48 protein-coding genes (2 of these 48 only partly in view) are annotated in these 57671 nt (G+C 61.8%); 27 read left to right on the top strand and 21 right to left on the bottom strand.

The genetic code is table 11. The features are described from left to right. The 9 genes from rpiA to pelG form a co-directional block, all read left to right on the top strand. Positions 1-529: the 3' portion of a ribose-5-phosphate isomerase RpiA gene (rpiA, locus tag C6V82_RS09055; RefSeq protein ID WP_102587640.1), read on the top strand. It extends 146 nt beyond the left edge of the window; 529 of the gene's 675 nt are visible here — the last part of the coding sequence; the start codon falls outside the window, past its left edge; the stop codon is at positions 527-529. 229 nt (positions 530-758) lie between these two features. Next, the gene (locus tag C6V82_RS09050; protein WP_102587639.1) at positions 759-1712 is read left to right on the top strand and encodes an NAD-dependent epimerase/dehydratase family protein; all 954 of its coding nucleotides are present in this window, start codon (positions 759-761) and stop codon (positions 1710-1712) included. Between the two features lie 83 nt (positions 1713-1795). Then, positions 1796-4600: a bifunctional glycoside hydrolase/polysaccharide deacetylase family protein gene (locus tag C6V82_RS09045; protein WP_102587638.1), complete on the top strand. Its 2805-nt coding sequence runs from the start codon at positions 1796-1798 to the stop codon at positions 4598-4600. After that, positions 4590-8318 (top strand): tetratricopeptide repeat protein, encoded by a 3729-nt coding sequence (locus tag C6V82_RS09040; RefSeq protein ID WP_180978253.1) that lies wholly within the window; start codon positions 4590-4592, stop codon positions 8316-8318. The genes C6V82_RS09045 and C6V82_RS09040 overlap by 11 nt, the downstream gene beginning before the upstream one ends. 15 nt (positions 8319-8333) lie before the next feature. Then, positions 8334-8873, top strand: coding sequence for a hypothetical protein (locus tag C6V82_RS09035; RefSeq protein ID WP_102587636.1), 540 nt, complete (start codon positions 8334-8336; stop codon positions 8871-8873). Positions 8874-8912: 39 nt separating this feature from the next. Further along, complete coding sequence (locus C6V82_RS09030) at positions 8913-10286, top strand: PelD GGDEF domain-containing protein (RefSeq protein WP_102587635.1); 1374 nt, start codon at positions 8913-8915, stop codon at positions 10284-10286. Then, the gene (locus C6V82_RS09025; protein WP_102587634.1) at positions 10273-11295 is read left to right on the top strand and encodes a tetratricopeptide repeat protein; all 1023 of its coding nucleotides are present in this window, start codon (positions 10273-10275) and stop codon (positions 11293-11295) included. The genes C6V82_RS09030 and C6V82_RS09025 overlap by 14 nt, the downstream gene beginning before the upstream one ends. Next, positions 11292-12875 (top strand): GT4 family glycosyltransferase PelF, encoded by a 1584-nt coding sequence (pelF, locus tag C6V82_RS09020; RefSeq protein ID WP_102587633.1) that lies wholly within the window; start codon positions 11292-11294, stop codon positions 12873-12875. The genes C6V82_RS09025 and pelF overlap by 4 nt, the downstream gene beginning before the upstream one ends. Beyond that, complete coding sequence (pelG, locus tag C6V82_RS09015; RefSeq protein ID WP_102587632.1) at positions 12847-14238, top strand: exopolysaccharide Pel transporter PelG; 1392 nt, start codon at positions 12847-12849, stop codon at positions 14236-14238. Before pelF ends, pelG begins: the two co-directional genes overlap by 29 nt. A 20-nt stretch (positions 14239-14258) precedes the next feature. Here the strand turns inward: pelG and waaA are convergent, their stop codons facing one another. Genes waaA through C6V82_RS09000 form a run of 3 tightly spaced genes read right to left on the bottom strand, consistent with a single transcriptional unit; the run spans position 14259 to position 18080 of the window. Beyond that, on the bottom strand, positions 14259-15548 hold the full coding sequence (gene waaA, locus C6V82_RS09010) for a lipid IV(A) 3-deoxy-D-manno-octulosonic acid transferase (protein WP_102587631.1): 1290 nt from the start codon (positions 15546-15548) through the stop codon (positions 14259-14261). Continuing rightward, positions 15548-16978 carry a bifunctional D-glycero-beta-D-manno-heptose-7-phosphate kinase/D-glycero-beta-D-manno-heptose 1-phosphate adenylyltransferase HldE gene (gene hldE, locus C6V82_RS09005; RefSeq protein ID WP_102587630.1) on the bottom strand — a complete coding sequence of 477 codons (1431 nt, stop codon included), beginning with the start codon at positions 16976-16978 and terminating at the stop codon, positions 15548-15550. The genes waaA and hldE overlap by 1 nt, the downstream gene beginning before the upstream one ends. After that, positions 16968-18080, bottom strand: coding sequence for a glycosyltransferase family 9 protein (locus C6V82_RS09000; RefSeq protein WP_102587629.1), 1113 nt, complete (start codon positions 18078-18080; stop codon positions 16968-16970). The genes hldE and C6V82_RS09000 overlap by 11 nt, the downstream gene beginning before the upstream one ends. Between C6V82_RS09000 and C6V82_RS08995 the strand changes: the two genes are divergently transcribed. Further along, a complete protein-coding gene (locus C6V82_RS08995) occupies positions 18079-18804 on the top strand; it encodes a 3-deoxy-D-manno-octulosonic acid kinase (RefSeq protein WP_102587628.1) in 726 nt (241 codons plus the stop codon). The genes C6V82_RS09000 and C6V82_RS08995 overlap by 2 nt on opposite strands. On the opposite strand, the gene C6V82_RS08990 is transcribed toward C6V82_RS08995, so the two are convergent. Continuing rightward, entirely contained in the window at positions 18780-19916 is a 1137-nt protein-coding gene (locus C6V82_RS08990) for a glycosyltransferase family 4 protein (RefSeq protein WP_229843140.1), read from the bottom strand. The two genes, C6V82_RS08995 and C6V82_RS08990, sit on opposite strands and share 25 nt — an antisense overlap. Positions 19917-19954: 38 nt before the next feature. On the opposite strand from C6V82_RS08990, the gene C6V82_RS08985 reads away from it, so the two are divergent. After that, positions 19955-21055 carry a glycosyltransferase family 9 protein gene (locus tag C6V82_RS08985; RefSeq protein ID WP_102587627.1) on the top strand — a complete coding sequence of 367 codons (1101 nt, stop codon included), beginning with the start codon at positions 19955-19957 and terminating at the stop codon, positions 21053-21055. Here the strand turns inward: C6V82_RS08985 and C6V82_RS08980 are convergent. Beyond that, a complete protein-coding gene (locus tag C6V82_RS08980; protein ID WP_102587626.1) occupies positions 21006-21788 on the bottom strand; it encodes a glycosyltransferase family 2 protein in 783 nt (260 codons plus the stop codon). The two genes, C6V82_RS08985 and C6V82_RS08980, sit on opposite strands and share 50 nt — an antisense overlap. Before the next feature lie 146 nt (positions 21789-21934). Here C6V82_RS08980 and C6V82_RS08975 point away from each other — a divergent pair, with 146 nt between their 5' ends. Further along, the gene (locus tag C6V82_RS08975; protein WP_229843139.1) at positions 21935-23608 is read left to right on the top strand and encodes a sulfatase-like hydrolase/transferase; all 1674 of its coding nucleotides are present in this window, start codon (positions 21935-21937) and stop codon (positions 23606-23608) included. A gap of 10 nt (positions 23609-23618) precedes the next feature. On the opposite strand, the gene waaF is transcribed toward C6V82_RS08975, so the two are convergent. Together waaF and rfaD are read right to left on the bottom strand one after the other, a co-directional pair. Beyond that, a complete protein-coding gene (gene waaF, locus C6V82_RS08970) occupies positions 23619-24668 on the bottom strand; it encodes a lipopolysaccharide heptosyltransferase II (protein WP_102587625.1) in 1050 nt (349 codons plus the stop codon). Then, complete coding sequence (gene rfaD / locus C6V82_RS08965) at positions 24661-25617, bottom strand: ADP-glyceromanno-heptose 6-epimerase (RefSeq protein WP_102587624.1); 957 nt, start codon at positions 25615-25617, stop codon at positions 24661-24663. Before rfaD ends, waaF begins: the two co-directional genes overlap by 8 nt. A 97-nt stretch (positions 25618-25714) precedes the next feature. Between rfaD and glyQ the strand changes: the two genes are divergently transcribed. The 3 genes from glyQ (at position 25715) to gmhB (ending at position 29511) form a co-directional block, all read left to right on the top strand. Then, positions 25715-26692, top strand: a complete 978-nt coding sequence (glyQ, locus tag C6V82_RS08960) for a glycine--tRNA ligase subunit alpha (protein WP_102587623.1) — start codon at positions 25715-25717, stop codon at positions 26690-26692. Next, entirely contained in the window at positions 26692-28758 is a 2067-nt protein-coding gene (gene glyS, locus C6V82_RS08955) for a glycine--tRNA ligase subunit beta (RefSeq protein ID WP_102587622.1), read from the top strand. Before glyQ ends, glyS begins: the two co-directional genes overlap by 1 nt. Before the next feature lie 186 nt (positions 28759-28944). Next, positions 28945-29511, top strand: coding sequence for a D-glycero-beta-D-manno-heptose 1,7-bisphosphate 7-phosphatase (gene gmhB, locus C6V82_RS08950; RefSeq protein ID WP_229843138.1), 567 nt, complete (start codon positions 28945-28947; stop codon positions 29509-29511). Between the two features lie 236 nt (positions 29512-29747). Here gmhB and gyrB read toward each other — a convergent pair whose 3' ends face one another. The 4 genes from gyrB to dnaA all read right to left on the bottom strand — a co-directional run bounded on the left by gyrB (position 29748) and on the right by dnaA (position 36062). Continuing rightward, positions 29748-32168: a DNA topoisomerase (ATP-hydrolyzing) subunit B gene (gyrB, locus tag C6V82_RS08945; protein WP_102587620.1), complete on the bottom strand. Its 2421-nt coding sequence runs from the start codon at positions 32166-32168 to the stop codon at positions 29748-29750. A gap of 11 nt (positions 32169-32179) precedes the next feature. Further along, complete coding sequence (gene recF, locus C6V82_RS08940; protein WP_102587619.1) at positions 32180-33295, bottom strand: DNA replication/repair protein RecF; 1116 nt, start codon at positions 33293-33295, stop codon at positions 32180-32182. A 54-nt stretch (positions 33296-33349) separates the two neighbouring features. Beyond that, complete coding sequence (dnaN, locus tag C6V82_RS08935; RefSeq protein WP_102587618.1) at positions 33350-34453, bottom strand: DNA polymerase III subunit beta; 1104 nt, start codon at positions 34451-34453, stop codon at positions 33350-33352. A gap of 115 nt (positions 34454-34568) precedes the next feature. Further along, positions 34569-36062, bottom strand: a complete 1494-nt coding sequence (gene dnaA / locus C6V82_RS08930; RefSeq protein WP_102587617.1) for a chromosomal replication initiator protein DnaA — start codon at positions 36060-36062, stop codon at positions 34569-34571. A 516-nt stretch (positions 36063-36578) separates the two neighbouring features. Here dnaA and rpmH point away from each other — a divergent pair. The 4 genes from rpmH to mnmE all read left to right on the top strand — a co-directional run bounded on the left by rpmH (position 36579) and on the right by mnmE (position 40566). Next, on the top strand, positions 36579-36713 hold the full coding sequence (gene rpmH, locus C6V82_RS08925) for a 50S ribosomal protein L34 (protein ID WP_010626003.1): 135 nt from the start codon (positions 36579-36581) through the stop codon (positions 36711-36713). A gap of 14 nt (positions 36714-36727) precedes the next feature. Then, positions 36728-37141, top strand: coding sequence for a ribonuclease P protein component (gene rnpA, locus C6V82_RS08920; RefSeq protein WP_102587616.1), 414 nt, complete (start codon positions 36728-36730; stop codon positions 37139-37141). 191 nt (positions 37142-37332) lie between these two features. After that, entirely contained in the window at positions 37333-39024 is a 1692-nt protein-coding gene (gene yidC, locus C6V82_RS08915; protein ID WP_102587615.1) for a membrane protein insertase YidC, read from the top strand. Positions 39025-39171: 147 nt separating this feature from the next. Next, the gene (mnmE, locus tag C6V82_RS08910) at positions 39172-40566 is read left to right on the top strand and encodes a tRNA uridine-5-carboxymethylaminomethyl(34) synthesis GTPase MnmE (RefSeq protein WP_102587614.1); all 1395 of its coding nucleotides are present in this window, start codon (positions 39172-39174) and stop codon (positions 40564-40566) included. A gap of 115 nt (positions 40567-40681) precedes the next feature. Here mnmE and C6V82_RS08905 read toward each other — a convergent pair whose 3' ends face one another. From C6V82_RS08905 to rdgB, 4 genes are all read right to left on the bottom strand, one after another. After that, on the bottom strand, positions 40682-41539 hold the full coding sequence (locus tag C6V82_RS08905; protein ID WP_102587613.1) for a 23S rRNA (adenine(2030)-N(6))-methyltransferase RlmJ: 858 nt from the start codon (positions 41537-41539) through the stop codon (positions 40682-40684). A 243-nt stretch (positions 41540-41782) separates the two neighbouring features. After that, the gene (locus C6V82_RS08900; protein WP_102587612.1) at positions 41783-42466 is read right to left on the bottom strand and encodes a YiaD family glycine zipper/OmpA-like lipoprotein; all 684 of its coding nucleotides are present in this window, start codon (positions 42464-42466) and stop codon (positions 41783-41785) included. Between the two features lie 78 nt (positions 42467-42544). After that, a complete protein-coding gene (gene hemW, locus C6V82_RS08895; RefSeq protein ID WP_102587611.1) occupies positions 42545-43723 on the bottom strand; it encodes a radical SAM family heme chaperone HemW in 1179 nt (392 codons plus the stop codon). A 37-nt stretch (positions 43724-43760) separates the two neighbouring features. Further along, positions 43761-44381, bottom strand: a complete 621-nt coding sequence (gene rdgB / locus C6V82_RS08890; protein WP_102587610.1) for an RdgB/HAM1 family non-canonical purine NTP pyrophosphatase — start codon at positions 44379-44381, stop codon at positions 43761-43763. Positions 44382-44888: 507 nt separating this feature from the next. On the opposite strand from rdgB, the gene C6V82_RS08885 reads away from it, so the two are divergent. The 6 genes from C6V82_RS08885 (at position 44889) to C6V82_RS08860 (ending at position 49291) form a co-directional block, all read left to right on the top strand. Continuing rightward, positions 44889-45569, top strand: a complete 681-nt coding sequence (locus C6V82_RS08885) for a response regulator transcription factor (RefSeq protein WP_102587609.1) — start codon at positions 44889-44891, stop codon at positions 45567-45569. Positions 45570-45571: 2 nt separating this feature from the next. Next, the gene (locus C6V82_RS08880) at positions 45572-46153 is read left to right on the top strand and encodes a CsgE family curli-type amyloid fiber assembly protein (protein ID WP_102587779.1); all 582 of its coding nucleotides are present in this window, start codon (positions 45572-45574) and stop codon (positions 46151-46153) included. Position 46154: 1 nt separating this feature from the next. Beyond that, positions 46155-46583, top strand: a complete 429-nt coding sequence (locus C6V82_RS08875; protein ID WP_102587608.1) for a curli assembly protein CsgF — start codon at positions 46155-46157, stop codon at positions 46581-46583. A 38-nt stretch (positions 46584-46621) separates the two neighbouring features. After that, positions 46622-47455, top strand: a complete 834-nt coding sequence (locus tag C6V82_RS08870) for a CsgG/HfaB family protein (protein WP_102587607.1) — start codon at positions 46622-46624, stop codon at positions 47453-47455. Positions 47456-47811: 356 nt separating this feature from the next. Further along, positions 47812-48486, top strand: coding sequence for a hypothetical protein (locus C6V82_RS08865; protein WP_102587606.1), 675 nt, complete (start codon positions 47812-47814; stop codon positions 48484-48486). Between the two features lie 61 nt (positions 48487-48547). Then, the gene (locus C6V82_RS08860; protein ID WP_180978252.1) at positions 48548-49291 is read left to right on the top strand and encodes a hypothetical protein; all 744 of its coding nucleotides are present in this window, start codon (positions 48548-48550) and stop codon (positions 49289-49291) included. A gap of 81 nt (positions 49292-49372) precedes the next feature. Here the strand turns inward: C6V82_RS08860 and C6V82_RS08855 are convergent, their stop codons facing one another. Beyond that, positions 49373-49705, bottom strand: coding sequence for a hypothetical protein (locus C6V82_RS08855; protein ID WP_102587604.1), 333 nt, complete (start codon positions 49703-49705; stop codon positions 49373-49375). Positions 49706-50036: 331 nt separating this feature from the next. Here C6V82_RS08855 and C6V82_RS08850 point away from each other — a divergent pair, with 331 nt between their 5' ends. Further along, on the top strand, positions 50037-50735 hold the full coding sequence (locus C6V82_RS08850; protein WP_102587603.1) for a LuxR C-terminal-related transcriptional regulator: 699 nt from the start codon (positions 50037-50039) through the stop codon (positions 50733-50735). 43 nt (positions 50736-50778) lie between these two features. Here the strand turns inward: C6V82_RS08850 and C6V82_RS08845 are convergent, their stop codons facing one another. The 5 genes from C6V82_RS08845 to C6V82_RS08825 all read right to left on the bottom strand — a co-directional run bounded on the left by C6V82_RS08845 (position 50779) and on the right by C6V82_RS08825 (position 56570). Beyond that, positions 50779-52038 carry a P-loop nucleotide/nucleoside kinase family protein gene (locus C6V82_RS08845; protein WP_102587602.1) on the bottom strand — a complete coding sequence of 420 codons (1260 nt, stop codon included), beginning with the start codon at positions 52036-52038 and terminating at the stop codon, positions 50779-50781. A 16-nt stretch (positions 52039-52054) separates the two neighbouring features. After that, complete coding sequence (gene hemL, locus C6V82_RS08840; protein ID WP_102587601.1) at positions 52055-53344, bottom strand: glutamate-1-semialdehyde 2,1-aminomutase; 1290 nt, start codon at positions 53342-53344, stop codon at positions 52055-52057. A 125-nt stretch (positions 53345-53469) separates the two neighbouring features. Continuing rightward, positions 53470-54321, bottom strand: coding sequence for a bifunctional hydroxymethylpyrimidine kinase/phosphomethylpyrimidine kinase (thiD, locus tag C6V82_RS08835; protein ID WP_102587600.1), 852 nt, complete (start codon positions 54319-54321; stop codon positions 53470-53472). After that, complete coding sequence (hemJ, locus tag C6V82_RS08830) at positions 54321-54752, bottom strand: protoporphyrinogen oxidase HemJ (protein ID WP_102587599.1); 432 nt, start codon at positions 54750-54752, stop codon at positions 54321-54323. Before hemJ ends, thiD begins: the two co-directional genes overlap by 1 nt. Positions 54753-54788: 36 nt before the next feature. Next, positions 54789-56570, bottom strand: coding sequence for a chloride channel protein (locus C6V82_RS08825; RefSeq protein ID WP_102587598.1), 1782 nt, complete (start codon positions 56568-56570; stop codon positions 54789-54791). A gap of 331 nt (positions 56571-56901) precedes the next feature. Here C6V82_RS08825 and argC point away from each other — a divergent pair, with 331 nt between their 5' ends. Further along, on the top strand, positions 56902-57671 hold the 5' portion of the coding sequence (gene argC / locus C6V82_RS08820; protein WP_102587597.1) for an N-acetyl-gamma-glutamyl-phosphate reductase. It continues 265 nt past the right edge of the window; 770 of the gene's 1035 nt are visible here — the first part of the coding sequence; its start codon is at positions 56902-56904; the stop codon falls past the right edge of the window.

Raw genomic sequence — 57671 nt, 5'->3', positions numbered from 1 at the left:
TTTCAAGGGCGCAGTGGCAAGCTCCGAGGCCAGCGCCGAACGCCTGCGCGGACAGGGCATCGAGGTCTTTGAGCTCAACGATGTCGGCAGCATTCCCTTCTATATCGACGGCGCGGACGAAGTGAACGCTCACTTGCACATGATCAAGGGGGGAGGAGCGGCACTGACGCGCGAAAAGATCGTCGCCGCCTGCGCCGAACGCTTCATCTGTATCGCCGATGCCTCCAAGCGCGTCGAATGCCTTGGCGCCTTCCCGCTGCCGGTGGAGGTGATCCCCATGGCGCGCTCCTACCTGGCTCGCGAACTGGTCAAGCTGGGCGCCCACCCGGTCTATCGCGAGGGTGTGGTAACCGATAACGGCAACCAGATCATCGACTGCCACGACTTCATGATCGACGACCCCGTGGCGATGGAAGCGCGACTCAATGCCATCGTCGGGGTGGTCACCAATGGCCTGTTCGCCGCGCGTGGCGCCGATGTGCTGCTGCTTGGTGGCGATACCGGTGTTGTGCGATCGACCCCCTCCTGACCCCGCCTTTCGGGCCGGCGATCCCTCGAGCCGGCCCCGCCTCCCTTCATTGATGAGACTTCTGATTAGTCATCCCTGAGTAATATGCGTCCCGTCATCAGCCAGTATCAGGCGGACGGTGAAGCGAGTTCCCCTTAAGCTTTGTAAGAGTTAGTCACAAAACGTTACCAAGCACACGGAAAGTCACGAGCAGGTGGTCGCAGAGCCTCCGCTCGATAGGGGAACGATCATGGTCAATATCATCAGGCAAGTCCTGGTCACGGGTGGCGCGGGTTTCATCGGCTCCCACAGCGTTGAGCTATTGCTTGCCCAGGGGTTCCGGGTTCGCGTGCTGGACAACCTCTCCAGCGGGAGCCTCGACAACCTTCCCAATCACGACCGGCTGGAGGTCATCAAGGGAGACATTCGTGATGCCGAGTGTGTGAGATCCGCCATCCAGGGCATGAGCCACTGCCTGCACCTTGCCGCCCAAGTCTCTGTCAGCCGTTCGGTTGAAGACCCGGTGGCGTCGGCCGAGCAGAACATCATTGGCGCGGTGACCGTGATGCAGGCCGCCGCCGAGGCGGGCATCACCCGCCTCGTCTATGCGTCATCCGCCGCCGTCTACGGCATTCCGACGCAATTGCCGATCTTCGAAAAATCCTCCGCCGCCCCGCTGTCACCCTATGGCCTGGAGAAATGGGTCGACGAGCGATATGCCACGCTGTTCGAGAGCATTCATGGACTCTCGAGCCTCGGCCTGCGCTACTTCAATGTCTATGGACCTCGCCAGGACCCGCACTCTCCCTATGCCGGGGTGATCGCGCGTTTCCTCGACTGCCTGCTCGACCACCGCTCACCGACACTGTTTGGTGACGGCCGCCAGACACGTGATTTCGTCTATGTCGGCGACGTGGCAAGAGCCAACCTCGCTGCACTGCTCGGTCATCAACAAGGGGTATGCAACGTGGCCACCGGGCAGCGTATCGACTTGCTGGAGCTGCTCGACCTGCTCGCCGACCTCACTGACTGCCACCTGCACGTTAGCCAGCAACCGCCACGCAGCGAGGATATTCGTGATTCCTGGGGCGACACCCAGCGGCTATCGGCCTGGCTTGGCATCACGCCTGACTGGACGCTCAAGGAGGGCCTTGCCGCACTGGTTGCCGAGGCTCGACGACGTCGCCACCTGGCCAGCGCCTGAAGTCCGGCCCGTTTTCTGCGCGTCTTGAGACGCTCAACCCTTTGACGTTCGTCCCTATTGACCTTCGACCCCAGGAGGCTTCCATGATCAGGTGGCTAGAAGTCGGCGCATTGTGCTTTTTAGTCCTGCTGTCCTGCACCACGGCAGTGGCCCGGGAGGGCACGAGGCCAAGTGTCGCGTTTTATTACGGCAATGAGGCACCGGTCGAACTGCTCGACCAGTTCGACTGGATCGTCGTCGAGGCGGCAAACCTCCAGGCAGGGCAACGCCAGGCCCTGGAGCGTCACGGCGGCCAAGCCTTTGCCTATGTCAGCGTCGGCGAACTGGACCCCTGGCGCCCCTATCCCGAAGGGCTGCCCGAGTCAGTGCTGGTCGATCACAACCCCGATTGGGACAGCCGCATCGCCGATCTCACCCGCCCCGAATGGCAGCGCTACCTCGTTGAACAGCGCATCTCGCCCTTGTGGGAGGCAGGTTACCGTGCGCTGTTCCTCGACACCCTGGACAGCTACCAGCGCTTCGCCCCAGAGGGTGACGAGGCAGCGGCACAGCAACGTGCGCTGGTGGCATTGATCGGCGATATCCAGCAGCGTTTCCCCGGCATGAAGCTGCTGCTCAATCGCGGTTTCGAGGTACTCGATCAAGTACATGGCCAGATCGTCGGGGTCGCTGCCGAGTCGCTTCACCATCGTTGGCATCCCTCTAGCGGGATCTACGGGCCGGTGGACGCCGCCGACCGGCAATGGTTGGGCGACCAACTGGCCAGGGCCCGAGATCAGTATGGCCTTCCCGCCATCGCCATCGACTACGTGCCTGCCGCCGATCGCGAACTGGCCAGGGATATCGCCCGGCGCATCGCCGATGACGGCTTCATCCCCTGGGTCAGCGTGCCAATGCTCGACCAGGTCGGCGTCGGGCTCATCGAGCCGATACCGCGTCGCGTGCTGGTGCTCTACGACAAGTCCGAAACCGAGGCCGGGGAGCTCGCCTACGGCAATGCCCATCGCTACCTGGCCATGCCGCTGGAGTACCTTGGCTATGGTGCTGAATACCTGGATGCCAACGGCCCGCTGCCCAGCGATGTACTGCATGGGCGCTACGCGGGCGTGGTCAGCTGGTTCAGCGCCCCACTGGCCAATGCGCCAGCGTATTCCGACTGGTTGCTCGGCCAACTCGAGAACGGCCTCAAGGCGGTGATCCTTGGCGACCCCGGCGTGACGCTGTCCAGCCCCCTGGGTGAGTTCATGGGGCTGCGAAGTGTCTCGCTGCCCGATCAGCGCAATCTCGAGATCGTTGCCCATGACGCGCTGATGGGGTTCGAGGGCATGCCCGACCGGTCGGGTTTCTTTGAAGGCGGATACGCGCCAACACGCGCCGGCTTGACCACGCACCTGACACTGCGCGATGCAAAAGGTACCGAATTCAACCCGGTGATCACCGGCCCCTGGGGGGGGATCGCCACCGCGCCCTGGATACTTCAGCAGGCCACCGAATTCCAGCTGCGCTGGATTCTCGACCCGTTTGCGTTCCTCGAGCGTTCTCTAGACCTGCCGGTGGTACCGGTGCCGGACCCCACCACCGAGAATGGTGCCCGCTACTGGATCACCCAGATCGATGGTGATGCCTTTGTCAGCCAAGGGGACTTCCCCGGCGCCCCCTATACAGGCGAGGTGATGCTCGACGAGATCCTCTCGCGCTACCGGGTGCCGACCACCGTCTCGATCATCGAGGGCGAGATTGGCCCCACGGGGCTCTATCCCCACTTGCGTTCCCGCCTCGAACCCCTGGCACGGCGTATCTTCTCGCTGCCCTGGGTCGAGGTGGCCACCCATACCTACAGCCACCCCTTCGAATGGGAAAACCTGGTAGATGGCGACCTGGCGGGCCAGGGGCAGACCCGCGCGGGGTTCAACTACAACCTGCCGCTGCCGAATTACCGCTTTTCCCTGGAACGCGAGATTGCCGGCTCCACCGACTATATCAACCGCCACCTGGCCCCCCCCGGCAAGCCAGTGAAGGTGGTGCTGTGGACCGGCAACGCCCTGCCACCCGAGGAGGCCCTGGCGATCAGTGAGCGGCTTGGGCTGCGCAACTTGAATGGTGGCAACACCAGCATCACCAGAAGCTTTCCCTCGCTGACCCGTGTCTCGTCGATGCTGCGACCCCAGGGCGCCTACCTGCAGGTCTATGCCCCGCAGATCAACGAGAACGTCTACACCAACGACATGCTCGGCCCGCTTTGGGGCTACCGACGCGCGGTGGAAACCTACCAGCTCACCGACCAGCCCAGGCGTCTCAAGCCGATCGATATCTATTACCACTTCTACTCGGCGGCAAGCCCCGCCGCGCTCAATGCGCTCAAGCAGGTCTACGACTACGTGCTGACCCAGGAGACCCTGCCGCTCTATACCAGTACCTGGAGCGATATTGCGACCCAGTGGTACGACCTGGGCGTCGCCAGGCGACTCGATGGCGGGTGGCAAATCCGAGGCGCCACCCAGACCCGTACGCTGCGCCTGCCAAGCGAGCTCGGCTGGCCCGATTTGAGCCGTTCACAAGACGTGGCGGGGGTCAGGGAAATTCCTGCCGGACGCTATGTCGCGCTCAGCGGGCAAGGCGATGCGCTCATCTACCTGACGCCACGCCCACCAGCAACGCCACACCTGGCCATGGCCAACGGTCGCATCACCGAGTGGCAGGCACACTCCCCGCGTCTGCTCTCGATGCGCCTAGCCGCCGAGGATATCCCGCTGAAGGTCGAACTCGCCGCCGTTGCCGGCTGCCGCGTCGACGCCCCCGGTGCCCGTCAGGAGCGCCGTGGCGATGCGCTGGTCCTCCACTACTCCGACGCCCAATCCGGGCGTATCGAGGTGTCCTGTGGCCAATGATCCTCGCCTTCCCCCGAACGCCTCGCCCGGTCACCTGATTCGCCCACTGACGCTGCGCATCCTGGGTATCGTGCTGGTGGTGATTCTCATCGGGATGTTTCCCGCGCGTGAGCTGCTCAGGCTTGAAGCTCAGGACAACGCACTGGACCGCATGGCGATCCTCTACGGTTGGGCGTTGCTCAAGGCAAGTCCCGAGAACCTCGAACTGAGGACCTCGCTCGCCCGGCGGCTGATGCAAGTCGGTGATTTCCAGGCCGCGCGTGAACTATTCGTCAGCCTGGAGGGCAACGATGACATCGAGCTGCAATGGCTGCTGCTCGAGTTGGACATGCTCGAGCATGCCGCGCTCGAGCCGACCGACCCGTCGCGGTCTGTGGCAGCGCAACATTTGGCCGCTCGGCTAGCTAACCTCGAGAATCATCCGGCGCTTGGCAACGAGCGTCTGGCCCGCATCGCCGACCAATGGTTGGCCATGGGCCATCCCGGGCGGGCCGCCGGCTGTTTCGAGCACCTCGCCGAGCGGGACCCAGAACAGCGCTACCGCTGGCTGACCCGTGCCGGCACCTGGTGGCTGAAGGCCGGTGACCCGCAACGCTCCGCCGCCGCCTGGCATCGTGCCTGGCAACTGGCCGACGACGACAAGCCTCCACTCGGCTGGCTGGGCTGGGTGATCCCCGCCGCCCATGCCCAGTCGGAGCTGCCCGCCCTGGGCTCGGATACCCCACCACGCCGCGAGGCCGCCATCGAGGCCCTGTTGGCCGCCGAGCAGAGCAGTACGGACATTGGCGTCGAGTATGCCCGCGAGTATCTATCCTTCTACCCGGACGACCCGCAACTGCTCGATATCGGCATTCGCCTGGCCCTGGCCCATGGTCAGCCAGAGCAGGCGCTCGAATGGTCACGGCGCTATCTGGACGGGCAACCCGACAACATCGCTGCCCTGGAGCGCCATGTCGCCATTGCCCTGGGGCTCAACCGTGCCGAGCTGGCCATCGACAGCCTGACGCATCTACGCGAGCTGCAACCGCAACGGCTCGACCACCTGGAAGGCCTTGCCAGGGCCCAGATATGGGCCGGCCAGCCGCAGCGAGCACTCACCAACCTGGATGCCCTGGCCCGCGCCAGCGGCCAGTCCAGCCATGACCGTGAGGTGGTGACCCTGGCGATTAGCCTTCACCAGCGCCCCATGGCACTGGCCGCGCTCGGCCGACTGGAGAGCCGCGGCGACATCACCCTGGAAGAGCGCCGGATGCTGGTCGACCTGCTGGAATATCAAGGCGACCCCGATGCCGCGATTGCCCGCATACAAGGCTGGCAGGCCAGTGGCATCAACGACCCTGCGCTAGCACGGCGGCGGGCATTATGGCTTGAACAGGCGGGGCGCGAAGCCGAGGCCGAACAGGCCTGGCAAGCGTTGGCCAATCAACCCGGCACGCGGCAGGAGGCGGTCCAGGCCAGGGGCCGCTTGCTCGCCCAGCGCTGGGAGCTGGACGCCGCACTGGCCGTGCTTGCCACCAGTGAACCCACGACCGGCGCTTCGCTGACCAACGACTACTGGCGCCAACGCGCCGAACTGGCCTGGCTTGCCGGGGATGCCGCCGCCAGCAGCCAGGCCTATCGCATGGTCAACGAGCAGGGCGAACTCGACGATAATAGTGCCTCACGGCTGATCCAGGCCGCCGCCGACAGCGGCGACCTGGAGCTCGCCATGGCAGTCACCCGGCAGCGCTGGGCCAATGAGCGTGATACCGACGCCCTTGTCCAGATGTTCTTCCTGGCTCAGCGGGAGCGTCGGCCCGACCTCGCGCGCGCCCTGCTGGCACTTGCCGATGAGGCGCCGGAACGGGTCGCGAACTCTCCGGACTACTGGGGGGCTCTGGGCGGACAGGCCCTTCAGGACCACCGCCCCGCCACGGCACGTGCGGCCTATGAGCGAGCCCTCGCCCTGGATGGCGACAACCCCAGTCTGCGTGCCGGCATGCTGTTCGCCCTGGCGGCGGGTGGAGATCGGGCCGCACTGCGCCAACGGCTTGTTGAATGGCAGTCTCAGGCACGTGGGGATAGCGACATGACGCTGGCCATGGCCGAGGGCCACCGCCAGCTGGGTGAGCTGGATCGTGCGCTGCGCTGGATGCGAATGGCCGATCGGGCGGGAACCCGGGACCCCTGGCGCGCACTGGATCATGCCGACCTGCTGAGCCTGGCCGGCCAGCGTAATGCGGCCTTCGAGATGCGCCGCCGCGCCCTTGCCGACCTGCTGCCGACACTCGCCCGCACCCTCGAGGCACCGGCCCCGTTGAGCGTCGAGGCCCGTCGCGAGCAGGTCCGAGCGATGACGGCCGCGACCACGCTGAGCGGGCCCGACAGCGCTCTGGGCTGGTATCGCGCGCTGGCGGTGGATGCCTTCGCCGAGACACCGCCAAGCGCCGAGGACAGTGACTGGCTGTTCGATGCCCATCAAGCCCTGCAGCAGCCTGCCCATGCCCGCTATCTGTTGCTTCGCGCACGCGACCAGGGGCATGAAAGCCCGACCTGGCAGACCCTCACGGTGGCACTGGACAGCAACGACAAGGCCACGCTGCGCCGCTTGCTCGAGGCCGAGGACGCCGCGCTGTCGGGGGCCGACCGCCTCGCGGTGCTGCGCCAGCTCGACCGCCGCGAAGAGGCCATGGCGCTGGCGCAGGAACTCAATCAGGGAGGCCACGATCACCGCCGCGATATCGTCGAACTGGCCAATCAACTGCCTCACCGTGCGCTCGTCGAGGGCCGCTACCGGGAGCTTGGGGAACTTAGCGAGACCAGCCAGGCACTTGCCTACGAGCGTGCTGGAGAGCGTTGGTGGGGGCGCCTGGACCTGATCAGGCATGACCTGGATGTGGACGGCCTGGCCGTGGACGCCAGCGGGCTCACGGAGGAGCGCGACGTCGAGCTGACCTTGGGTTGGAAAGGACCGGGGTGGAACGGGCCGCGCAACGATACTCGTCTGACCGTCGGCATGGTCGACAGCGACGCCGATAGCCGTTGGAAGATGGCCCTGCAGCATCGCTGGCAGGCCACCGCCCGGCTCGCCGGCACCGCCGAGGTGGCCCTGGGGCAGACATCCGACGCCAGTGACCTGATGCGTTTGCTCGGACAGGAAGACAGTGCCGCACTCGGGCTGGAATGGCAGCCCACCGCACGGGACACCCTTAGCCTGGATGCCCGTCACCTGATCTACCGCAGTCGCGAGGAGCGCGAGCGGCTCGGCGATGGTTATCGCCTGGAAAGCGAATGGCGCCACGCGTTGATCAAGGGTGCCACCCGTCGGCTCGACCTTCGCCTGTTGGCCAATCACCAGCGCAATGACCTGAAAGACACGCTGCCCGCCGATAGCCTGCTGCGTCTGCCCACCAACGGCCTCGGCGAGGATGACCTGCTGGCCGACCGCTCGACCTTCATCGGCGCGGGCATCAGCCTGTCACGTGGCGAGCCCGGCGCCGCCTACCCCGACGTCGCCTCGCCAAGGCTGAGCCTCGACCTGGAGACCGGCTACCGCCTGCCCGACCGGGATATTGGCTTCAATGCCGGACTCGCAGTGGGTACGCGCCTGTTCGGCAACGATGAATTGAGCCTGCGGCTCGAACTGGACCAGGGCACCGGTGCCAATGGTGACACCCAACTGGGTGCCGTTTTGACCTACCAGCTGTTCCTGGGCCGCCCCTCAGCGACCCACCCCTAGCAAGGAGAAACTCCCATGACATGCCAACGACTGCATCTTCGCAACCTGATGGTCATCACCGGTCTACTGTGGCTCCTGGGGGGCTGCGCTGTTACCGATGTCCATCGCGGCTCGGCACTCGACGCCAGCGCAAGCTGGGCGATGCTGCCGGTCGCCAACCATTCCGAAACCCCCATGGCCGGGCAGCGCGCGGAAGCTGGCCTGACCACCCTGCTCCATCAGCGTGGCATCAGCTCGCTTGCCATGGCCCCACGCGCCACGCCCACCGGGCTGCTTGACCTGCATGGCGACCGTGACCTGCAAGATGCGCTGAGCTGGGCACAGCAACAAGGCATTCGTTACGGCATCACCGGCTCGGTGGATGAGTGGCACTACAAGACCGGACTCGATGGAGAACCCGCCGTGGGCGTCAGCTTGCGCGTCCTCGACGTCAACAATGGCGAAGTGCTGTGGAGCGCCAGTGGTGCACGAAGCGGCTGGGGCTTCAGCACCACCAGTGGCGTTGCCCAGAAACTGATGGGCGACCTGGTCGGCGAACTACCGCTGAATCGCTGAATGGGTGAATGGGTGAATGGGTGAAAAAGGAACGGTGACATGACAATGGCCACACGCATAGACGACATTCCTGTCGAACCTCCGCCTCGATGGTTGCGGGTCATCGAGACGCTGGTCCTGAGCCTGGGGTTACCCGCCGTGGGCTGGCTCATTTCTCCGGATGACCCCTTGTTGCTGGACATGGGCCTGCCCTGGCTACTGGTGGCGGCACCCTTGCTGGTCGGCATCCGCTACGGTTTCGCCTTCGGTTTCAGCAGTGCCTTGATCAGCCTGGCGCTGATAGGAGTCGAAGCGTGGTGGCATACCGGCCAACCGCTGCCACACCATGACCACGCGCTGATACATGGTGTGGCGGTGGTGCTGACCGGTATGCTCGCCGGTGAAATGGCCGATACCTGGCAACGCCGACTCCGCCAGTTGGCGGCCATCAACCACGGGCAGCGCATCCGCCTGGATGAATTCGTGCGCCATTACCATCTCCTGCGCGTTTCCCATGACCAACTGGCCGAACGCCTGGCGGCCAACCCCTTCACCCTGCGCGATGCCCTGCACCAGCTGGCCTTGCAGTTCCGTCACCTGGCCCGTGACAGCGCCGATAACCCACTGGACAGGCATGGCAACGAACTGCTCACGTTCCTGGCCCACCATGCGCGCATTCAACAGGCGGTGTTGATTCGCCTGGATAGCCGCCATCGTCCGTGTGCGGATGGCATGCACACCTTCGGCGGTCGCATGGCGTTGGATCTCGATGACGCCATGATCCGCGCCTGCCTGAAGGAGCGACAGATGATCTGCCAGCGCGCCACCATGGATCACAACCTGCCCTCGGGAGGCTCGTTGCTTGCCGTGGTGCCACTGATCGACGTGCACGGCGACATTCATGCGCTGGTGGCGATCAGCGAAATGCCCTTCATCGACTTCCAGCGGGGCCAACTGCACCTGTTGGCGGTACTCGGTGCACTGCTGGGTGACCTGCTGCTGGACGCGCAACGTGGACTTCAGCATCCGGCCCGCGCCGCCATGGCCCCCAGCCTGGCACGCTGGGTGAATCAGGCCCGGCGCAACCGGTTGAGCTCTCTGCTGGTGACGCTGACGCTGCCAAGACCACTGGCGCAGGCCCATGGGGTCGAGATCGTCGACCTGGCGCTCGACCAGTTACGCGCCCTGGATCAGGGCTGGGTGACACGCTCGGACAGCGATGAGATGCGACTGCATATCCTGATGCCGTTGGCCGATGCCCGGGCCGCCACCCCGTATGCCGAACGACTCTGGCACTGCCTGGAAACGCGGCTTGGGATGGATATCCGCCAGCAAGGGGCCAGACTCGAGCATCGTGAGATCGACGGCAAGGACTCGACACGCGCCCTGTTGGCCGAACTCGAACCGAAGGCACGCCGCCATGCCATGGCCTGAAACCGCCCAGCCGACACCCAGCCTCGCCGCTGCGCTCTGCTGGCTGCTCGCCGGGCTTATCCTGGAAGGGCTTGCCGTGTTTCACCTGCTGGTCACGCCGGAGCTCTGGGCATGGCGCAGCCTGCCGTTGCACCTGATGGCCGCCCCACTCTTGACCGCCGGCCTGTGGCAGGGCATTCCCGTCGCGTCCCGGCGGCCAGCGGCCGGGTTGCTGCTGTTTTTGATGATGATGGTGATCTGGCTTCCGGTGGTCGCCCCGCTAGGGCTTGCCCTCAGCCTGCTGCCGGGCCTGCGCCGGAGCGGTCAGAGAGGCGAGCGCCAATGGCAGCCCCTGGCCATGCCCGACCTGCCGTTTCGCGCGGTGGCCCTGCCCGATGTCGAGGACCCCGCGATTCGCGAGGGGCTTGCAAGCGTGCTGTCCAGCAGCCATGACCACCGGCGGCGTCAGCAGGCCGTGCTGGCCTGCCGGCACCTGCCGCGCCGTCAGGCCATCCCCATCCTGCGCCAGGGGCTGGCGGACAGTGCCGATGACGTGCGCCTGCTGGCCTATTCGATGCTCAGCGGTATCGAGCGCGATCTGGATGGGCGGGTCCAGGCCCTGGTCGCCGATATCGAGCGACAAGGCGACCCGGACGGCAACCGAGCAGAAGCCCTGGCCGCGCTCTATAGCGAGTACGGCTATCTGCAGCTTGCCCAGGGCGGCACCCTGCGCTATCTGCTCGAACAGGCGACCCTGCGTATCGACCAGGCCCTGGCGGCACGCGAGACGGCCCACCGCTGGCTGATGCTCGGCCGCCTGTGCATCGCCCTGAAGCACTATCCGGAGGCGGAAGCCGCCTTCATGGAGTGCGAGACCCTGGGGATGCACGATGATGACCTGGCGCCTTATCGCGCCGAACTTGCCTTCACCCAACGCCGCTTCAACGACGTACATCGTCAGCTGGCGCGGCTCAGTTCCGCGGCGGCCTCCCACCCGACGCTTCATCCACTGGTGAGCTACTGGCAATGACTGAACCTTGGCCGACACTTGGCCGGCGCGATCCGCCCGCCGACATTATCCTGCTGCTGGAAGGCACCTATCCCATGGTGAGAGGTGGCGTCTCCGGCTGGGTCGATCAACTGATTCGCGGCCTGCCGACCCTACGCTTCGCCGTGGTGTTCCTGGGCGGTCGCCGCCAGGACTACCAGGGCATCCTGTTCGATCGTCCCGCCAACCTCGTTCACCTGCAGTGCCACTACCTGATGGAGGACCTGCCCGCACCCGACAGCGTCAAGCAATGCCGCGGCAATCCGGCCGCCTTCGCCACCAGCCGACGGCTGCATGAGACCTTTCAAGACGAGGGGGCGGATATCGACATGGCGCTTTGTGAAGTGGCGCGCCTGATCGGACAGCGTGGTGGCATCCGCCAGGAGGAGTTTCTGTTCAGCCAGGAGGCCTGGCAGGAAATCGTGGCGCGCTACCACAGGGATTTCACCGAGCCCTCGTTCATCGACTATTTCTGGTCGGTGCGCAATATGCACGCTCCGCTTTTCTTGCTCGCCCGTACCGCCCGGCAGCTGCCTCGCGGGCGCTGCCTGTATGCCATTTCGACCGGCTATGCAGGGTTTCTCGGCGCCCTGGCTCACCACGTCACAGGCTTGCCACTGCTGGTCACCGAGCATGGCATCTACACCAAGGAACGCCAGATCGATCTGATCGAAGCCAAGTGGATTCGCTCGCCACGCGAAACCCTCGCCCATGGTTTCCAGACCGATACCGGCTACCTGCGCAACATGTGGATTCGCTTCTTCCAGGGGCTTGGCCGCATGACCTATGCGGCATCGCAGTTCACCACCACGCTCTACGGTGGCAACCAGGCGCGCCAGATCAAGGATGGCGCACGCCCCGACACCGCCCGGGTGATCCCCAATGGCATCCAGGTCGAACGCTTCCGTCCCTTGCGCGAGGCGACCGCCGCCAACACCCGGCCAATCGTGGTACTGCTGGGGCGAGTCACGCCGATCAAGGACATCAAGACCTTCATTCGCGCCATTCACCAGTTGCTGGGCCATCACCCCGATGCCGAAGGCTGGGTGGTCGGGCCGGCCAGCGAAGACCCTACCTATGCCCAGGAGTGTCAGGATCTGGCCATCCAGCTGGGGCTGGGCGAACACCTGCGTTTTCTCGGCTTCCAGCGCACCGAAACGATCCTCGCCCAGGCACGCCTCGTGGTGCTGACCTCGATCAGCGAGGCCCAGCCTCTGGTGCTGCTCGAAGCCATGGCCGCAGGCTTGCCGGTCGTCAGCAGCGATGTCGGTGCCTGCCGGGAGATGATCCTGGGCACGACGCCTGACAGCGCCCCGGCCGGACGCGTCGTGCCGATCGCCAACCCCAGCGCCACTGCCAATGCCATGGCGGAACTCCTCGAGGATTCCCACGCCTGGCAGTCGGCGCGCGCGTCAGGCATCCAGAGGGTCGAGGCCGACTACACGGAAGCCCTGATGCTGTCGCGCTATCTCGCCCTCTTTGATGAAACCATCGAGATGACCACAAGCAGACCTGACAAGGGAGCCAACGACCATGGCCGGAATCGGATTCGAACTGCGTAGGCTGTTGCAACAGGACAGCTACCTCGGGCTACTTCGTGCCTATGGCTACGCAGGCATCATCGGTTCTGGTCCCTGGGTGCTGTCGATCCTCGCGGTGATGGCGCTCGGTATCATCTCGGCGACTACCAGCCAGGTCGAGACGCCATGGGTGACCCCGTTCCTGGTCTCGGTCACCTGGCTGGTGGCGGCCTCGTTGATCATGACCGGCACGGTGCAGCTGTTGTTCACTCGCTTCGTGGCCGACCGTCTGTTCGAGAAGCGCGCCGACCGTGTGCTACCCAATCTCATCGGCTTACTGAGCGTAGTGACCATGGTCGCCGCGCTGGTCGGGTTGGCTATCGTCCTTCTGGCATTCAACGACACCGGCCTGATCTACCGGCTGGAAATGCTCTGCGCCTTCATCCTGCTCTGCAACATCTGGTGCGTCACGGTATTCGTTGCCGGCATCAAGGCCTACCATCAGGTACTCGGCGCCTTCGCCCTGGGCTACGGCGCTACCCTGGGAATCGGCCTTGTGCTTCGCGGCCATGGGCTCGAAGGGCTGCTCGCAGGATTCGTGATCGGCCAGAGCCTACTACTGTTCAGCCTGCTCTACATGGTGGTGCGTGACTATCCAAGCCGCTGCCTGTGGGCCTTCGAGCTGCACCGGGTGGAACGCCGCTACCTGGCACTGGTACTGATCGGGCTTTTCTACAACCTGGGCATCTGGGCCGACAAGCTGGTGTTCTGGTTCAACCCGGACACCTCGGAAGCGGTCATTGGCCCGCTACGTGCCTCACCGATCCATGACCTCCCGCTGTTTCTCGCCTACTTGTCGATCGTACCGGGCATGGCGGTATTCTTGATGCGCATGGAAACCGACTTCGCGGAGCGCTGCAGCGCCTACTATGACGCCGTGCGCGAGGGCGACACCCTGGAGCACATCGAAGCGTTGCGTCGCGAGATGGTGGCGAGCGTGAGGCGTGGCATCTACGACATCTTCAAGATCCAGGGCATCACCGTGATGACCCTATGGCTGTTGGGCGCCTGGTTGATCGAGAGCCTGGGGTTCTCGGCCTGGTACCTGCCGCTGTTCAACGTCTTCCTGGTGGCCGTGGGGATTCAGGTGCTGTTCATGGCGATTCTCAACGTGCTGTTCTACCTGGATCGCCTATGGCAAGCGCTGTGGCTGTGCCTGCTGTTCGTGACAGCCAACTTCGCGCTGACGTTGATCAGCCAACAACTGGGGCCGGCGTTCTATGGCTATGGCTATGCGCTATCGTTGCTGGGGGCCGCACTTGCCGGCCTGGCACTGCTCGATCACGAATTCCAGCGCCTGACCTACCAGACCTTCATGCTGCAGCCATCGGTCAGGAACAAATAAGGCCAACAAGAAGTGAGTGCTTACTCACCATCGATAAGCCTGGCCAGGCCATCCGTGGTGCGCGCCAAGGCACCGCGATTGGCCTCGACCACCTGCCGCCCGGCCTTGGCAAGCCGTGCCCGCTCCTGGGCATCGTTGAACAGCCGCTCGAGCGTCTCGGCAAGATCCTCGGCATCGCTGACCTCCACCAGGGCATTGGCGTTGCGCAGCACCTCGGCGACATCGACGAAGTTGGCAATCTCGGGGCCACTCAGCACCGGAACCCCCATTGCCGCGGGCTCCAGCAGGTTGTGGCCACCGATGGGCACGAGGCTACCGCCAACGAAGGCGAGATCCGCCGCGGCGTAGAGCGACAGCAGCTCGCCCATGGTATCGCCAAGGTATACGGCGGTATCGGCACCGGGCCATTCAGCGCGTGAGCGCCGCGCCACCGCAAGGCTTGCGTTCTCGCACAACGCGGCCACCGGCTCGAAGCGATGGGGATGGCGTGGTACCAGGATCAACAAGGCATCCGGCAGATGCTTACGCAGGCGGGCATGTGCCGCCAGCAGCTGTTCATCTTCGCCGGCATGGGTCGAGCCCGCCACCCACACGGGACGCCCACGCAAGCATGTCAGCAAGGACTCACCGACCTTGATGGACCACGCATCCGGGGTGATATCGAACTTCAGGGAACCCACCACGGCGATTTTCGATGCTGGCATGCCGAGGGCCTGAAAGCGCTCGGCGTCGGCTGCCGACTTGGCGGCCAGCCAATCGACATGGCCAAGCGCTTCTCGCATCAACGCGGCCACGCGCCGATATCCCCGGTAGGCGCGCGGCGACAGACGGCCATTGGCCACCATCACCGGCACCCCCTGGCGCTGGCAGGCGTGCAGCAGGTTGGGCCATAGCTCGGTCTCGAAGAACACCGCCACGACCGGGTCGAGACGTTCCACAAAGCGCCGCGCCGCGCCAGGAAAGTCCAGCGGCACGAAGCGGTGAATCAATCGCACGGGGGCGTTCCCGTCATCCTGGGCGTCGACCAACGCCAAGACCCGTTCGGCGCCGGTGGCAGTCATGGTAGTGACGGTGAGCCGGTGAGCGGGGTAGCGCGCCAGCAGTGCCTGGATCAATGGCCTGGCGGCCTGGACTTCGCCCACCGATGCGCAGTGCAGCCAGATCATGCGCGCACCGGGTGGCGTTGGCGGAATCAGGCCGAGCCGCTGGCGCCGTGGGTGGGTGAGTACTTGCTCACTCCATATGCGCCGCCAGATGAGGGGTGAAGCGCCATACAGGGCCGCCGAATAGAGGTAGCGTCCCCAGCCCATCAGGTCTCGCGGTCGAGGATGGTGGAAATCATCGCGGTGGTGGATACGCCATCCTCGAAGCCCAGCACACGAACCTCACCCCCCGCGGCGCGTACCGCTTCACCCCCGGCGATCTGCTCGGGGCGGTAATCACCGCCCTTTACCAGCACATCGGGCAACACGGCCTCGATCAGGCGTTGAGGGGTGTCCTCGGCGAAGGACACGACCCAGTCCACGGCCCCCAGGCCCGCCAGCACCTGCATGCGCCTGAGCAGCGGGTTGATAGGCCGCTTGGGCCCCTTGAGCCTGCCGATCGAGGCATCGTCATTGACCGCCACGATCAGCCTGTCACCGAGCTTGCGGGCCTGCTCCAGGTAGGCGACATGGCCGGCATGCAGGATATCGAAGCAGCCATTGGTCATCACCACCCGCTCGCCGCGCGCCTGGGCGGCGCGCACCGCCTCGATCAACGCAGGCGCCTCGATCACGCCGAATTCGGCCAGCTTGTCGCCTTGCAGTGCGGTGTAGAGCTCGGCGATCGAAAGCGTCGCGGTACCGGGCTTGGCCACCACCAGGCCGGCGGCGAGGTTGGCAAGGGTCATCGCCTCGGGGAAGCCGTGGCCGGCGGCCAGCGCCAGGCCCAGCACGCCGATCACGGTATCGCCGGCGCCGGTGACATCGAACACCTCGCGGGCGCGAGTCGGCAGATGCAGCGGCTCATGCCCCTCGCGAATCAGCGTCATGCCCTTCTCGCTGCGGGTGATCAGCAGTGCCTCGAGCTCGAGCTCGGCGCGCAGCGCCTCGCCACGCCTGGCCAGTTCGGCATCATCACGGCAGTGGCCAACCACCGCCTCGAACTCGGTGAGGTTGGGGGTGATCACGCTGGCCCCATGGTAGCGGTGGAAATCGCTGCCCTTGGGGTCCACCAGCACCCGCTTACCGGCGGCTCGCACCTGGCGGATCAAATCCTCGACACGGTTGAGCGTACCCTTGCCGTAGTCGGAAAGAATCACCAGGTCGCAAGCCGGCAGCGCCTCGGCGACTCGAGCCTCGAGGCCCGAGGTATCGACCTCGCCGAGTCCTTCCTCGAAGTCGAGACGGATCAGCTGCTGGTTGCGGCTCATCACCCGCAACTTGGTGATCGTGGGGATACCAGGGCTGCGATCGAAGTGAGTGCTCACTCCGGCATCTTCCAGACGCCTCACCAGGCGGTCAGCATTGTCATCGTCACCGACCAGCCCGGCCAGGGCCGCGTGGGCACCAAGCGAGGAGATGTTGAGTGCCACGTTGGCGGCACCACCGGGGCGATCCTCGGCTTCGTCGACGCGTACCACCGGCACCGGCGCCTCGGGGGAGATTCGTGACGTGGCGCCATGCCAGTAGCGATCGAGCATCACATCGCCCACCACCAGCAGGCGCGAGTGTTCCAGAGCGGTCAGGTCAAGCTTCATGGGCGCGGGACTCCATGTCCGGTGGGGCTGGCGGAGGGGTATGGGGCTGCGCGAGGATGGCCTCGAGGCGTTCGATGACATCCTCGCTTCCAATCAGTGACATGGCATCGGGATGTCGCACCCGCTGGCCCCAGGAGATCGACTCGAGAGGCTGGTGCAGAAAGGCCTCCACCGCATCCGGGTAGCGGTTGACCACGTAATCCCGCCACAGATAGGGCGCCGCCCGATCGGGGTTGGTGGTGGCATAGAGCCCGACCACCGGGGTGCCCAGAGCATTGGCCATGTGCACTGGCCCTGAGTCAGGGGCCACGGTAACCCGGGCGCGCTGTATCAGCGCCAGCAAGCCCTTCAGCGACGAGGCGCCGATGGCATCGATTGTCGACTGGGCGGGGCTCAATGCCTGGATGCGTGCGCCCATCTCGCGCTCCTGGGTGCTGCCGCCCCCGGTGAGCAGCGTCTTCAGGCCGTGCTGCTCCCACAGATGGCCAGCGAGCGTCGCGTAGCCTTCCGCCGACCAGTTGCGAAAGTTGCGCAACCGCGGATTGGCACACGGGCTGATCAGTACATAGGGGGAATCGCCGGTCAACGCCATGGCTTCGCGGTGGGCCGAGGGTGGCACGGGCAGATCCCAGGCGAGAGAGAGATCCTCGACGCCCAGCAGCCGCGCGAAATCGAGAAAGGATTCAAGTACATGGGCACGCGGGTGCGGCATCAGTTGGCGGTGGGTGAACCAGTGCTGACGATCCTTGGCGCGGTCCTTGTCGTAACCCACTCGAACCGTTGCCTTGAGCCCCAGCGAGAGGACGCTTGCTCGCACCGCTTGCTGCATGTGCAGCAGCACGTCGAAGCGGGTGTCGGCGAGCTCACGCCACAGTGCGCGCATCCCGGCAAGCCCGCTGGCCTTGTCGTAGACCACGAACTCGACCCCGGTAAGGCCGGCCAGTAGACTGTGCTCGCCCTTGCCGATGATCCAGGTGATGCGCGCCTCGGGCCACTGGCGCTGCAGGGCACGTACCGTGGGGACGAGGTTGCACACATCGCCCAGGGCGGAGAGACGCAGCACGCCAATGTGGCGAGGTTGGGCGGGCAGAGGATGCTTCATGCGCTTGGCAACACTTCGAACGGGAAAGAGTGTCATTCTATATGATGCGGACAGTTTATGTGACGCCGGCAAGGCGCCACAAATCGGCCCGCCTACCTTCGACCCCGACACCTGGCGGCAAGCGGGCCGAGTGACTGGCGAAGCGCCAGGGCGCGGGGCCAGCCTGTTCCTTGCGCCCCCTGGCGCGAGCGACGAGGCATGGGTGCTACGCCGCTATCGTCGAGGCGGCCTGGTCGCACGGCTCAGCGAGTCACGTTACCTGTGGACCGGGCTCGAGCGCACCCGCGCCTTTCGTGAGCTTCGCCTGACCGCCACCCTGCATGAGCGCGGCCTGCCGGTGCCCCGCCCCGTGGCGGCCGAGGTGACACGCCATGGCATGACCTACCAGGCCGCCCTGATCACCGTGCGTATTGCCGGGGCACGGGCACTTGCCGAGTGTCTCATCAACGGGGAAGCCGACGATGCCTTGCTACAGCGTGTCGGCGCCACCGTGCGCCGCTTCCATGAGGCCGGCCTGGACCATGTCGACCTCAACGCCCGTAACCTGCTGATCGATGAAGACGGCGTCCCCTGGCTGATCGACCTGGATCGCTGCCGACTGCGCGCGCCAGGCGCCTGGCAAGCCAGCAACCTCGAACGCCTGGCGCGTTCGCTCGAGAAATTCGACGCCACCGAGGCCATGACGGCGATCCGCCAAGGCTACGAGGCGCCGGCGCCCTCCTGATATTCGCCGATCAGCGCACCGACATGGGCCGCCAGGGAGAACTCGTCGAGCACACGCTGCCTCGCGGCGTTTCCCAGGCGCTCGCGCAGCGCGTGGTCGTCGGCAAGCTCGGCCATGGCTGTCGTCCAGGCCGCGGGTGAGCCGGGGTCGGCGAGACGGCCGGTTTCCCTATCGAGCAATTCGGGAATCGCCCCGCTGTCGGCACCGATCACCGCCTTGGCGGCGGCCATCACTTCGATCACCGTCAAGCCGAAGGCTTCGTTGCGGGATGGCACACAGACGATATCCAACGCTTCGAACAGCCTCGGCAGATCGCGTCGAAAGCCGGTGAAGGTCACGCGGTCGGCAAGCCCGAGTGTCTCGCTCAGCGCCTTGAGCTCGGCCACATAAGCCTCGTCGCTGCCCTCACTGACCGCCAGCCCACCGATCAACACCCCGTGCCAGGCAAGGCCGGGGCGCGCATGTTGCAGTCCGCTCAGCGCCTCGAGCCAGGTGTCCTGGCCCTTGCCGTGGGTCAGGCGACCCGGCATGCCGATGGCTATGGCGCCATCGGGTATGCCCAGCTCGCGGCGCAGCCCCTCGCGCTCCTTCAGGTCCAGTCGCGGGGCATAGGGGGCTGGGTCGATGCCCAGATAGAGGCGCCGAATACGTTCGGCGGGAAGCGGAAAGGCCTGGAGGTTACGGGCCCGGGTCGCATCACTGATCGACAGCAACCGGGTCACCCGGCCGTACGCCCAGCGGTGGTAGAGATCACGCTTGGGGCGTGTCACCCCCATGTGATCGGTGAACAACAGCCGCAGCGAGGGCCGCAGGGTGGCAAGCAAGGCGCCAAGACGGAGATCACTGGACTTGTGGCAATGCAGCACACCGATGTCGTGTGTCGCCAGGTAAGCGAGGATGCGTCTCACGCCGAGCAGCGCGCGGCCTTTCGAGGCCACGGTCAAAGGCGTGATGCCCGCGTCACGCATGCTGTCGGCGACTCGCGAGCCGCTCAACGCCAGGCCGTACACCTGCCACCCTTGCCGAGCGAGCTCGGGTATAATCCGGGACGGATACATTTCCAATCCGCCCCAGCCGCTGGAGAGACACAGCTGCATGACCTTGTGCGACAAGGTTGACTCCTTTGCGTTGACGGGGCCCGGGAGCCCGAATGACAGCGACGACCATGGCACCGCGCGAATCATCCCCGCACCTGCTGGTAGTGCGCAACGACAAGCTTGGCGACTTCATGCTGGCCTGGCCGGCTCTGGCCCGCCTCAAGTCCGCCAGCCCCACTCCCCGCGTGAGTGTCCTGGTGCCGGCCTACACCGCCCCCATGGCGCATCTTTGCCCGTGGGTCGACGACGTCATCATCGACCCGGGCGAGGATGCCGGGCGCGAGGCTCATCGCGAGTTGCTCCGCACCCTCAAGCGTCAAGGCTTCGATGCCCTGCTGACGCTTTTCTCGACCCCTCGAATCGGCTGGCTGGGGTGGCGAGCCGGAATCCCCATGCGCCTCGCCCCGGCCACCAAGTGGGCACAGATATTCTACAACGCCCGCATCCGTCAGCGCAGATCACGATCCGAGCGACCGGAGTACGTCTACAACATCGAATTGGCCGACAAGCTGGTCGAGGCGCTTGGGCTCGTGGCGGGCGAACCCGTCACTCCCCCCTTCTGGCCGCTGGATGACGCGGTGCGAAAGCGCGAACGGGCACGCATCGCAGCTGAGCTCGGCCTGCAGGAAGCACGCCCCTGGTGCTTCCTGCACGGGGGAAGTGGCGGCTCCGCCGTCAATCTATCGGCACAGCGCTATGTCGAGCTGATACGCGGCATCGAGAGGCATCTCGATGCCGACTCCCCGTCCCCCCACTGGATCCTTACCGCTGGCCCCGGCGAAGAAGCGGTCGCCGAAACGATTCGCGAGCCACTCGAACTAGCGGGCATTTCGGCCCACCGCCTGCCCCCGCGCCAGGGGCTCGATGACTTCGCCTTGAGCCTTGCGGCGGCCGACCTGTTCATCGCCGGCTCCACCGGCCCCCTGCACATCGCCGGCTGTCTGGACCTGGCCACGGCCGGCTTCTATCCGTCGCGGCGCTCCGCCACGCCGCTGCGCTGGCAGACCTGCAACACCGACGATCACCGTCTGGCTTTTTGTCCACCCATTGAGGCGGCGGAGCAAGACATGGCGAGCATTGACCTGGCGGCGGCGTCAGAGGCCATCAGTGCCCTGCTGAGGCGTCTTGTGGCGGAGCAGGCGTCCGAGTCCTGACCCATAGATCAGCGTACTTGGCGAAGGTCGAGTGCGCCGAGAGCAGCGCCAGCAGCAATCCCTGGCGTCCATCCAGAAATCCCGCCTTGAGCAGATACATGCGCACGAAACAGCCCACGCCATGCAGGAGACCATCGGCCAGACTGCCACGCTTGCCTCGCGCGACTCGCTGCTCGGCCCAGGCCTCGGCGTAGTGGGCCGATTTTTCCAGATAGTGGCGCAGGTCACGGTAAGTGAAATGCAGCAGGTCACCCTCGAGAGGCTTCACGGGAAGTGCATGAGGGTTGCGCAGCTTCTCATGCACCAGCGCGTCGTCATAGCCCGCCCGGCCACGCGGATAAAGCCGTGCCACCCGGTCGGGGTACCAGCCGGAATGGCGGATGAAAGCGCCGAAGCACCAGGAGAGTCGCGGTAGCGTGTAGATCGCTTGCGTGCCCTCGTCGAGGGCGGCCTGGATGCTCTCGCGAAGGGCCGGCGTGACCCGTTCGTCGGCATCGACCATCAGGATCCACTCGCTCTCCACCAGGGCTTCTGCACGCTGGCGCTGCACACCGAAGCCTTGCCAGTCATCGTTCACCACCACCTTGTCGGTAAACTCTCGCGCGATCTCCTGGCTGCCATCCTGGCTGCCGGCATCCAGGATCACGATCTCATCTGCCCAGCTCAACGCTTCCAGGCAGGCACGCAGGTGGGCTTGCTCGTTCTTGACGATCAGCACGGCGGCAATCGACATCGGCGATCCTTGCGAGTGAATGGGCGAATTCCAGTGTAATCGTTGCCCGATCCAGCACCAAGCGAGCCTCTGGGGCATCACGGCCATTCGCCTGGCGTCGTTTGCTTGCTAAGCTGTGTACCAACACACTCTGCTGCGAAGCCTCGATGACCCGTCAATTGACCCACATGCTGATCCACCAACCCCGTTGGTGGGCAATGCTGACCATCGGCTTGTGCCTGGGCTACACCGTCATGACCGTAACCAGCCTGGCGCCCTGGGTGCTCGCCCCCGTTGCCATCGGCTGGATGGGGCTTGCCTGGCTGCTGCGCTGGGGCAAACCAGCCAACGCCAGACCCAGCAGGAAGGTCTGGCCCTGGTCACTGCTGCCGATCGCCCTGATGGGGCTTTATGTCTACCTCTCCGACAGCTTCGGTATCGTCGAGCTTGGTGCCATCACCTTTCATCTTCAGGCCGGCATGGCGGACCATGGAGGTAATGACCGCATGCTGGCGGCCATTCTCTACTGCCTGTCGATGCTTGCCCTGCTGGTCTCCTTCACCTGGCTGGTTCGCCATGATCACCGCTGGCGCCTCGGCGAACGCCTGCTGGCGCTTGCCCTGCTGGCGGGTAATCCCCTGTTCTACGGCATGACGCAGCGTGGTGCGGCCATCGTCACCGATGATGGCGCCTGGCTGAATCGTCGCTATGTCGAGCCGGCGATTCTCGAGGCCCCCGAACGCCCCCCCAACCTGCTGATCCTTTACCTGGAGAGTATCGAGCGCACCTATGCCGACCGCTCACGATTCGGCGATGCCTATGCTCACTTGTCGGCCCTGGGTGAGCGCGCCCACGTGTTCGAAGGCGTGCGACAGCTCGACAACACCGGCTGGACCATGGCGGGGATGATCGGTAGCCAGTGCGGCACGCCTTTGATGCCCGCCGGGTTACTCCACGACAGCCAGTTCGAGCCGCTCGAACGCGTGGTGCCAGGGGTGGACTGCCTGGGTGACCTGCTGGCCGATCAGGGCTATCGACTGACCTTCATGGGCGGTGCCAGCACCACCTTTGCCGGCAAGGGCGTGTTCTACGAAGACCATGGTTTCAATGAGGTACTCGGGCGCGAGGAACTGCGCCCACGGCTGGACGATCCCGAGTACGTCAACAACTGGGGGCTCTTCGACGACTCGCTGTACGACATGACGCTTGCCAAGATCCGTCAACTCGATGGTGCCGATACCCCCTGGGGTCTGGTCAGCCTCTCTATCACCGGCCATGCCCCGAACGGCTACCCGGCACAGGCTTGCCTGGACCGCCAAGGCGAATTCGACGGCATCGATATTCTCTATTCGGTAGAGTGCTCAGGCTGGCTGGCGCGTCGCTTGATCGAGCGTTTGGAGGACGAGGGGCTTCTGGACAACACCCTGGTCGTCGTCGCCAGCGACCACCTGACCATGCGCGTATCGGTTTGGGACCAACTGATCCAGAGCGAGCGAGACAATACCTTCATGCTGCTCGGCGATACCATCGAGCCTACACGCAGCCATCGCGAGTCCTCGATCATCGATGTCTTCCCGACGATCCTCGAAGCCATGGGCTTTCGCATCAATAATCATCGTGCCGGGCTTGGCACGTCACTGCTGTCGAATCGCTCTACCTTGCTCGAGCGTCACGGAATGGATGAGCTGGCCGAGCGCATGCGCGAGGAAACCGGGCTTCAGCAGCGCCTGTGGGAGGGCCTGGTGCCGGCAGGTGCCGAAAGCGATGCGGAGGAGCCTGCACCGCAGGTCGTCGAAACCCCGCAGGACGCCACCGAGGAAGAGCCTGCCGAGGTCCAGTAAGCCTGCAGGCTCACCCTCTGGCGAGCACATCACGCTGCCAGGCCTGCATCGCGCTCAGCACCCGCTGCGGAGACAGTTGGTTGAGACAATTCGTATGCCCCAGTGGGCAGGTACGCTGAAAACAGGGCGAACAGGACAGCGCCAGGGTATGAATCTCGGCATTGTCGGTCAGCGGTGGCGTGTAGGCCGGTGACGATGACCCATAGATCGCCTGGATGCGGGTGCCCACCGCCGCTGCCACATGCATCAGCCCCGAGTCATTGGTGACCACCTGGCGGCAATCCGCCAGCAGGTCGACCGCATCGGCCAGCCGGGTCTTGCCACACAGGTTGTGCACGCGCGACAGGCCCTCGCTGATCACCTCGCCGGCGGGCTGGTCCTTGGGCCCCCCCAGTATCCGCACTTCGTAGCCTTCGGCGACCAGCCGCCCAGCCAGCTCCCGAAAATGTGCCAGCGGCCACTGCTTGGCCGGACCGTACTCTGCGCCTGGCATCATGCCGATGGCCGGTCGCGACGACAGCCCATGCGCAAGACGCAGTTCGATCAAGTTGTCATGATCGACCGCCAGGCAAGGCCTCGGAATCGCCAAGTCACCCACCGCCGCCTGGTCGGGCGTCACCCCCAGCGCCACGAACCGCTTCACTGTCTGGTCGAGCACGCGCTTGTCGAGCGTGCGGCGGTCATTGAGCAGCACATAACGCTGCTCTCCGATAAAGCCGGTTCGCCGTGGAATGCCGGCAAGCCATGGCACTAGTGCCGATTTCCACGACCGCGGCAAGACGATGGCTCGGTCAAAGCGGCCTTTCAAGGAGCGTGCCAGGGCACGCCTGGCACGCCATCCGAACTCTCCATGACCGGCCTCGAGGCTCGCCACCTCATCGACTTGTTCCATACGCTCGAGAATCGGCGTCGACCAGGCCGGGGCCACTACCCCGATATGGCATCCCGGATGCCGCGCCTTGAGCGTCATCAGCAGGCTCTGCGCCATCACCATGTCGCCCACCCAGGAAGGGCCAACGACCAGAATTCGCTCGCCGCTCTTGCCTGGCGCCTCAGCCATTCAGCCACTCCAGATAGTCCTTCACGCCTTCGGCCACGGTCCGAAACTCGCGCGAATACCCTGCCTCGCGCAGGCGGGAGATATCGGCGCGCGTGTAGCTCTGATAACGCCCCTTGAGCTCCTCTGGAAAGTCGATGTACTCGATCTGGCCGCGCCCGTAGTAATCGGTCACCGTCTCGCCGATGGCCTTGAACGGCTCGGCGCGCCCCGAGCCCAGGTTGAAGATGCCGGACTGCCCGGGGTGGTCGAGAAACCACAGGTTCACGTCCACCACATCCCCCACGTAGACGAAATCGCGGCTCTGCATGCCCGCCTCGTAACCGTCCCAGGCACCGAACAGCTTGAGATCCTGCCCGGCGCTGATCTGGGTATGGTGATGGTAGGCGACGCTGGCCATCTTGCCCTTGTGCTGCTCACGGGGGCCATACACGTTGAAGTAGCGAAAGCCCACCACCTGGGCCGTCAGCTCGTTCCAGCGTTCGCGCACGTACTGGTCGAACAGCAGTTTCGAGTAGCCATACACGTTGAGGGGCTTCTCGTGCTCAGGGGCTTCCACGAACACCTCGCTACCGCCATAGGTAGCCGCCGAAGAAGCATAGAGAAAGGGGATACCCTCGCGTTGACAGAAATGCAGCAGCACCTTCGAGTACTCGAAGTTGTTGTCGAGCATGAAGCGGCCGTCCCACTCGGTGGTATCGGAACACGCCCCCTCATGGAAGATGGCCTCGATGGGCGGCAGGTTGGACGCCTCGCCACGCAGCGACGCCTCCACGCGCGCACGGAAGTCATCCTTGTCGAGATAATCTCCCAGGGTGCAGTCCGCCAGGTTGACGAACTTGGTGCCGTCGGACAGGTCGTCGACCACCAGGACGTCATTGCGGCCACGGGCATTGAGTGCCTTGACCAGATTCGAGCCGATGAAGCCGGCTCCGCCTGTCACTACGATCATGAAGGATTCCTCTGTCTCGTGAGAGCGCCTATAACCGATCTGCCTGTGATTGTATACTTGACGCCCTGTGAATTCATGGCCAACGGTGCATCCCGCGATGACTCTCTCGACACAAACGTCGACCTCACCTTCAGGGTCGACCTTCCAAGGCTTGATTCTCGCCCTGCAGCAATACTGGGCCGAACAAGGCTGCGTGATTCTTCAGCCGCTGGACATGCAGGTCGGTGCCGGCACTTTCCATCCGGCTACCTTCCTGCGCTCTATCGGCCCCGAGAGCTGGAATTCCGCCTACGTACAGCCCTCACGTCGCCCAACCGATGGCCGCTATGGCGAAAACCCCAACCGGCTGCAGCATTACTATCAGTTCCAGGTGGTGATGAAGCCTTCTCCCGCCGACTTCCAGGAACTCTACCTGGGTTCGCTTAGGCACTTGGGTATCGACCCATTGGCCCACGATATCCGCTTCGTCGAGGACAACTGGGAATCCCCGACCCTCGGTGCCTGGGGGCTGGGCTGGGAAATCTGGCTCAATGGCATGGAAGTGACCCAGTTCACCTACTTCCAGCAGGCCGGCGGACTGGAGTGCTACCCGGTAACCGGCGAGCTGACCTATGGGCTCGAGCGCATCGCCATGTACTTGCAGGACGTCGACAGTGTCTATGACCTGATCTGGACGGTCGCACCCGACGGCACCAAGGTCACCTACGGCGATGTCTACCTGCAAAACGAGCGAGAGCAATCCGCCTACAATTTCGAGCACGCCGATGTGCCCGCATTGTTCGCCGACTTCGACCACCAGGAACGCGAGTGCACCAAACTACTCGAAGCGAGCCTGCCGTTGCCCGCTTACGAACAGGTGCTCAAGGCATCCCATACCTTCAACCTGCTGGATGCGCGCCACGCCATCTCCGTTACCGAGAGACAGCGCTATATCCTCAGGGTTCGCACCATGGCGCGTGACGTGGCGAAGGCCTATTTCGAATCGCGCAAGGCCGCTGGTTTCCCGCTGGCACCAGAAGGCCTGCGCCAGGAACTGCTGGCAGCAGACGCGCCAGCCGACAAGGGAGATGCGTGATGGCTACCAACACCCTACTGGTTGAACTGGGCGTCGAGGAGTTGCCGCCAAGCGCCATCGATACCCTCTCCGATGCACTGGCTGACGGCATCCGTCGTGGTCTTGCCGACGCCGATGTTGGCCATGGCCACGTCCGCGCCTATGCCACCCCGCGCCGCCTCGCAGTGATGATCGATGAGCTTGTCGACAAGCAACCCGACCGCGAAATCGAGAAGCGCGGCCCGGCATTGGCTGCCGCCTTCAAGGATGGCAAGGCCACCAAGGCCGCCGAAGGTTTCGCCCGTTCGTGTGGCGTCGAGGTCAGTGACCTTATTCACCTCGAAACCGACAAGGGCACCTGGCTTGGCTTTCGCGAACAGCAACTCGGTGACCCGACGACGTCGCTGCTGCCCGCCATCGTCGAGAAGGCCATCAATGCCCTGCCAGTCCCCAAGAACATGCGCTGGGGTGCCTCCAGGGTCGAGTTCTCGCGTCCCGTGCATTGGCTGGTGATGCTCTACGGTGACCAGGTGGTCGAGGCAAGCGCCCTGGGCCTGAATGCCGGTCGTACCACGCGCGGCCATCGCTTCCATGCACCAGAAGCCATCGAACTCCTCCATGCCGACGACTACCTGGCGTCACTGGAGAATGCCTGGGTGATCGCCGACCGCGACAAGCGGCGCGAGCGCATTCGCGAGCAGGTACTGGCCGAGGCGGAAGTTCAGGATGCCGTCGCGGTCATTGACGAGGACCTGCTGGTCGAGGTCAGCGGCTTGGTGGAGTGGCCGGTGGCGCTCACCGGCAGCTTCGACGAGCGCTTCCTCGAAGTGCCCGCCGAGTGCCTGATCTCCTCGATGAAGGCCAATCAGAAGTACTTCCACCTCCTGGATGATCAGGGCCGTCTCAAGCCGTTGTTCATCACCATCTCGAACATCGACAGCAGCGACCCGCAACTGGTGATCGAAGGCAACGAGAAGGTGATTCGTCCGCGCCTGGCCGATGCCGCCTTCTTCTACGACACCGACCGACGCCGCCCCCTAGCCGATCGCATCGAGAGCCTGTCGGGGGTGGTGTTTCAGAAGCAGCTCGGCACCCTGGCCGACAAGGCACACAGAAACGCGGCCGTCGCCGCCTTCATCGCAGGCCGCATCGATGGCGACGTCGCCCATGCACGGCGCGCCGCCGAGCTTGCCAAGTGCGACCTGGTCACCGAAATGGTGCTCGAGTTCCCTGAGCTCCAGGGAATCATGGGTCGCTACTATGCCACCCACGATGGCGAGCCGGACGAGGTGTCACAGGCTCTGGAGGAGCAGTACCTGCCCCGCTTCGCCAGCGATGACATTCCCGCCACGCGCACTGGGCAGGCACTCGCGCTGGCGGACAGGCTCGATACGCTGACCGGCATCTTCGGCATCGGCGCCCGCCCCACCGGGACCAAGGACCCCTTTGCGCTCCGTCGTGCCGCTATCGGAGTGCTCAACATCCTGATCAAGGGTGAACTCGACCTGGACCTGCGCGAGCTGCTGGAACTGGCCGCTGCGCAGCATCAGGAGCTTCCCTACGCCAAGGGCCTGGTGGATGAGGTGCTTGGCTACATGCTCGACCGCTTCCGCGCCTGGGGCCAGGAAGAAGCCATTGGCGCCGAGGTCTATCTCTCCGTTCGTGCTCGTCCCGTCACGCGTCCGCTGGATTTTGCCCGCCGCTTGAGGGCGGTGAGTGCGTTCGCCCAGCGCCCTGAGGCGACAGCCCTTGCCGCAGCCAACAAGCGGGTGACAAACATCCTCGCCAAGCAGAGCGGCGACGTGGCAAGCACGGTCGACGATTCACTTATCCAGGAGCCGGCCGAAAAGGTGCTTCATGATGCCGTCAAGGCTCAGCATGCCGCCGTCATGCCGCTGTTTTCCGAGGGGCGGTATCAGGATGCCCTGGATGCCCTGGCCAACCTGCGCGAGCCGGTGGATGCCTTCTTCGATCAAGTGATGGTCATGGCCGACAATGACGCAGTGCGCAACAACCGCCTAGCCTTGCTGTCCAGCCTGCGTGCTCTTTTCCTGGAAGTCGCCGATATCGCTGAGCTTCAGCAGTAACCGGAGTTTGTAGCGCCTCATAACCGGCGAGTCAGGCATGACTCGCCGGTTTTTTAGTCTCTACATCGCGTTATTCAGGCATCGATGTTTCACGTGGAACATCGGGGTTCGATATCTTCTTGGCAGGCCATGTTTCACGTGAAACACTGCGCCATTCACAGCATCAAGCAACGTTGGAACCACGCCATGCCCTCCCCCGAAAGGCTCGTCATCCTCGACCGCGATGGTGTCATCAACCAGGACTCGGACAGCTATGTGAAGAGCCTCGACGAATGGTTGCCGTATCCAAGTGCAATCGAGGCCATTGCACGCTTGTGCCGTGCAGGCTGGTCAGTTGCCGTAGCGACCAACCAATCCGGCATCGCTAGGGGCTATTTCGATATCGATACACTTGATGCCATGCATCGGGTACTGATGCGTCTAGTGAATCAGGCTGGAGGACAGATTGACCACATTGCCTACTGCCCTCATGGCCCCGATGATGGCTGCAAGTGCCGAAAACCGCTACCCGGCTTGCTCGAAGAGATTCGCGATACACTCGGTTTGGAGACTCTGAAAGGAAGCTGGATGGTGGGAGACAGTCTTCGTGACCTTCAGGCCGGTGAGCCCATGGGTTGCCACGGCGCATTGGTAAAGACAGGCAAGGGAGAGAAAACGCTAGCCAAAGGCGTTGGGCTCGATAACGCTGTAATTTTCGACGACCTCTCAGCGTTCGTGGACTGGCTGCTCGCTGGTGGGCAATCGTCAACATAAGCAAACCCGCAGTAAAGCATAGGCACTTGGGCAAAGCCCGTGAGCCTGGCTACATCTTCAACCACGCCATCTGCGCACAAGAAAAAGCCCCTACGGTATTGTCCGATAGGGGCTTTTACATCGTCATCGAGAGGTGGTACTGAAGCCAAGCTGCTGAATGGCTGATTTCCTTTCAGCGATGTTTCACGTGGAACATATCAGCATTCATCACCATGTCAGGCGTGTTCACATCACCATCAAACATCCAGATTGGCAACCAGCGCATACCGCTCGATGAAGTCCCTGCGTGGCTCCACCTCGTCACCCATCAGCGTATTGAACATCATGTCCGCCGCAACGGCATCCTCGATGGAAACACGCAGCATCCGCCGTGTGTTCGGATCCATGGTGGTCTCCCACAGCTGATCCGGGTTCATTTCGCCGAGCCCCTTGTAGCGCTGAATGGACAAGCCCCGCTGAGACTCGCCCATCAACCACTCCAGCGCCTCGTAGAAGGTAGTGACAGGCTTTGTACGCTCGCCACGGGCCACATAGGCACCCTCCTCGAGTAGCCCATCCAGGGTCTGACCCAAGCCAGAGATCGCCCGATAATCAGCACTGGTGAAGAAATCGATACCCCACACATAGTCCGTTGTAACCCCATGCGCGGCGAGCGTCACGGCCGGAAGGAACAGGTTCCTTTCCGTGTCTTCCTCGAGGCGGAAGGTATAACGGGGCCCACCCTCATAGGCCACCAGATCGTCCATCTGCTGCTGGAGGTACTCGATCCAGTGCTGCATGGTGACACGATCACGAAGGCTCTCTTCACCATCCAGATGCGCGGCATGCACGATCTTGCGCAGCGCTTCGTTGGGATAGACACGAGAGAGGCGGTCGATCCGACGCATCACATCGCGGTACTGGTTGACCAGGGTTTCGAGCTGCGCCTCGGCGATGCCCGGCGCATCGGCATTGACGTACAACCGCGCGCCGTCCAGTGCTGTGGTGGTCAGGTAGTCCGTCAGCGCCTGCTCATCCTTGAGATAGAGTTCCTGCTTGCCCCTCTTGACCTTGTAAAGCGGAGGCTGAGCAATGAAAACATGTCCTCTTTCAATCAGTTGCGACATCTGACGGAAGAAGAATGTCAGCAACAGGGTGCGGATGTGCGAGCCATCGACATCGGCATCGGTCATGATAATGATAGAGTGATAGCGCAGCTTATCCGGATTGAACTCCTCACGCCCGATCCCGCAACCCAACGCAGTGATCAGTGTGCCAACTTCCGCTGAGGAGAGCATCTTGTCGAAGCGAGCTTTCTCGACATTCAGAATCTTGCCCTTGAGAGGCAGGATCGCCTGGGTGCGGCGATCCCTGCCCTGTTTGGCACTGCCACCAGCGGAATCACCCTCTACCAGGAAAAGCTCGGACAGACTTGGGTCCTTTTCCTGGCAATCAGCCAACTTGCCCGGCAAGCCGGCGATATCGAGAGCGCCCTTACGGCGCGTCATATCGCGGGCCTTGCGAGCTGCCTCGCGAGCACGCGCGGCATCGAGCATCTTGTTGACGATGGCCTTGGCTTCGTTAGGCTTTTCGACCAGGTATTCAGAGAACAAGCGGCCCATCTCCTGCTCGACACAGGTCTTCACCTCGGATGAAACGAGTTTCTCCTTGGTCTGTGATGAAAACTTGGGGTCCGGCACCTTCACGGAGATAATCGCGGTCAGCCCCTCGCGGGCATCATCGCCGGACGTATTGACCTTGGCCTTCTTGAGCAGCCCCTCGGATTCGATATAGCCGTTGAGGGTTCGAGTAAGAGCAGCCCGGAAACCGGCCAGATGGGTACCGCCGTCTCGCTGCGGAATATTGTTGGTGTAGCAGAAGATATTTTCGGTGAACGATTCGCTCCACTGCATCGCCACCTCGACACCAACGCCATCATCGCGCTGTGCCTCGAAATGAAACACCGGGTTGAGCACGGTCTTGTTGGTGTTCAAGTGATCGACGAAGGCCTTGAGACCGCCCTCATAATGGAACAATTCTTCCTTACCAGAGCGCTCATCCATCAGGCGTATGGCCACGCCCGAATTGAGAAAAGACAGTTCTCTCAATCGCTTGGCGAGAATGTCATAGTGAAACTCGATATTGCCGAAGGTCTCTGGCGAGGGGCGAAAGTGCACCCTGGTGCCGCTCTTTTCCGTCTTGCCGACAACGCCCAAGGCGGCCTGCGGCACGCCATGCCGATAGATCTGCTCGAATACTTCACCAGCCCGCCAGATGGTCAGCTTGAGCTCTTCGGAAAGCGCGTTGACCACAGAGACACCAACGCCGTGCAGTCCGCCGGAAACCTTATAGGAATTGTCATCGAATTTTCCGCCTGCATGAAGCACGGTCATGATGACTTCCGCCGCCGACACACCTTCTTCCTTGTGAAGATCGGTCGGAATGCCTCGACCATTGTCGCTGACCGTGACGGACTCATCCGGATGAATCACCACACGGATCTCGCTGCAATGACCGGCCAGGGCTTCATCGATGGAGTTATCCACCAGCTCGAACACCATGTGGTGCAGCCCCGTACCGTCATCGGTATCACCGATGTACATACCGGGACGCTTGCGTACGGCATCCAGTCCCTTGAGTACCTTGATGCTCGTTGAGTCGTAGGCCTGTTCGCTCATTGACTGCTCCGTCATGAAGTCTGTCTGTCCAGTGGCTGCAGTTGCCCTTCGCCGTCATTCAAGTGTTTCACGTGAAACATCGACACCGGCGTGGAGGGTTGCCACAGATCGGCCAGGGCGTTTTGCTCAACGCTGGTGATGAATACCTGGCAATGCATGCTTTCCAGCCATTCACAGAACACGCGGCGATGATCGCTGTCGAGTTCGGCTGGGAGATCGTCGATCAGATAGAGGCAGGTGCGGCCAGTAGTGGCTTCCAGTAATCTACCTTGGGCAAGCTTCAGTGCACTTACCACCAGCTTTTGCTGGCCGCGTGACAACACCTCCACCGCCGGTCGTCTGTTGATGCGGATACCCAGGTCGGCGCGCTGCGGTCCCTGTTGGGTAAAGCCCATCTGCCTGTCGGTCTCTCTTCCTTGGCGCAAGACCTCGGCGAGAATGCGGCGACGATCCCAGCCACGTGAATAGCGTAGCTGCAACCCCGGGAGCGGCAGGAGGCCAGATAATGTGTCCTCGAAGACGGGAAGAAACGCCTCGAACCATTCGTCTCGTAACGTGTCTAGCTTCTCGCCCCAGGTCACCAGCTCCTGCTCCCATACCGTCAGGGAAGCATCGTCCATTCTATCATGCCTCAGCAGGGCATTCCGATGTTTCAAGGCCCGCCTGGCACGCTGCCAAGCATCCAGAAAGTCATGTTTCACGTGAAACACACCCCAATCGAGAAACTCCCGGCGACCGGCGGGCGGACCCTCCAGGAGCCGAAAAGCATCGGGATTGATGAGCTGAAGCGGGAGCGTCTCGACCAGCCGGGACATTCGCGAGAGTCGCTCGCCGGAGAGGCGAATCTCGAGTTCCCCACTGTCCCGATGCCTGCGTATGCCGAAGGGTACCGGAGGGTCACCCGCCAGGCGGGCGTGAAGAATCAGTTCTTCGCTGTCGTGGGCTATCGCATTACGAAGATGCCGGGTACGAAACGAGCGCCCCATGCCGAGCAGGTAGATGCCCTCGAGCAGGCTGGTCTTGCCACTCCCATTGTCGCCAGTAATGAGATTGATTCGTTCGCCCGGCTGGAAATCAATATTCCGCAGGTTGCGTAAACCGTTGAAAGAGAGGCGGTCGATAGCCATGAAATGCCTCAGCAGCCCACGTGCCGTGAATAGGGGCCAATGGGATGCCTGAGATCAGAGGCGCATTGGCATGACGACATAGAGGGCATCACCCCCACCCGGCTCCTCCAGGAGCGCACTGCTGTTGGGGTCGGCCAGGGTCATTTGCACCCGGTCCTCGTCCAGCACATTGAGCACGTCAACCAAGTACCCCACGTTGAAGCCAATCTCCATGGCAGGTCCGCTGTACTCGATGCCAATGTTTTCTTCAGCCTCTTCCTGCTCGGGGTTGTTGGCCATTACCCTCAGGTTGCCTTCTTCGAGGTACAGGCGTACACCGCGATATTTTTCATTGGAGAGGATCGCCGAGCGCGACAGTATTTGTCGCAATTCGGCCCGCTCGGCGATGAATACCTTGTCTCCTCCACGCGGAACCACTCGCTCGTAATCAGGAAACTTGCCGTCCACCAGCTTGGAGGTGAACGTGAAATCTCCGGTATGGGCGCGCACATGGCTGGCACCCAGGGTGAGGCTGACTGGCTCATCACCATCATCGAGCAGGCGAACGAGCTCGAGAATGCCCTTGCGAGGCACAATCAATTTCTGTGCGGGTTCGACCTGAATCTCCGCGGAACGAGAGCTGACCGCCAGACGGTGACCGTCCGTGGCGACTGCGCGCACCAGGTTGGTACGCATCTCCAGCAGCATGCCGTTAAGGTAATAGCGCACATCCTGCTGAGCCATGGCGAACGAGGTGGCATCGATGAGTTGCTTGAGAACACCGCGCGGAAGACTGAATTCGGTGCTGCCCTGGCTGTCTTCGATGTTGGGAAACTCCGCGACAGGCAACGTCGACAGGGTAAAGCGCGAACGACCGCTACGCAGTACTGCCCGCCCCTCCTCCAGCGAAAGCTGGATCTCGCACTGATCCGGTAGCGACTTGCAGATATCCATCAGCTTACGCGCCGGCACGGTGACTGCTCCCGGCTCATCCACCTGACTTGCCACGGTACGCCCGATCAGCTCGACCTCCAGGTCGGTACCCGTCAGCGCCACCTGATCCTGCTCCACCTGGATCAGCACATTGGAGAGAACCGGCAAGGTCTGGCGCCTTTCGACAACGCCTGCGACCAGCGTCAACGGGCGCAGCAGCGCTTCGCGGGAGATGGAAAATTTCATGTCGGCTCCACGTCTTGTCCTGAAGGGTTGAGGCCGGCGCGGCTCTGGCCGAACGGCGTCACATAGTTGTATAGAAAATGTATCCGAAAAGGAGACTGAAACGCACGCTTGTCGGTCAACTGGTCAACAGTCTCAGTAGATTCTTGTAATCCTCACGAATATCCGCGCTCTCTTCCTGCAACGACTGCACCTTGCGGCAGGCATGCAGCACCGTGGTGTGATCCCTGCCGCCGAAGGCATCGCCTATTTCGGGCAGGCTGTGGTTGGTGAGCTCCTTGGCAAGCGCCATGGCTACCTGGCGTGGCCTTGCTACTGAACGCGAACGGCGCTTGGAAAGCAGATCCGATAGCTTGATCTTGTAGTACTCGGCCACCGTGCGCTGAATATTGTCCACCCCCACCTGCTTGTCCTGGAGGGCCAGCAGGTCCTTCAGCGATTCACGAATGAAATCCTGGGTGATGGGCTTACCCATGAAATGGGAATCGGCTATCACCTTCTTCAAGGCGCCTTCGAGTTCGCGAACATTGGAGCGAATCTTCTGAGCGATGAAGAAAGCTGCGTCGTGAGGGAGATCGACCTTGGCCTGGTCGGCCTTCTTCATGAGGATCGCCACACGTGTCTCGAGCTCGGGAGGCTCGATGGCAACCGTCAGCCCCCATCCGAAGCGGGACTTGAGACGCTCCTCCACCCCACTGATTTCCTTGGGATATCTGTCGGATGTCAGGATCATCTGCTGTCCACCTTCGAGTAACGCATTGAAGGTGTGGAAGAACTCCTCCTGTGAGCGCTCCTTGCCGGCGAAGAACTGGATGTCATCGATCAGCAAGGCATCGACGCTTCGATAGAAGCGCTTGAAATCATTGATAGCGTTGAGTTGCAGCGCCTTGACCATGTCGGCCACGAACCGCTCTGAGTGAAGGTAGACCACGCGCGCATTCTCACGACGAGTCGCCAATGCGTTGCCCACGGCATGCATCAGGTGGGTCTTGCCGAGGCCGACGCCACCATAGAGGAACAGCGGATTGTAGGCACCACCAGGGTTCTCGGACACCTGGCGCGAGGCTGCCCTGGCCAACTGGTTCGACTTGCCCTCGACGAAGGTCTCGAAAGTGAAATTGGGGTTCAAGCCGCTGTTATGCTTGAGGCTACCCTCTACCTGGACTTGCCGCTCACTACCGGGACGCCGTGCAGGCGACGGGTCGATATTGCCGGTAGACTGATTAGCTTCGCGTTGTGAGTCGATCTCGCGCTCGTCGGCCACATCTCCACGCGGCGCCACATGCACGGCGGGTGCCCCGGGTCGACGAGGGCTAGCCGAGACGGGATTCCCCAACTCGCGAGGCTGTGGTCGTGGCGCGGTCCGCCGGCTGCCCACCGTGAGCACTACCTTGGGAGGCTTGGCAGGCGCAAGCTCACGCATCAATTCACCGATGCGCTTGGCATACTTGTCACTTACCCAGTCACGCACGAATCGATTCGGTGCCAGCAGGCATAGCTCACTGGCCTGACCCTCCTCCGCCTGCAAGGGGCGGATCCAGGTATTGAACTGTTGGGAACTCAGTTCATCCTGCAGGGTTTCAAGACACTGTTGCCAGAGAGCGAGCGACACGCGACCTCACCATAGATGGAAAATGACCGCATATTGTATCTCCCGGGGGCAGGGTTATCCACACCCCGCCAGCTTTCCTCCATGTTGTGGAAAACACATCCGGGGCCAGGGGGAATGCCATGCCAGGTGATGCCTGGATCAGGGAGGTGGATTTAGCGCCCGCGGCTTCCACAGGGAATCTCCGGCGGCGGCTCGCGTCACGCTACATTTATCCACTGTTATTGCTATGCAGCAAGTAATTGATTTTAAATGCATATGGTTTGTTATGCACAGATACTATCCCCAGTATTGATAACAACATCAATCGCTAAACAATGGTCGTGATGGTTTACCACCGGTACATCCCGCAGGTCTCAGGTCGCACCTGTTCCGGGGGCGGAACGGAAAAATTGCACCTTGGCCGCGAAATCACTACAATTTCCGGTCTTGAGCCGAACACCCCCGGATGGCCAACACGTCATCCGGACGCCTCTATGTTGTCAATTTGCCCTAAAAACCACGTGGGATTAACGAGTTATGAAACGCACATTTCAGCCAAGCGTCCTCAAGCGCAAGCGCGTGCACGGCTTCCGTGCCCGTATGGCCACCAAGAATGGTCGTGCCGTTCTGGCGCGTCGTCGCGCCAAGGGGCGCAAGCGCCTGAGCGCCTGATCCGGGACACGCAGTTGTCCCCTCAGGCTTTCCCCCGCCGTCTGCGACTGCTGACGGCCGGGGATTATCGTCACGTTTTCGATACAGCGGCCTTCAAGGTCCATGGCAAGGGTCTGTTGGTCCTGGCAAGTCCGAACGCAATGGGTCATCCACGCCTGGGGCTCGTCATCAGCAAGAAGAACCTGCGCCGCGCTGTCGATCGTAACCGTCTCAAACGAATCGCTCGCGAGTCCGTCCGGCACCGGCAACATCAACTGCCTGACGTCGATATCGTCTTGCTGGCCCGACGTGGCGTCGGCGAACTGGACAACGACACCCTGTTTCGGCAGCTACAAGGTATGTGGCGTCGTCTGGCGAAAGACGTTCGCAAATCGGCAAGGCAGGACAATCATGTGTCACTTGATCCCGCCAACGGCAGCAATGGCTAGCCAACGACAAGCCCTGGAGTCAGCATGATGATACGGCTTCCCAATCGGGTGATCGTTGACGCCGCCGAGACAATCGTCGAGAGTCCCTGTTCGGAATTCGGCCTGCCTTTGGCAGGCTTTCGTCTGTATCGGGCGTGCGCTCCTCATTATCACGCCATTGGCATGTTCACTTCCCATCGGGCAGAACCTTCATGGACGTAAAACGACTCCTCTTGGTGATTCCACTGGCGGTGCTCGCCTATCTGATCGTCGTACAGTGGAATCAGGATTATGGCCAGGCAGTCACGCCGCCTGACGCACCCCCTATCAGCAGCAGCGCCCCGCTCAATCAGGTCGAGACGGAAGGCGATGGTGAGGACGCCCTGTCCATGCCAGCGACCGCAAGCGACCCGAATGACGCGATGCCAAGCCCTGGTGAACAAGAGACCGCAAGCAGCAGCCGCGACCTGGTCGCCGTGGTAACGGATGTGCTCGATTTGCGCATCGATCCCCAGGGTGGCGATGTCGTCTACGCGGCCCTGCCCCAGCACGAGCTGACGCTGGATTCCGACCGCCCCTATGTGTTGCTCTCCGACAATGGCAGTCGCAGCTATGTGGCGCGCTCCGGTCTTCAACTGAACAGTGATGCGGGCCGGATCGCTTACAACCCGGAGCAGACCGAGTATCGCCTCGGCGAGAATGACGACAGGCTGGAAGTGGACTTCACTGCCGAGGTCAATGGCATCGACGTGATCAAGCGCTTCACGTTCGAGCGCAACAGCTACGCAGTGGATGTCGATTACTACCTGGCCAACAACACCGAGGAGCCAGTGTCCGCACGGTTCATCGGTCAGTTGGCACGGGATAACAGTCCAGACCCATCCAGCGGCGTTGCCATGGGCATGAGCTCCTATCTGGGGGCGGCCTTCTCGACACCCGAGAGCCGCTACGAGAAAGTCGATTTCGACGACATCCAGGAAGGCAAGTTCAATAACGTCGACGCTCAGGGGGGTTGGGCCGCCATCATCCAGCACTACTTCGTCTCGGCGTGGGTACCCAACCAGAACCAGCAGAATCTGTTCTACGCCACTACCGATTCGCGTAATCGCAATGTCGCGGCTTTCGCCGGTCCGGCCACCAGCGTGGACGCAGAAGGCGAGGCACGTCTCGGGGCCACCCTCTACATGGGGCCGAAGGTTCAGAGCTATCTGGAGGAAGTCGCTCCCAACCTCAAGTTGACCGTCGATTTTGGTTGGTTGTGGTTCATCGCCAACCCGCTGTTCTGGCTGCTTGACCAGATCCACAACCTGATCGGCAACTGGGGGTGGTCGATCGTCTTCCTGACCATTCTCGTCAAGCTCGCACTGTGGCCTCTGTCGGCCAAGGCCTACAAGTCCATGGCCCGCATGCGCAAGCTTGGTCCAGAGATGCAGCGCCTGAAGGAACAATATGGCGACGACCGCCAGAAGATGTCCCAGGAGATGATGAAGTTCTACCAGAAGGAGAAGATCAATCCTCTGGGTGGCTGTCTGCCGATCCTGGTGCAGATGCCGGTATTCATCGCCCTGTACTGGATGCTGCTCGAATCGGTTGAGCTGAGGCACGCACCGTTCATGCTGTGGATCCAGGATCTGTCGGTGAAGGATCCGTTCTTCATTCTGCCGATCCTGATGGGCGCCTCGATGTTCGTCCAGCAGATGCTCAACCCCACACCTCCGGACCCGATGCAGGCGAAGATCATGCGGATGTTGCCGATCGTCTTCACCTTCTTCTTCCTGTGGTTCCCGGCGGGCCTGGTCATCTACTGGGTGGTCAACAACATGATCTCGATCGCTCAGCAGTACGTGATCACCCGAAAGATCGAAAACGACCCGAGTATCGGCAAGGGCATGAAGACCAAATAGTCGCATCTTGCGTCGCCGCTCCCGCCCCGCCAGACCCCCGCCATGCGCGGGGGTCTGGCGTTTCAGTCACTCGAAAACGACAATGCCCCATCCCAGAGACTTTCCCGGATAACCTTGCCGGCTAGCCAATGCCCAGGAGATGATCCGATGCCTGACAGTTCCCCGAACGTAGCGGATATACCGCTCTACACGCAGGACACCATCGCCGCCCTGGCAACACCGCCCGGGCGCGGTGGTGTCGGCATCATTCGCGTCTCAGGGCCGCTGTGTGCCACGATCGCCGAGGCCGTGACAGGGACCCGCCCCGCTCCCCGACGAGCCCATTACGGCCCCTTCCAGGGCGAATCCACGCTGATCGACGAGGGCATCGCGCTATACTTTGTCGGGCCCCATTCGTTTACCGGTGAAGACGTGCTGGAACTGCAAGGCCATGGTGGACCCATCATCATGGACCTGCTGCTTGAACGCTGTGTGCAACTCGGCGCACGCCTGGCCAGGCCTGGTGAGTTTTCCGAGCGTGCTTTCCTCAATGACAAGCTCGACCTTGCCCAGGCCGAGGCCATCGCCGACTTGATTGACGCAAGCTCCCGGGCCGCCGCCGAGAATGCCCTGCGCTCGCTGCAAGGGGATTTCTCGCGGCGTGTCGAGGCGCTGGTTCAGCGCCTGATCGAGTTGCGGATCTATGTGGAAGCGGCCATCGACTTCCCCGAGGAGGAAATCGACTTCCTGGGCGATGGAAAGGTCGCCAACATGCTCAGCGAGGTGCGTGCATCCCTTGCCGAGGTCAGAAGCGCGGCGGGCCAGGGAGCGCTGATGCGCGAAGGCATGAGCGTGGTGATCGCTGGTCGCCCTAATGCCGGAAAGTCGAGCCTTTTGAATGCGCTTACCGAACAGGACACGGCGATCGTCACGGAGATCGCCGGCACTACCCGTGACGTGCTGCGCGAGCACATTCATATCGATGGCATGCCCCTGCATGTCATCGATACGGCCGGGCTGCGCGATACCCCGGATGCGGTAGAGCAAATCGGCGTGGCCAGGGCCTGGGCGGAGATCGAGAAGGCCGACCGCGTGTTGCTGTTGGTGGATGCCGCCACCACCGAGGCCACCGATCCCATGGCCATCTGGCCGGAATTCGTTGGGCGACTAGAGGATGCCTCACGACTGACACTGGTGCGTAACAAGATCGACACCAGCCACGAAAGCCCAGGAATCGACTTATCCACAGGAACAGCGACCGTTCGTCTTTCCGCCAAGACCGGGGAGGGTGTGGATAACCTCAAGGCGCACCTGAAGAGTGTCATGGGCTATGCCTCCACCACCGAAGGACGGTTCTCGGCCCGGCGTCGCCATCTGGATGCGCTGGATCGTGCCCAACAGGCACTGGTCAACGGTGAAGCGCAGCTGGCCGGTTTCAGCGCCGGCGAACTGCTGGCCGAAGACCTGCGTGACGCTCAGCAGGCGCTGGGCGAGATTACCGGCGAATTCAGCGCCGACGACCTCCTGGGTGAAATCTTCGGCAGCTTCTGTATCGGCAAATAACGCTGCAGCATTTCCCTTGCTCGCCAGCAGTCGGCGCTGAAGCGCCGGCTTACCCGACGGCTGCTGGGTGAAATCTTCGGCAGCTTCTGCATCGGTAAGTGATCATGTAAGCAAGCTATTCGCCAACCCACCAGCCACTGCTATAGCGACACTCCTTGCCCAGCAGGGGTGTCACGCTGGCCATGGACTCCGTCAGGCGTTCCTCGAGCCCCCAGGGTGGATTCACCACCAGCATGCCGCTGCCGTACATGCCACGCTGATCATTCCCGGCGGGGTGCACAACCAGTTCGCTACGCCAGATCTTGCGCAGACCGGAGTCCCTGAGTGCATCGAGCAGCTCATGATGCCGCCCCGCGGGCAACAGCGGATACCACACCAGTACCACCGCGTGGCGCGCCGCGCGCATGGCCGACATCAACGACTGGGAGATGTCGATATACTCGGCTTTGCGCTCGTAGCTCGGGTCGATCAGTACACACACACGTGGGGTTGTGGCCGGCAGCCCCCTGGTCAGGCCCGCCAGGCCATCACCATGGACGCGTCGCACATTGTCGGGCAACGCCTGCAGGCTGAGATGCTGGTGCTCGCCGGGATGCAGCTCGAAGAGGGTCAACAGATCCCCTGGCCGCAAGCGATGAGCCAGCCACCATGGTGACCCCGGGTAGACCTCGAGCCGATGCTTGCCAGCCCCACCAGGCTGGGCATTTGCCAATGCCGCAAGCCAATCACCAAGCAGGGAAGGGGACGTCAGGGTCCTGGCCACTTTCCATAAGCGTTCGACCCCCAGTTGGTGCTCGCGCAGCTTGGCAGCCTCGGGTGACGATAAGGGGTAAAGCCCACGACCGGCATGAGTATCTATGAACGTAATGGAAGAATCCTTACGTAAAAGATGGTCGACGACGGCAAACAACGTCAGATGCTTGTGTACGTCGGCGAAATTACCGGCATGATACGCGTGTTGGTAGGAAAGCATGGTTCTCGATTCAAGCCCCGGCGGAGTCGCTTGGAAAGCGTGTCACTGGGAAGAATATGTTGAGGTTGATAGTTGGCGAACTAACTATATCCGCATGGCGAATCACCGATGATGAGCCACCATCCATGAAGGGATGGGAATTCATGGATTGATGCCAAGCAGACGGGCCCGTCACCTCTTGTGACGGGCCCGTGGTAGTGCCAAGCCTGCGCCTGGTACCCGGAACGGGCCAGCGGCAGGCGGTTATTGCTGCTGGAACTGGCTCTCGATCGGCGTCAGGGTGATCTCGACGCGGCGGTTCTGCGCACGACCGGATTCACTATCATTGTTGGCGATCGGCTGAGATTCGCCAAAGCCACGCATGTTCAAACGGTTGCTGGCCACACCGGATTGCGCCAGATAGTTGCCGACCGCCTGGGCGCGACGCTCGGAAAGCCGCTGATTGTAATCGGCATTCCCGGTGCTGTCGGTATGCCCGGCAATATTGACGCGTGTATCGGTGTACTGAGTCAGGATCGAACCCACATCATTGAGCGCATTACGAGCACCCGAGGTGAGCTCGCTGGAGTCGAACCCGAATGTCACGCTACTTGGCATGTTGAGCACGATATCGTCACCACGACGATCCACCCCGATGCCGGTGCCTTGCATGCTGTCACGCAACTCGTTTTCCTGGCGATCCATATAGGCACCAATACCGGCACCCGCGGCAGCACCCACCGCTGCACCAATCATGGCACGGTCACGACGACTGGTGCTTCCATCACCGGAGAGCGCACCCGCAGCGGCACCCACCAGGGCGCCGATGCCGGCACCGGTTCCAGTGGTCGAACGCTGGGTCTGACCCGTGTTGGGGTCAGTAGTAGCGCAGCCTACCAGAAGGGCCGCAGCGGCAACGGGAATGCAAAGGCGAAAAGGCTTGAACATCAATAAATCTCCTTGGGAGTCGGCATGCAGCCCGGAGTGTCATCCTTGCCGGACCATCATGATGTGATGTGTGACCGGTCAACTCTCGCTGATCAAGGCCAGCAGTTCATTCAAGAATAATAGACCCTGAGGCGATGCCTGAACGCGTTCGGCATCTTGCACGAGAAGTCCTTTTTTTCTGGCCGGTGCCAACCGCTTGGTCAGCACCGCCGGCTCACGGCCAGTATAGGCTGACCAGGTCGTCAGTGACACACCTCCCACCAACCGCAAGGCGTTCATCGCGAACTCGAGTGGCAATTCGTCCTCGTCGACTTCGTTACGGCCAGCAACGAAACCGCGCGGATCTCGCCGACGACGCAGGTAGGCGTCAGGCTGCCGGCTCTTCCAGCGTCGTTCGATGACATGACCATCCGCACCGCCACCCCGGCTCAGCTTGCCATGGGCTCCGGCGCCAAGGCCCAGGTAATCGCCGAAACGCCAATAGTTTAGGTTGTGGCGTGAACGCAGACCCGGGAGCGCGTATGCCGAGATTTCATAACGGGCAAGTCCGTGCGCCTCGAGCCGCTCATGCCCCAGGTCCTGGATATCCCACAGCACGTCTTCCACCGGCAATCGCGGTGGATGGGCATGAAACTCCGTATTGGGCTCCAGGGTGAGTTGGTACCAGGAGAGATGTTCGGGCGAAAGCGACAGCGCACGTTCGATGTCGGCAAGCGCCAGGGCTGCCGTCTGGCCCGGCAGGCCATGCATCAAGTCGAGATTGAGATTGTCGAATCCCGCATCGCGCGCTTCCGCCACGGCGCGCAGGGCGTCATCGCCGGAGTGAATCCGACCAAGTGCCGACAACTGCTCGTCATGAAAACTTTGCACACCGATCGAAAGCCGATTGATACCCGCAGCACGATACCCAGCGAAGCGGCCACGCTCGAGCGTTCCAGGATTGGCCTCCAGGGTGATCTCGATATCGCGTGCAAACGACAGCCGCCGCTCAAGCGCTTCAAGGAAGCGCGCATAGAACGAGACCGACATCAGGCTTGGCGTACCGCCGCCGATGAACACGCTGACCAATTCCCGCCCGTGGGCAAGGGGCAGGTCGGCGTCGAGATCGGCAATCAGCGCGTCGAGGTAGGCATCCTCGGGGAGCTCGAACCGATGACCCACTCCATGGGAATTGAAGTCACAATACGGGCACTTGCGAACGCACCAGGGCACATGGAGGTACAGCGCCAGGGGAGGCAGGGCTGTCACCCCAGCCATGGACGACTCATTCGTCCACATCCCCTTCACGGACACATCATCCATGAACGACAGCCCCGGGCCTGGTATCGAGAGCCTCGACGAGTGCCGCAAGAGCGCGCCCCCGATGGCTGAGCCGATTCTTTTCCTCCGAAGACAGCTCGGCCACGCTCATGGCGCGATCGGGCAACCAGAACAAGGGGTCATAACCAAAGCCCCCCTCGCCACGTGGATGGGCGAGGATCTCGCCCTCCCAACTGCACTGGATGATCACCGGTACCGGATCCTCGGCATGCCTAAGGTAGACGAGCACACACCAGTAACGGCCCGTGCGGCGACCTTCGGGCACATCGGCCAGCGCCTCCAGCAGTCGCGCATTGTTGCGCTCATCGCTCTTGGGCTCACCGGCATACCGGGCTGAATAGATGCCGGGAGCACCATTCAGGGCATCGACCTCGAGACCGGAATCATCGGCCAGCGCAGGCAATCCTGTGACACGGCTGGCCTCGCGGGCCTTGAGCAGCGCATTTTCGATGAAGGTCAGCCCGGTTTCCTCCACCTCACCGACGCCGTGACGGGATTGAGGTTGGATATCGAACCCCAGCGGCGACAACAGTTGATGAAATTCACGCAGCTTGCCGGGATTGCCGCTGGCCAGCACTAACGGGGATGAGGTCATCGGGAATCTCCTGAGGATCCTGAGGATAAGGTGCCATTTTACCCAGCTTACCCGAGGTGAAAAATCCGCCGTACCCAAATGTAATTTTTTTAAGCAACACGATGTAAGAAATTAACTATGCGCGCGTAAGAAACAGAATACGAAAAATCATTAAACTATTGATTTTAAATAAAAGTAATGACCGCCTCTGCCACAGAGAGAACAAAGATGTCGCACGGGTTGGCATGAAGAATATTCAATGTAATCCAGATGTAAACGAAAGATGATCATGCCATGAAGAGGGGAATGGAATTTTCCTATATGCTTTTGATTTTAAACATTTTAATTGGAGATCCCACATCAACTACAGAAACGGGATGAGAAATATAATACTAACAAAACTTTACAGTTCATTAACTTTGAGCAAAGCTGCACAGGGCTAAGGCAAAGGTATCACTGCACAATAATCATCCAACCAGTCATCAGCATCGGGACTGCATTATCGTCCACATGGTGGAGTGAGGGATCATGGATCCAGCCAAAGGATCACTATTGTTGGTCACTGAACAAACCCCCCAGGCATCGCTGTTCGCCAGGCACCTGGAGAGCGTGACGTCGCTCAAGACGGTCATCGTGACACCGGAAATCGTCACGGCGAAGCGCCTGGACATGCCACACGTCGTGTTGATCGACCTGGACGTGGTGGATGGTAACGGTCTCCAGCAATGGCAGGACTTGGCCGCAGGCGGCGATGAAATGATGATGTTGGCGGCGTTCAACGTCCGGGACGAGGCGCATGCCACAGAAACGCTGTCTTTCGTGCATCTTCGCGGCATTTTTTATCGTAATGACGATATCGAGCTGATCTGCAAGGGTATCTTGCATGTCTACCAAGGCCATCTGTGGATGTCTCGAAGCCTCACGTCGCAACTGATCGAATTCTTCCGCCAACAGCAGATCAATACCTATAGGCCTGCCGGCAACCTGACCCAGCGCGAGCGTGAAATCATCGGCCTGATGGGATCGGGCGCCACAAACCAGGAAATCGCCGAACGGCTGTTCCTCAGCGAACACACCGTCAAATCCCATATCTACAACATCTTCAAGAAAATCAATGTACATAACCGAACCCAGGCCGTGAACTGGGCGCGAAGCAAGCTCGGCGCCCCACCACCGCTCGCCAGTTTCAACAGGAGGGCATCACGGTGACCATGCCATTCCAAGCACGTCCCCTGTCACGGATCCCCCAATGGCTCATTCTGGCCAGCCTGTTGGCTCTGGCCCATCCGGGAATGGCGCAGCAGAACGTCATGGAGGCAGAGGCGGCCTCTCCGCTTGCGGGGCAACAGGACGTCATGCCGGAGCCTGGGGCCACCGATGGACCTTCCGCTCAAAAAGAGCCTGATATCGAGATCAACGACGCGGATCCCCAGCAAGCCCTGGAGCGTCAGTTCCAACTCGATCGTCCGGAACTCAGTGGCCTGATCGTCGACAGGACCATGACCATGGCCGGCAAGACCTTCTATCGGACCTTCAGCCAACTGGGCATGCAGGACCCGATACTCAATCGAGTCGTGCTGACGATTCACGAACGGCCCGACCCGCGCTGGGGAAGTCAGGTGTGGATCACCGAGCGTAATTCCGTACTGTTTCGCTCGCAGCTATCTCCACGTATCAACGAAGCGGATGAAAATGCGCGGGCCGCACTGGAAGCGGTACAGGAGCGCGTGTTGAGTTCACGTGTTTCCGCCGCACTGCAATCCAACAAGGATCTCGCGGAAGAGGAGTTGTGACATGAAACCATTGAAATTGTCTCTAGCCACGCTGGCCATGGCGACACTATCTACCCTGGCGGCGCAGAACGTCCACTCGGGTGAGCTGATTTACCAGCCCATCAATCCTTCCTTCGGTGGAGACCCTTTCGTGGGTAACTACCTGCTGAACAAGGCGCAATCCCAGGACACCAACGAAGATCCGAACACCGCAGGCTTCGAGCCATCTTCACCCACCGAGCGCCTCATCCAAAGCCTGGAAAGCAGATTGATCTCCCAGTTGATTGCCGACGTCGGCAGTGGCGAGCTCAATGAGGGCTCCTTCAACAGCAACGACTTCGGCGTAGTGATTCGTGATGATGGCGGGCAGCTTGTCATCAACGTCACCGACCGAGTTACCGGCGATGTCACCTCCATCAATGTGGGTGGCTTGGGCGTCGGTGGGTTCTGAATAGACAACAATATGGATCTTCGCCAACGGGGAACGTCATGAACAAGCTAATCATCACCATCGCCATGCTGGTCAGCCTGAGCGGCTGCGCCAGTGCGGTCACCAACTCGGAGGGGCTCGAGGGGCAGCCCGCCACCCTGACGCCACGCAGCGCGACGTACCAGGATCTGACGTCGCTTCCCCCACCTTCCGGCAAGATTCTGGCGGCCATCTACGACTTCCGCGACCAGACAGGGCAGTATCGCCCCGCACCCGCCAGTACCTTCTCGACGGCGGTGACCCAGGGGGCTGCCGCCATGTTGACGGGTGCACTGGCGGACTCGGGCTGGTTCACGCCGCTGGAGCGGGTTGGTCTGCAAAACTTGTTGACCGAGCGACGCATCATTCGCGCCGAGCTCGAACGATTCAATCAGCCTGACAACCTGCCATCCTTGCGTTCCGCTTCGGTACTCCTGGAAGGGGGAATCATCGCCTATGAATCGAATATTCGCACCGGTGGTGCGGGGGCTGAATACTTCGGTATTGGGGCGTCGGGGCAATACCAGGTGGATCAGGTCACCGTGAACCTACGCGCCGTGGAAATTTCCAGTGGTGAAGTGCTTTCCAATATCACTACCACCAAGACGATCTATTCCAAGGAGTTGCGTGCCGGAGTCTACCGCTTCATCGACTTTCGCCGGCTTCTGGAAGCCGAGGTAGGTGTGACCACGAACGAGCCAGTACAGCTTGCGGTGATGTCAGCCATTGAGTCCGCAGTCATTCACCTGATCGCCAAGGGTGTGGAGAACAACCTGTGGAATGTCGCGGAAGGCACCGATTTCGACAACACCTTGCTGGCGGATTATCTCGAGGCACCGGTGCCGATGCTGTAATTTTTTCAGATATACCATGTCGAAACGATAGGGCCGAGATTGCGCATGATTCACAAGGAAATTGATCGACGTCCTATCGTTTCTTCACGACGTCACTTCTTGGTGAAGCGACCACTGCTCGCCAATCATTGGCCACCTTTCGCTGGCCAGGAAAGGCCCCTTTCGAGCACATCTTACGCCTGACTATCCATGCCTTATCCTGACACGATGTTTCACGGAAATTGACCAATTACCGTGAAACATCTTTCCGCGTTCCTACCAATATCCCACTTTCGCATGCCGCTGACGATCAAGTCGTTATTGGTCATCTTGTATGAATTTCCTCATCTACGATTTCCATCATAATCGATGATGGCATGACCATAGCCACACAACCATACTCAAATCAACAAAACATTACATGCCTTGTTACATCGGTATCAAAAGACCACGACGATATCGATATCGGTGATTTACAGAGGTTTCAGATGACGACCACAGGCGCGGAACACAACATCCACTCGACATCGGCATTCGCCCAGGTTCTTCGGGTGATTCCCGCTTCGATCATCATTGCCATGGGGCTATCACTCGCTTCGGCATCGCTGGCCAACGAGCCTGATCAGGCGAGTGTCGATCGGGAGATCATGGGTAATTTCATGAGGGAAGTGCGTGAAGTTCCAACCATCCGCGTTCCCGACATACCTGGCAACATTGCCATCACCACCCAGATTGGCAACAACAACGATGCCCGCATTCAGCAGGGGAGTAAAGGTTACCCCAACCTGGCAGCGATTCATCAAAGTGGTTACGGCAACGATGCCGAGATCATCCAGGAAGGGGGCAACAATGTGGGTGTTGTTGCTCAGCGCGGAAACAACCTGGAAGCAAACCTGCATCAACGTGGCGGTGAATTCGAAGCCGCCATCAACCAGGTGGGCGTCCGGGGCAAGGTCAACCTTTCTCAATCGGGGAGTGGCTACCGAACCATCAGCATCGACCAGATCAGCCGATCCGGTGCAGGTACAACAGCCACGATCGTAACCAACTGATGCGGCGCCAATGTCCATCGGTTTCATCGCAAGGCAATCAGCAAGACAAGGGGAAAACACAATGAAGACTCAACTGACTGCACTCGCCGCTGCCATCGCACTCACCGCCAGCGCCGGCGCCATGGCCCTCGGTACCCAAGCCACTCAGGACTATCCGGGCGGCAATACCAATCCGAGCGCCAGTCCCTTCCAGCAATCGCGTGATGCTACCGATGCCATGGCAGGATACGGTGGAAACACCAACAATGCCGCAGAGTCCATTATCTACCAGAACGGCAATAACAACGACGCCACTGTGACCCAGACCGGTGACCAGTGGTCACGTATCCAACAGGATACAAACCGCCATAATGCTACCGTCAACCAGTCCGGCTACCAGAATGAATCCACCATCTACCAACGCGGAAACGGTGGATACTGGAGCTTATTTTCTGACGGCAATGATGCAGAAGTCCTTCAGAGCGGCAGCCGCAATGACTCCTACGTTTTCCAGGATGGCAGGAGGAACACCGCCAATGTCGATCAGCGTGATGGCTACCTGAATGACAGCTATATTAACCAGCAAGGCAAAGACAACCTTGCCGACGTTGACCAGTACGGAGCAACAGAGGTAGATAGCGATATCTTCCAGGATGGCTGGGACAACGACGCCTTCATCACCCAGCGTGGCTATGGCCATGACTCCTACACCTACCAGCGTGGCAACTGGAACGAGGTGGTAGTGAACCAGAGCGGCGGCTGGCAGCACTTCTCCCAGGAAGTTCAAACTGGCAACCACAACACGGCCACCGTGACCCAGTACTGAGATTCGGCCACGCCTGATGGCCGCCCCACCTCACGTGGGACATTCCTACCCATCCGACATCATGAATGCCGGATGGGTAGTTTATTTCACACTGAGCGAAAGGCTACCGCGGGCTGAGGTGCTAGAGCGTGAGCGATTTCCCTTGTGGATGATTTCCAGTGTCAGGTGCCCCTGGTCACCTATATGATGAAGCCATCCCTCGAACGCCTCACCGGTGAAGCGTTGTCGATAGGGCACCTGCCCCTCGATCTCATGGACCTCCCTCTCACCCTCGGCGGTCACGATGGTCCATCGTGCCTCGAAGGGGGTGCCGGGGTCACCTTCGAGCGTTACCTGTATGCCATCGTCACTGGCGAAGCCCAAACCGCTGAGTACCGCCATGGCAGATATAGCCATCCACCTAACTACCGACATGAGATTTCTCCTGTCAGGGAATTTACAGAGTATGTCTCGAGCTTGATCAGCGTCTTTATTAGCGTCATTGGATCAGACCTTTTCTCTTCTTTATTGATCCAGGACAACTGACAACCATCAGCCATCCTCATGGGAGACGATGTCAAAAGGCTGATTTTGTATGTCATTTAATGTCATTGAAAAAAATGGATGAAAAGGTGAGTTCCATATGAACAAAAAGCACTAACAAAATGTGCCAATTTGCACAACACTCACAGGACGTCAGGAGGAATTAATAACACTTAGGCTTGGCGAAGGGAACTCCACAGCACCTAATGAGCAGGGTATTCTCATGGATCAACAAAGTTTAGTAATGCTGGTCACCTCTAGTAGTCCTCAGACACAACTGTTCATCGACTATCTTGGTCAGCAATTGAACTGCCCTATCGTCCTGGTCTCGCCTGGGAGCACGCAGCGTGCAATCACCGGCAGGACGGTCGTACTGCTCGATATCGATTATCTCGACGAAGGCATCATTCAGGAGTGGCACTCGCTATCGAGCGAAAACCCCGAGAACATCACCCTGGCGGCCTTCAACCTGCGCAACGAGGATCATGCCGTTGAGGTACTCTCCGCCGTGAACCTGCAAGGGGTCTTCTATCACAGCGATTCCCTGGCGATGATCTGCAAGGGCTTGAATGCCTTGATGGCCAACGACCTGTGGATGTCGCGGTCACTGATGACCCGAATGATCCAGTTCTTTCGCCGTCAACAGCTCAATTCCTATCGACCGGCCTGCGGGCTCACCCAGCGCGAGTTGGAAATCATCGCCATGCTGGGTACCGGTGCCTCCAACACACGCATCGCCGAGCAGTTGTTCGTCAGCGAACACACGGTGAAATCCCACCTCTACAACATCTTCCGCAAGATCGAGGTTCACAACCGTGTGCAAGCGGTCAACTGGGCCCGTCAGCACCTTGGCGCACCCCCTCCGCTGACGTCATCACGCCATCAACCGGACAAGCAGGCCACGAAACTGATCGAGACCTGAACTCGCCCGAAGACATCCAACCGTGAAGTTGCGAGTGAGCCCATCACAGCAACTTCACGTGCTCCTCGATCAACCCCACCAGGGTTTCGGCGGCATTGTCGGCGGTTGTGTCGAGATGAACGAGATTCAGCCGCTCTTCGTCGCCGAAAGCCTCGAATATCTTCTGCTGGTGCTCCAGCACGGCAAGGCTTGCTTGTGGCTGGATGCCTTGTCGACGCGCGCGCTTGTCGATGCGCCGCTTCAGGGTGGCATCATCGGCTTCGAAACTGACCAGCAGGCACGGCAAGCCGCGCGCCTCGGCCTGTTGGCGTAGCAGGTCGCGTTGCCAGCGGGTCAGGAAGGTGCCATCCACACAGGCGGGAATGCCCGCATCAAGCATCGCGCCAGCGCAGCTGGCCAGCCGTCGGTAAGTGCGTCGAGTCGCCTCTTCACTGAAGATATCCACACCCTGCGTCGAAGTCACCGGCTGTGGATAAGCGGATTCGGCCTCGATGCCATACAACCGCCGACGCTCCACATCGGAACACACGCGAATCGCGCCTAGCCGCGCCACAAGCCCGCTGGTAAAGCGACTCTTTCCGCTGCCCGAGACCCCAACGGCGATCACCAGAGGAGGAAAGCGGAATTCGGCGATACGCTCGGCGAGCACCAGGAAACGTCGACACTCGGCCATGCATTCGGCAAGCAGGGCGGGATGTTCCGGGTCCTGGTCGGCCGAGGGGCGGCGCTGCAATGCGCGTCGCGCGCCGGTCAAGGCATGGCAGGTAGCGAACAGCGACAGCAGGCGGCACACCTCGTAATCGCCGGACAGGCGTAAATAGCGATCCAGCGCCAGTCGCGCCAGCGCCACCTCACCACGACTCTCGAGCCCGACCAGCAGAGCGGCCAGGTCGCTGGCTGGGTCGGAGGGGAGCTCGGCGCCTGGTGCACTCGGGTCATGGCCGATGGCATTGACCAGCAAGCTACGCCCTTCATGGATCAGTTGGCTCTCGGGGTGGTCGAGTGCCCAACTGCTGACCTGATACGCCTGTCGTGACTCAAGCAACGCCCCCAGTCGCAATCGATCCTGTTCGAGCCACTCCTCGAGGTGGTCGAGTCGCTGGCGATCCTCTTCACTGAACAGATGTTCACGAATCGCTGCCACTTCACCGGCCGCCTGCGCATCGACCGCCGCATAGACATCCTCGCTGGATGTTGCCCGGATCGCTGTCTGACGGTGGAAGGTCACCAGTGCGTCAACCAGTGACGGCAACTCCAGGGCCTTGTCAGCGGATGAGCCGACATCCTCTCGTGTATGGCGCATCGTGCGTCTCTCCCCATCAAGCCTGCTGCATGACCACGAAGGCGCGTTCTGCCGCATCCAGAGTCAGTTGAATATCTTCCGGTGTATGAGCGCTGGACATGAAACCCGCCTCGTAAGCGGAAGGCGCCAAGTAAACGCCTTCATCGAGCATCGCCGAAAAGAAGCGGCGGAAGGCTTCGGCATCGCAGGCAGTGGCCTGAGCAAAATTGTCGACCCGGCTTTGGCGCGTGAAGAACACGCCGAACATGCCGCCGGCACGCTGGGTGATCAGCTCGATCCCGGCGGCTTTCGCGCGCTCCTCAAGACCATGGCAAAGGGTTTCGACGCGTTGTGCCAGGGCGTTGTGGAAGCCGGGGGTGCGCAGTTTGGTGAGCAGGGTGACGCCTGCGGCCATGGCCAGCGGATTGCCTGACAGGGTACCGGCCTGGTAGACGGGACCAAGCGGCGAAATATTGGACATGATCGCCTCACTGCCGCCGAATGCCCCCACCGGCATGCCACCGCCAACGATCTTGCCAAGGCAGGTGAGATCGGGCTTGATGCCGTAGTGAGCCTGGGCGCCGCCCAGTGCAACCCGGAAGCCGGTCATCACCTCGTCGAAGATAAGTACACTGTCGTGGCTGTCACAGACCCGGCGCAAGGTCTCGAGGAACCCCGGCTGCGGCGGAATGCAGTTCATGTTGCCGGCCACCGGCTCGACGATGATGCAGGCGATCTGGTCACCGATTTCCTCGAAGCACTGCTCGACGGCATCGAGGTCATTGTAGGGCAGGGTGATGGTGTGTTCGGCCAGCGACGCCGGCACCCCGGGGGAGCTCGGCTCGCCATGGGTCAGCGCCCCCGAGCCCGCCTTGACCAGCAGCGAATCGGAATGGCCATGGTAGTTACCCTCGAACTTGACGATCTTGTCGCGCCCCGTGACGCCGCGCGCCAGGCGTATCGCCGACATGGTGGCCTCGGTGCCGGAACTGGTCATGCGCACCATCTCGATGGTCGGGATCATCTCGCAGATCAGGTCGGCCATGGTGGTCTCGATGGCGGTCGGCGTGCCGAAGGACAGGCCATTGTCGAGACGTTCACGCACCGCACCCAGCACGTCAGGGTCGGCATGCCCGGTGATCATTGGCCCCCAGGAACCGACATAATCGACGTAGCGATTGCCTTCGACATCGTAAAGGTAGGCACCCTTGGCACGTTCCATGAACACTGGTGGACGAGAAAGTCCCTTGAAGGCACGCACCGGCGAATTGACGCCACCGGGAATATGGCGGCAGGCCTGTTCGAAGAGCAGTGCGGATGTGGTCATGGCTACCTCATGCATTTATTGAAGGTGTGAAATCGCAACGCTGTGGATAAATCTGTGAAGAAGCGGGGATATCCCTGTCATGTCTGCCATTCTCGGTTCTGCTGGCACGGATGACCAGCCTGTTGTCATCGATCGACCCGATAGCTATCGCCTGGCGGTATTTCCGGGAGTTGCCACAGCCGTCGTGGCAACGCCTGCTGATCACCGGGTTGCCAGCCATGGGCGAGTGCCTGCCAGGTGAACGCCTGAGCCTGCTCGCACGCCGTCACCAGCGTTTCCCCCGCCGCCAGGCGGGCGGCAAGCGACGCCGCCAGGGTGCAGCCAGAGCCATGATACTGGCCATCCAGGCGCTCCCACGACCACTGCCTACTGAGATCGGGGGCATGCAGCGTATGCGCGACCCGGTTCGCGGCAACGCCTCTCGCCGGCTCATCGGTGCCGGTCACCAATACCGCCTGGCAGCCCAGGGTCATGAGTTCCACGGCACGTTCGGTGTCGTCATCCACTGTCACCGAGGAAAGCCGCATAAGCTCCTGACGATTGGGGGTGAGAATATCCACAAGAGGTAGCAATCGTTCACGAAAGGCGTCCACCAGCTCAGCTGTGGATAACTCACACCCACCTCCCGCCTTGAGCACCGGGTCGACCACCAGCGGCACCCCAGGGAAACGCCTCACGATATCGGTTATCGCATCGAGCGTGGCCATGTCAGGCACCAGCCCGACCTTGATCGCCGCCACCTCGAAGGTCGCAAGTGCCGTCGCCATGGCGCGCATAGCATCCGGGTCACAGGGCATCACCGCGTGAACATTCCGGCAATCCTGCACGGTCAGTGCAGTGGGGATGGTCAACGCCCAGCCCCCACAGGCCGCAATGGCCTCGGCATCGGCGACCAGGCCCGCGCCACCGGTGGGGTCATGGCCAGCCAGTACCAACACTACCGGCAACTGACGGTGTCGATGAACGCTAGTGGCCATCAGAACGGCTTCAATACGGCGAGCAGCACGATCACCAGCAGGGCGATAACCGGCATTTCGTTGAACCAGCGGAAAAATACATGGCTCTTCGTGCAACGTGCTTCGGCCAATTGCTTCAAATAGATCAGGCAGACATGGTGGTAGCCCACCAGCAGCAGCACCATCAACAGCTTGACATGCATCCAGCCTTGGCCGAGCCACCCAGGAGACAGCGCCAGCATCAGCCCACCGAACACCAGCACGGCAATCATCGACGGGGTCATGATGCCTCGGTAGAGCTTGCGTTCCATCACCTTGAAATGCTCGATGGCCTGCTGCTCTCCACGGTCACGCGCCATGGCGTGATAAACATACAGCCGCGGCAGGTAGAACAGCGCGGCAAACCAGGTGACCATCCCCATCAGGTGCAGAGCCTTTAACCACAGATACATGCTATCTCCCGCCATATCGGTCGCCAGAAGTGAATCTCAGTCCGTGAATTTGTAATAGCGCTCGATGGCGCCACGCGTGATGATACCGGAAATTCGCTTCTGTTTCGGGCGGTTGCCGTGTTCAACATAGAGCGCATCGACCGCCTGGTCATTGAGTCGCTCGAAGGCTTCGGACAACGTGGCCTGCAAGTGGATCGGCGCCATTTCGAGGCGTACGCCAGGAATCTCGAGAAGATCGGCCTTCTCCAGGGCATCACTCCTTTCGGGAGTCGCTTCAGTCCCCTCGGCTTCCTCCTGCTCCTCCATCAACCAGCGCGCCAGATCCGCGGCCTTCAGGGCAAGTGTCGGCTTGTCATCGCTGGAGCGTTCGATCAGCACCCACACCGGGTTGCCCTCGAGCAGCAGGCGCGCCTGCTGGCGGGTCACCATGCGCGGGGTGCGCACCAGGCTGCGCTCCATCACCGCCGGTACCGAGACCCGAGACAGCGCCTGCATCAGCGGTTGCTGAAGCGGGTGGAGGCCATGTCGGGTACTGCTGATGAAGAAACCATCACAGCGGCAAAGCTGGCGGGAGGTCAGCCCCGAGATCACCACCGCCAGCATCCCCGGCAAGATGATATTGGGATTGTGCGTCAATTCCAGCAGCGCCATCAGCGCCGCCAATGGCGCCTGCAACACGGCGCCCATCATGGCCGCCATCCCGAGCATCGCGAACAGTGCGGGTTCCGCAGCGAGCCCCGGCCACAGCCAATCTCCCGTCATTCCCATCAGCGCACCGGCAGCTGCACCGACCACCAGTACCGGGCCGATGATGCCGATGGGAATACCGCTGGCCACGGTGATGGCGGTCAGCGCCAGCTTGGCGATCACCAGCGCCAGCAGCACGTCTACCGCCACGTCACCGGTCAAGGCGGCACTGAGACTGTCATAACCGATGCCCTGCACTTCGGGATACCACCAGGCGACCGCTGCACTGGCAACGGCCACCAACGACAGCTTCTGCCATACCGGCCGCGCGGTGATCCACTCGCTGCGCGCCAAGTGGATGAACAGTCCTGCCAGAAGACCGATCACAAGCGCCGTCACCAGTATCCATGGCAGGTTCATCATCGAACCGAGACTCACCGACGGCACCTGGAAGGCCGGTTCCGACCCGTACACCAGTTGGGCGATCACCGCACCCATGGTCGAGGCCAGGATCACCGGCATGAACCCGGCGATGGTGTACTCCATCATCACCACTTCCATGGCGAAGATGACCCCGGCAATGGGGGTATTGAAGGAAGCGGCGATCCCCGCTGCCGTGCCACAGGCCACCAGCACGCGAAGGCTGTTATGCGGCAGCCGCAGCCGCTCGCCTAGCCCACTGGATGCCGCCGCCCCGAGATGAATCGCCGGCCCCTCGCGCCCGGCAGAAAGACCGCCGAGCACCGTGACCACACCGACCCACCACTGGTTGAGCCAGTTGCGCAGCGGAAAACGCCCCTGGTGGTAGGTCAGGCGCTCCATCACGTGCGCGACCCCGAGCTTGCGAGCCGCCACTGGCTGACGCCACAACAGCACGCCGATCAGCGCTACCGCCACCATGGGCATGACAGAGCGAACCAGCGGGGACAGACCCTCGAAGGCCTCGGAATCGCCACCGGGCATGAAGGCCAGGGCACCCAGGTCCAGCAACATCCGAAACCCGACCATGAAGGCACCCGTGATCAATCCCGACACCACCCCCAGCACGCAAAGCTGGGGCAGGGCATCGACAGTGGCCAGGCGCTGCCGAAAGCGCTCGAGGCTGAAGTCGGGTAGTGAAAAACGCGGCACGGCACGGTTCCTGTTCGGTCGATTCCATGACCAGCACATTCAACCTGGCTGACGGAGGGTGCCGGCAACCTGGGCCAGGGCTATCGCAGATGGAAGCACCGCTCACGGCTTCCGAGCGACAGGTCTTCGAGGGGGCGCTGTGAACCCCTCCATGGGCGCTACCGATGCCATCCCTGGCATAGGACCCCCTCTACAACCTGTCCCCGGCTCCTTTCGCTATCGCCATGCAACTGGCGCCTGCTGGGTAGACCCCCTTCTCTTGTGTATCATATTCAGTGCGTGTGATCGAAGCGTCTGGCCTGAGACGGGCCCAACGGTAAAGGAGTGCAACGTGATCAAGGTCGGAATCGTCGGGGGCACCGGGTATACGGGTGTCGAACTACTCAGGTTGCTGGCCCAGCACCCGGACGTCGAAGTGGAAGCGATCACCTCGCGTTCCGAAGCGGGGATGGGAGTGTCCGAGATGTATCCCAACCTGCGCGGTCATTATGACGGACTGGCCTTCAGCGAGCCGGACGCCGAGCGCCTGGGGCATTGCGATGCGGTGTTCTTCGCCACCCCCCATGGGGTCGCCCATGCGCTGGCCGGAGAATTGCTGGAGCGCGGCACTCGGGTCATCGATCTTTCCGCCGATTTCCGCCTGCGTGACGCCGACGAGTGGGCCAACTGGTACGGCCAGCCCCATGGCGCTCCGCAACTGCTCGAGGAGGCCATCTATGGCCTGCCGGAAATGCACCGCGACAAGATCCGCAAGGCACGGCTGATCGCGGTACCCGGCTGCTACCCCACCGCCGTTCAACTCGGGCTGCTGCCGCTTCTCGAGGCCGGGCTGATCGACCCGAGCCAGGTGATCGCCGATTGCAAGTCGGGGGTCACCGGAGCCGGTCGCGGCGCCAAGGTGCCGTCGTTGCTTGCCGAAGCCAGTGAATCGATGAAGGCCTATGGTGCCAGCGGGCATCGTCACCTGCCCGAGATTCGTCAGGGCCTGGGTGATGCCGCGAAGGGGCAGGTCGGGCTGACGTTCGTGCCACACCTCACGCCGATGATCCGTGGCATTCATGCGACCCTGTATGGCCAGTTGACCAGCGAACCGGGCGATCT

The organism is Halomonas urumqiensis (assembly GCF_003028575.1).
Lineage (GTDB): Bacteria > Pseudomonadota > Gammaproteobacteria > Pseudomonadales > Halomonadaceae > Halomonas > Halomonas urumqiensis.
This window is presented reverse-complemented; position numbering and strand designations above follow the sequence as displayed.

Bases quoted from the DNA above. Each gene is read 5' to 3' on its own strand.
- C6V82_RS09050 (WP_102587639.1), top strand. From the start codon at position 759: ATGGTCAATATCATCAGGCAAGTCCTGGTCACGGGTGGCGCGGGTTTC.
- C6V82_RS09045 (WP_102587638.1), top strand. From the start codon at position 1,796: ATGATCAGGTGGCTAGAAGTCGGCGCATTGTGCTTTTTAGTCCTGCTG.
- C6V82_RS09035 (WP_102587636.1), top strand. From the start codon at position 8,334: ATGACATGCCAACGACTGCATCTTCGCAACCTGATGGTCATCACCGGT.
- C6V82_RS09030 (WP_102587635.1), top strand. From the start codon at position 8,913: ATGACAATGGCCACACGCATAGACGACATTCCTGTCGAACCTCCGCCT.
- C6V82_RS09025 (WP_102587634.1), top strand. From the start codon at position 10,273: ATGCCATGGCCTGAAACCGCCCAGCCGACACCCAGCCTCGCCGCTGCG.
- pelF (WP_102587633.1), top strand. From the start codon at position 11,292: ATGACTGAACCTTGGCCGACACTTGGCCGGCGCGATCCGCCCGCCGAC.
- pelG (WP_102587632.1), top strand. From the start codon at position 12,847: ATGGCCGGAATCGGATTCGAACTGCGTAGGCTGTTGCAACAGGACAGC.
- waaA (WP_102587631.1), bottom strand. From the start codon at position 15,548: ATGGGCTGGGGACGCTACCTCTATTCGGCGGCCCTGTATGGCGCTTCA.
- hldE (WP_102587630.1), bottom strand. From the start codon at position 16,978: ATGAAGCTTGACCTGACCGCTCTGGAACACTCGCGCCTGCTGGTGGTG.
- C6V82_RS08995 (WP_102587628.1), top strand. From the start codon at position 18,079: ATGCGCTTGGCAACACTTCGAACGGGAAAGAGTGTCATTCTATATGAT.
- C6V82_RS09000 (WP_102587629.1), bottom strand. From the start codon at position 18,080: ATGAAGCATCCTCTGCCCGCCCAACCTCGCCACATTGGCGTGCTGCGT.
- C6V82_RS08985 (WP_102587627.1), top strand. From the start codon at position 19,955: ATGACAGCGACGACCATGGCACCGCGCGAATCATCCCCGCACCTGCTG.
- C6V82_RS08980 (WP_102587626.1), bottom strand. From the start codon at position 21,788: ATGTCGATTGCCGCCGTGCTGATCGTCAAGAACGAGCAAGCCCACCTG.
- C6V82_RS08975 (WP_229843139.1), top strand. From the start codon at position 21,935: ATGACCCGTCAATTGACCCACATGCTGATCCACCAACCCCGTTGGTGG.
- waaF (WP_102587625.1), bottom strand. From the start codon at position 24,668: ATGGCTGAGGCGCCAGGCAAGAGCGGCGAGCGAATTCTGGTCGTTGGC.
- rfaD (WP_102587624.1), bottom strand. From the start codon at position 25,617: ATGATCGTAGTGACAGGCGGAGCCGGCTTCATCGGCTCGAATCTGGTC.
- glyQ (WP_102587623.1), top strand. From the start codon at position 25,715: ATGACTCTCTCGACACAAACGTCGACCTCACCTTCAGGGTCGACCTTC.
- glyS (WP_102587622.1), top strand. From the start codon at position 26,692: ATGGCTACCAACACCCTACTGGTTGAACTGGGCGTCGAGGAGTTGCCG.
- gmhB (WP_229843138.1), top strand. From the start codon at position 28,945: ATGCCCTCCCCCGAAAGGCTCGTCATCCTCGACCGCGATGGTGTCATC.
- gyrB (WP_102587620.1), bottom strand. From the start codon at position 32,168: ATGAGCGAACAGGCCTACGACTCAACGAGCATCAAGGTACTCAAGGGA.
- recF (WP_102587619.1), bottom strand. From the start codon at position 33,295: ATGGCTATCGACCGCCTCTCTTTCAACGGTTTACGCAACCTGCGGAAT.
- dnaN (WP_102587618.1), bottom strand. From the start codon at position 34,453: ATGAAATTTTCCATCTCCCGCGAAGCGCTGCTGCGCCCGTTGACGCTG.
- rpmH (WP_010626003.1), top strand. From the start codon at position 36,579: ATGAAACGCACATTTCAGCCAAGCGTCCTCAAGCGCAAGCGCGTGCAC.
- yidC (WP_102587615.1), top strand. From the start codon at position 37,333: ATGGACGTAAAACGACTCCTCTTGGTGATTCCACTGGCGGTGCTCGCC.
- mnmE (WP_102587614.1), top strand. From the start codon at position 39,172: ATGCCTGACAGTTCCCCGAACGTAGCGGATATACCGCTCTACACGCAG.
- C6V82_RS08905 (WP_102587613.1), bottom strand. From the start codon at position 41,539: ATGCTTTCCTACCAACACGCGTATCATGCCGGTAATTTCGCCGACGTA.
- C6V82_RS08900 (WP_102587612.1), bottom strand. From the start codon at position 42,466: ATGTTCAAGCCTTTTCGCCTTTGCATTCCCGTTGCCGCTGCGGCCCTT.
- hemW (WP_102587611.1), bottom strand. From the start codon at position 43,723: ATGGCTGGGGTGACAGCCCTGCCTCCCCTGGCGCTGTACCTCCATGTG.
- rdgB (WP_102587610.1), bottom strand. From the start codon at position 44,381: ATGACCTCATCCCCGTTAGTGCTGGCCAGCGGCAATCCCGGCAAGCTG.
- C6V82_RS08885 (WP_102587609.1), top strand. From the start codon at position 44,889: ATGGATCCAGCCAAAGGATCACTATTGTTGGTCACTGAACAAACCCCC.
- C6V82_RS08880 (WP_102587779.1), top strand. From the start codon at position 45,572: ATGCCATTCCAAGCACGTCCCCTGTCACGGATCCCCCAATGGCTCATT.
- C6V82_RS08875 (WP_102587608.1), top strand. From the start codon at position 46,155: ATGAAACCATTGAAATTGTCTCTAGCCACGCTGGCCATGGCGACACTA.
- C6V82_RS08870 (WP_102587607.1), top strand. From the start codon at position 46,622: ATGAACAAGCTAATCATCACCATCGCCATGCTGGTCAGCCTGAGCGGC.
- C6V82_RS08865 (WP_102587606.1), top strand. From the start codon at position 47,812: ATGACCATAGCCACACAACCATACTCAAATCAACAAAACATTACATGC.
- C6V82_RS08860 (WP_180978252.1), top strand. From the start codon at position 48,548: ATGAAGACTCAACTGACTGCACTCGCCGCTGCCATCGCACTCACCGCC.
- C6V82_RS08855 (WP_102587604.1), bottom strand. From the start codon at position 49,705: ATGTCGGTAGTTAGGTGGATGGCTATATCTGCCATGGCGGTACTCAGC.
- C6V82_RS08850 (WP_102587603.1), top strand. From the start codon at position 50,037: ATGGATCAACAAAGTTTAGTAATGCTGGTCACCTCTAGTAGTCCTCAG.
- C6V82_RS08845 (WP_102587602.1), bottom strand. From the start codon at position 52,038: ATGCGCCATACACGAGAGGATGTCGGCTCATCCGCTGACAAGGCCCTG.
- hemL (WP_102587601.1), bottom strand. From the start codon at position 53,344: ATGACCACATCCGCACTGCTCTTCGAACAGGCCTGCCGCCATATTCCC.
- thiD (WP_102587600.1), bottom strand. From the start codon at position 54,321: ATGGCCACTAGCGTTCATCGACACCGTCAGTTGCCGGTAGTGTTGGTA.
- hemJ (WP_102587599.1), bottom strand. From the start codon at position 54,752: ATGTATCTGTGGTTAAAGGCTCTGCACCTGATGGGGATGGTCACCTGG.